The organism is Halomonas shengliensis, from assembly GCF_900104135.1.
GTDB classification, from domain to species: domain Bacteria; phylum Pseudomonadota; class Gammaproteobacteria; order Pseudomonadales; family Halomonadaceae; genus Halomonas; species Halomonas shengliensis.
On record NZ_FNIV01000006.1, the window covers coordinates 166,675 to 214,571 of the forward strand.

The following is a 47,897-nucleotide window of genomic DNA, read 5'->3' on the forward strand; positions in this document are numbered from 1 at the left end:
GAGAGTAGCGCCATGCCCATTTCACGCGCCGAACTTCCCGCCGACGATGCGGCGGCCCTGATCGACCAGCTGTGCCAGCGCTGGTCCGGTGCCAAGGAGCTGGATCGCGCCGGCGACCCGGTGCGCGTCGAGTTCGACAACGGCACCTGCTACCTCCAGGCCAAGCCGGACAAGCTGATGGTGGTGGTCGAGGCGCTGGACGACGAGAGCCATGATGCCCTCGAGCGCGACGTGGACCACGCCCTGGATGCGCTCAAGGGGGTGGAGCTGGATATCATCTGGGAGGCGTGAGCGGGGCGGTTTCCCCGCGTGGCGCCCACCTCGGCATGCTGCTGTGGGCGGCGCTGGTGGGGCTCTCCTTCCCCGCCGTGGGGCTGATGGGGGAGCTGCCGCCGCTCTCGCTCACCGCCCTGCGCTTCGCCATCGCCTGCGCCGGCCTCTACCTGCTGGCGCGGCGCTCGCCCGCCTTCCTGCCCGCCCCGCGCACCCTGCCGCTCTACGCGCTGATGGGGCTGTGCCTGGCGGGCTTCTTCTCGGCCATGTTCTGGGCGGCGCACCACACCACCGCCCTCTCCATGGCCACCCTGCATGTCACGGTGCCGCTGCTGGCCTTCCTGCTGGGGCGGGGGCTGCGTGTCGAGCGCCCCGGTTGGCGCCTGCCCGCCATCCTCGCCCTGGGGGCCGCCGGTGCGCTCGCCATCGCCGTGGCGGAGGCGTGGCAGCAGGGCGGCCGCCTGGCCTTCGGCAGCGGCGAGGCGGTGTTCTTCGCCGGCTGCATCGCCACTGCGCTCTATCCGGTGCTCAGTCGCTGGGGGCTGGCCCGGGGGGTGCTGCCGGAGTCTGCGGCGGTGCGCACCTTCTGGAGCCTGGGGCTCGGCGGCGTGCTGATCGGCCTGGCGGGGCTTGCCGTGGAGCCGGTGGCGCGGCTGGCGACGATGCGCCCCCTCGACCTGGCGCTGCTGGTCTACCTGGGGCTCTGCTCCAGCGCCCTGACCTTCTGGCTGATGCAGCGCGCCACCGCGGCGCTGACGCCGGGGGTGGTGACCGCCTACGGCTACCTGGTGCCCTTCGTCTCCATGCTGCTGCTCTTCGCGCGCGCCCCGGAGCGGATCGGCTGGGAGTGGCTGCCCGGCAGCCTGGCGGTGCTGGCCGCCATGGCGCTGTTGATGCGCCGCGATGCGGCCACGACGTCGGCCGGCTAGCGCCCGCTCTGGTATACTGCCGCCCATTCTCGAGCCGCTACCCTTCTACAGGAGTCCACATGACGCGTATCGCCATCGTCGGTGTCGCCGGCCGCATGGGCCGCACCCTGGTCAACGCCGTGCAGCAGGATGAGGGCGCCACCCTGGCCGGCGGCGTCGTCGAGCCCGGCAGCTCCCTGGTGGGTGCCGACATCGGCGAGCTGGCGGGCGTCGGCCGGCTGGGGGTGAGTGCGGTGGATGATCTGGCGGCCATCGTCGACGACTTCGATGTGCTGATCGACTTCACCGCGCCGCGGGTGACCCTGGCCAACCTGGCGGTGTGCGCCGCGCACGGCAAGCGCATGGTAATCGGCACCACCGGCCTCTCCGACGAGGAGCTGGCAGAGCTCGACGCCTTCCGTGAGAAGCTGCCCTTCGTCTTCGCGCCCAATATGAGCGTGGGGGTGAACCTGACCCTCAAGCTGCTGGAGACGGCGGCCCGGGCGCTGGGCGACGAGGGCTACGACATCGAGGTGATCGAGTCCCACCACCGCCACAAGGTGGATGCCCCCTCCGGCACCGCGCTGAAGATGGGCGAGGTGGTGGCCGAGAGCCTGGGCCGCACCCTCAAGGAGCATGGCGTCTTCGAGCGGGTGGGGCAGTGCGGGCCGCGCACCGACAAGGAGATCGGCTTCGCCACGGTGCGTGCCGGCGATATCGTCGGCGAGCATACGGTGATGTTCGCCACCGAGGGCGAGCGCATCGAGATCACCCACAAGGCCTCGAGCCGCATGACCTTCGCCAAGGGCGCGGTGCGCGCGGCGCGCTGGGTGGCCGGCCAAGGCAACGGCCGCTATGCCATGCAGGATGTGCTCGGTCTCGACTAAAGGGGTAGTCGAAGGGCGCGGTTTCCTGTAATATCCCCAAAATTTTGGCCGGGCGCACGGGCGAAAGCCCCCTTCAACAGCGCTTGTTGCTTCGGCCCAGGCATTCCGAGCGAATGACAACAAGCGGGATGAAACCGGTCTAGCCATCGGGTTCGTCCCGCTTTTTTGCGGCCCGGCGAACGGCATTGACGAGCTGTCTCTTTACACTTGGGAGGACCTAGCCTTGAACAGACCCGCGATACTGGCCCTGGAAGATGGCAGCGTGTTTCACGGCACGGCCATCGGCGCCGATGGACAGACCAGCGGTGAGGTGGTGTTCAATACGGCCATGACCGGCTACCAGGAAATCCTCACCGACCCCTCCTACACCCGACAGATCGTCACCCTCACCTATCCGCATATCGGCAACACCGGCGTCAACGCCGAGGATGTCGAGTCCGGCGCCATCGCCGCCGCCGGCCTGGTGATCCGCGACCTGCCGCTGCTGGCCAGCAGCTTCCGCTGCGAGCAGACCCTCTCCGACTACCTCAAGGGCCAGAACGTGCTGGGCATCGCCGAGATCGATACCCGCCGGCTGACCCGCATCCTGCGCGACAAGGGCGCCCAGAACGGCGCCATCCTGGCCGGCAGCGAGGCCGAGGGTGAGGATGCCGAGGCCCGCGCCCTGGCCGCCGCCCGCGCCTTCCCGGGCCTCAAGGGCATGGATCTGGCCAAGGTGGTCTCCTGCCAGAGCCCCTACGAGTGGAGCGAGGGCGAGTGGGCCCTGGGCCAGGGCTATGCCGATGCCGCCGCCGGCGAGCGCCCCTTCCACGTGGTCGCCTACGACTTCGGCGTCAAGCGCAACATCCTGCGCATGCTCGCCTCCCGCGGCTGCCGCCTCACCGTGGTGCCGGCCCAGACCCCGGCCGCCGAGGTGCTGGCGATGGCCCCCGACGGCATCTTCCTGGCCAACGGCCCCGGCGACCCCGAGCCCTGCGACTACGCCATCACGGCGATCCAGGAGCTCCTCGAGAGCGGGATCCCGCTGTTCGGCATCTGCCTGGGCCACCAGCTGCTGGCACTGGCCAGCGGGGCGAAGACGGTGAAGATGGGCCACGGCCACCACGGCGCCAACCACCCGGTGCAGGACCTCGACACCGGCCACGTGATGATCACCAGCCAGAACCACGGCTTCGCCGCCGACGAGGCGAGCCTGCCGGCCAACCTGCGCGCCACCCATCGCTCGCTGTTCGACGGCACCCTGCAGGGGATCGAGCGTACCGACTGCCCGGCCTTCAGCTTCCAGGGGCACCCGGAGGCGAGCCCCGGCCCCAAGGACGTCGCGCCGCTGTTCGACCGCTTCGTCGCGATGATGCAGGACCGCCGCGGCTGATCCGCCGCGCGGCCCCGTCTCGAGTCACGTCGCCCCTCGTCACCCTTTTTCAGCGGGAAGCACCATGCCCAAGCGTACCGACATCCAGAGCATCCTGATCATTGGCGCCGGCCCCATCGTCATCGGCCAGGCGTGCGAATTCGACTACTCCGGCGCCCAGGCCTGCAAGGCGCTGCGCGAGGAGGGCTACCGGGTCATCCTGGTCAACTCCAACCCGGCCACCATCATGACCGACCCGGCCATGGCCGATGCCACCTACATCGAGCCGATCACCTGGCAGGCGGTGGAGAAGATCATCGAGGCCGAGAAGCCCGACGCCATCCTGCCCACCATGGGCGGCCAGACCGCGCTCAACTGCGCCCTGGACCTGGACAAGCACGGCGTGCTCGAGAGGCACGGCGTGGAGATGATCGGTGCCAACGCCGACGCCATCAACAAGGCCGAGGACCGTGACCTCTTCGACCAGGCCATGAAGCGCATCGGCCTGGAGTGCCCCAAGGCCAAGGTGGCCCACACCATGGACGAGGCCTGGGAGATCCAGGGCGAGCTCGGCTTCCCGGTGATCATCCGTCCCTCCTACACCATGGGCGGCTCCGGCGGCGGCGTGGCCTACAACAAGGAGGAGTTCGAGGAGATCTGCCAGCGCGGCTTCGAGCTCTCCAACAATCACGAGCTGCTGATCGACGAGTCGCTGCTGGGGTGGAAGGAGTACGAGATGGAGGTCGTCCGTGACCGGAACGACAACTGCATCATCGTCTGCGCCATCGAGAACTTCGACCCCATGGGCGTGCACACCGGCGACTCCATCACCGTGGCCCCGGCCCAGACGCTGACCGACAAGGAGTACCAGATCATGCGCGACGCCTCGCTGGCGGTGCTGCGCGAGATCGGCGTCGAGACCGGCGGCTCCAACGTCCAGTTCGGCGTGGACCCCAAGACCGGGCGCATGGTGGTGATCGAGATGAACCCGCGGGTGTCGCGCTCCTCGGCGCTGGCCTCCAAGGCGACCGGCTTCCCCATCGCCAAGATCGCCGCCAAGCTGGCGGTCGGCTACACCCTGGACGAGCTCTCGAACGACATCACCGGCGGGCGCACCCCGGCCTCCTTCGAGCCGGCCATCGACTACGTGGTCACCAAGATCCCGCGCTTCACCTTCGAGAAGTTCCCGGCGGCCAACGACCGCCTCACCACCCAGATGAAGTCGGTGGGTGAGGTGATGGCCATCGGGCGCACCTTCCAGGAGTCGCTGCAGAAGGCGCTGCGCGGCCTGGAGACCGGCAACGACGGCCTCGACCCCAAGTTTCCCGATTTCAAGCCCGGCGAGTTCACCGACGAGGCCATGGCGCACATCAAGGGCGAGCTGCAGGCCGCCGGCGCCGAGCGCATCTTCTACGTGGCCGATGCCATCCGCGCCGGGATGAGCCGCGACGAGCTCTTCGCGCTGACCAACATCGACCCCTGGTTCCTGATCCAGCTGGAGGACCTGGTGGCCACCGAGGCCGAGGTGGCCCGCCGCTCGCTCTCCGAGCTCGACGCCCGCGAGCTGTTCCGCCTCAAGCGCAAGGGCTTCAGCGACGCCCGCCTGGCCCGCCTGCTGGGGGTTGCCGAGAAGGAGTTCCGCAAGACCCGCCAGAAGGCCGGCATCCGCCCGGTCTACAAGCGGGTCGACACCTGCGCGGCCGAGTTCGCCTCGGACACCGCCTACATGTACTCCACCTACGAGGAGGAGTGCGAGGCGGAGGTCTCCGACCGCCAGAAGATCATGGTGCTGGGCGGCGGGCCCAACCGTATCGGCCAGGGTATCGAGTTCGACTACTGCTGCGTCCATGCCGCCTTCGCCATGCGCGACGACGGTTACGAGACCATCATGGTCAACTGCAACCCGGAGACCGTCTCCACCGACTACGACACCAGCGACCGCCTCTACTTCGAGCCGGTGACCCTGGAGGACGTGCTGGAGATCGCCGACAAGGAGCAGCCGGTCGGCGTGATCGTGCAATTCGGCGGCCAGACCCCGCTGAAGCTGGCCCGCGAGCTGGAGGCCGCTGGCGTGCCGATCATCGGCACCACCCCGGACGCCATCGACCGCGCCGAGGACCGCGAGCGTTTCCAGCAGATGATCGACAAGCTGGGCCTCAAGCAGCCGCCCAACGCCACCGCGCGCAGCTTCGAGGAGGCCTTCGCCAAGGCCGAGGCGATCGGCTACCCGCTGGTGGTGCGCCCCAGCTACGTGCTGGGCGGTCGTGCCATGGAGATCGTCTACGACGCCTCGGAGCTGGAGAACTACATGACCCACGCGGTCAAGGTCTCCAACGACTCCCCGGTGCTGCTCGACCACTTCCTGAATGCCGCCATCGAGATCGACATCGATGCCGTCTCCGACGGCGAGCAGGTGGTGATCGGCGGCATCATGCAGCACATCGAACAGGCCGGGGTGCACTCCGGCGACTCCGCCTGCTCGCTGCCGCCCTACTCGCTGCCCGCCGAGGTGCAGGACGAGATGCGCGAGCAGGTGCGCAAGATGGCGGTGGAGCTCGGCGTCAAGGGGCTGATGAACGTGCAGCTCGCCTGGCAGGACGGCGAGATCTACGTCATCGAGGTCAACCCGCGCGCCTCGCGCACCGTGCCCTTCGTCTCCAAGTGCATCGGCACCTCCCTGGCCCAGGTCGCCGCGCGTTGCATGGCCGGCACCTCCCTGGCCGACCAGGGCTTCACCCGCGAGATCGTGCCGCCCTTCTTCAGCGTCAAGGAGGCGGTCTTCCCGTTCAACAAGTTCCCGGGCGTCGACCCGATCCTGTCGCCGGAGATGAAGTCCACCGGTGAGGTGATGGGCTCAGGCGACACCTTCGCCGAGGCCTTCTACAAGGCGCAGCTGGGCGCCGGCGAGGCGATCCCCGCGCTGTCGGGGGACCGCAAGGCGTTCCTCTCGGTGCGCGAGCCGGACAAGGCGGGTGTTATCGAGGTGGCGCGTTCTCTGGTAACATTGGGCTTCACGCTGTGCGCGACCCGCGGTACCGCCGCCGCCCTCGAGGCCGCCGGTATCGCTGTCGAGGTCGTGAACAAGGTCTACGAAGGCCGCCCGCATATCGTCGATCTGCTCAAGAACGACGAGATCGCCTACATCGTCAATACCACCGAGGGTCGCCAGGCGATCAATGACTCCTCGGTGATCCGTCGCACCGCGCTGGCCCGCAAGGTTCCCTACGCCACCACGCTGGCGGGGGCGAATGCCGTTTGTCTGGCGCTCGAGTACGGCAACGCGATCACGGTGCGGCGGCTTCAGGAACTGCATGCAGGAGCTGCATAATATGAACAAGGTCCCGATGACCGTCGCCGGAGAGGCGCGCCTGCGCGAGGAGCTCGACCACCTCAAGAGCGAGGCGCGTCCCAAGGTGATCGCCGCCATCGCCGAGGCCCGCGAGCACGGCGATCTCAAGGAGAACGCCGAGTACCATGCCGCCCGTGAGCAGCAGGGCTTCATCGAGGGGCGCATCCAGGAGATCGAGGGCAAGCTTTCCAGCGCCCAGGTGATCGACGTCACCAAGCTGCCCAAGACCGGCAAGGTGATCTTCGGGGTCACCGTCGAGCTCCTTAACCTCGACACCGACGAAGAGGTCACCTACCGCATCGTCGGCGAGGACGAGGCCGACATCAAGCAGCGGCTGATCTCGGTCACCTCGCCCATCGCCCGTGCCCTGATCGGCAAGGAGGAGGGCGACGTGGTGGTGGTCAAGACCCCCGGCGGCGATGTCGAGTACGAGATCTCGAGCGTCGAGCACCTGTAGCCCTTCGGGCAGCGACAAGCTGCAAGGATCACGCTACAAGAAAGCCCCGCAGGCGAATGCCTGCGGGGCTTCTTCATCTCTGCGAGTCGGCAAGCTGTCCCTGCTCCTCGCGCGAAGCGCGGTCAGTGCCGCCCGTGATGCCCCTCGAAGCGCTGCACGTTGGAGAGCTTCGGGTTGGCCCGGGGGTTGTGGCGGTAGAGCAGCGCCATCTTGCCGATCTTCTGGACCAGCTCGGCGCCGCTGGCGGTGACCAGCTCGTCGAGCATGGCGCCGCGGTCGTCGCGCTCCGGCAGGGCGAGCTTCACCTTGATCAGCTCGTGGTCGGCCAGGGCCCGCTCGAGCTCGGCGAGCACGCCCTCGGAGATGCCGTTCTCGGAGACCGTGACCACCGGGTTGAGGTGGTGGCCGATGCTGCGGAATGCTTTCTTTTGTGCCTGTGACAAGCTCATGGTATCTTGCGTCTTCCCGGTTGCGCGCAGCCGCCCATGGTACGCGGAAAACGTCGCGTCGGAAATGCCATCGGCGCGACATCTGCGCAGGCCGCCTCGGCCGAGGCGCGCCGTCCGGCACCCCGCTTCCGCCCCGTCCGTTCCCGTTCCACCCCAGGTGATGCCGTGGCTCGTTCCCGCACCCCGTCTCCCGATGTCGCCAGGCGCTCCGCCGGCAAGTCCAGCCCCACCAGCAAGACCAGCAAGGGTTGGCTGAAGGAGCACTTCGACGACCAGTACGTGCAGCGCTCCTGGCAGGAGGGCTACCGCTCCCGGGCCAGCTACAAGCTGCTCGAGCTCGACGACAAGGACCGGCTCCTCACCCCCGGCATGACGGTGATCGACCTGGGGGCGGCGCCCGGGGGCTGGAGCCAGGTGGCGGCCGAGAAGGTGGGCAGCGAGGGCGTGGTGATCGCCTCCGACATCCTCGAGATGGATGCCCTGGCCGGGGTCGACTTCATCCAGGGCGACTTCACCGAGGAGAGCGTGCTGGAGGAGATCCTTTCGACCCTGGGCGAGCGACCGGTGGACCTGGTGATGTCCGACATGGCCCCCAACATGAGCGGCATGGCCGCCATCGACCAGCCCCAGGCGATGTACCTGGTGGAGCTGGCGCTGGACCTGGCCGGCCAGACCCTGCGCCCCGGCGGCACCTTCCTGGCCAAGGTGTTCCAGGGCGAGGGCTTCGACGACTATCTCAAGGCGCTGCGCGGTGCCTTCACGCGGGTGGTGACCCGTAAGCCCAGCGCGTCGCGGGCGCGCTCCCGCGAGGTCTACCTGCTGGCGCAGGGCTTTCGCGGCTGAGCCGAGGGCGCGGAGCGGCCGCGATAGCCCCGGCCTACCGGGCCGATGGGCGGACAGCGCCGAACGCGGTGTGTCACAGTGTCTGCTGCGGTGGTCCGCCCGGCGGGCAGTGGCCGAACGCGGCCGGCTCCTGTAGTGTCCAAGGTGCCAGGCCCAGGCGGCCGACAGATTTCAGATATTGAGGGTAGTCCCTTGAACGACATGGCGAAGAACCTGATCCTGTGGTTGGTCATCGCGGCGGTGCTGCTGACGGTGTTCAACAACTTCAGCGTCGACAGCTCACCCCAGGCGATGAACTACTCCCAGTTCGTCCAGCAGGTGCAGAACCAGCAGGTACGCAGCGTCACCATCGATGGCTACACCATCAGCGGTGAGCGCACGGATGGCTCCCAGTTCCAGACCATCCGCCCCGCGGCGGAGGATCCCAAGCTGATGGACGACCTGCTCTCCAACAACGTCACCGTGGTGGGCAAGGAGCCCGAGCAGCAAAGCCTGTGGATGCGGCTGCTGATCGCCAGCTTCCCGATCCTGCTGATCCTGGCCATCTTCATGTTCTTCATGCGCCAGATGCAGGGCGGCGGCGCCGGCAAGGGCGGGCCCATGAGCTTCGGCAAGTCCAAGGCCAAGCTGCTCTCCCAAGACCAGATCAAGACCACCTTCGCCGACGTCGCCGGCTGCGACGAGGCCAAGGAGGAGGTCGAGGAGCTGGTCGACTTCCTGCGCGACCCCACCAAGTTCCAGCGCCTTGGCGGCACCATCCCGCGCGGCGTGCTGATGGTGGGCCCGCCGGGTACCGGCAAGACGCTGCTCGCCAAGTCCATCGCCGGCGAGGCCAAGGTGCCGTTCTTCTCGATCTCCGGCTCCGACTTCGTCGAGATGTTCGTCGGCGTGGGTGCCTCCCGCGTGCGTGACATGTTCGAGCAGGCCAAGAAGCAGGCGCCCTGCATCATCTTCATCGACGAGATCGATGCCGTGGGCCGTTCCCGCGGGGTCGGCATGGGCGGTGGCAACGACGAGCGCGAGCAGACCCTCAACCAGCTGCTGGTGGAGATGGATGGCTTCGAGGCCAACGAGGGCATCATCGTCATCGCCGCCACCAACCGCCCCGACGTCCTCGACCCGGCGCTGCTGCGCCCGGGCCGCTTCGACCGCCAGGTGGTGGTGCCGCTGCCCGACATCCGCGGTCGCGAGCATATCCTCAACGTGCACCTGCGCAAGGTGCCGCTGGCCGACGACGTCAAGCCGTCGCTGATCGCCCGCGGCACCCCGGGCTTCTCCGGCGCCGACCTGGCCAACCTGGTCAACGAGGCGGCGCTGTTCGCCGCGCGGCGCAACAAGCGCCTGGTGGGCATGGAGGAGCTGGAGCTGGCCAAGGACAAGATCATGATGGGCGCCGAGCGCCGCTCCATGGTCATGACCGAGAAGGAGAAGCTCAACACCGCCTACCACGAGTCGGGCCACGCCATCATCGGCCTGGTGATGCCGGAGCACGACCCGGTCTACAAGGTCACCATCATCCCGCGTGGCCGCGCCCTGGGCGTGACCATGTTCCTGCCCGAGCAGGACCGCTACAGCCTGTCGCGCCAGCAGATCATCAGCCAGATCTGCTCGCTGTTCGGCGGCCGCATCGCCGAGGAGATGACTCTGGGGCCGAATGGCGTGACCACGGGGGCGTCCAACGACATCAAGCGCGCCACCGAGTTGGCCCACAACATGGTCGCCAAGTGGGGCCTCTCCGAGGAGATGGGCCCGATCATGTACGACGAGGACGAGTCCCACCAGTTCCTCGGCGCCCCGGGCCAGGGCGGCGGCAAGCTCAAGTCCGGCGAGACCATCTCGCGGCTCGACAAGGAGGTGCGCAAGGTCATCGACGGCTGCTATGCCCAGGCCAAGCAGATCCTCGAGGAGAACCGCGACAAGCTCGACGCCATGGCCGATGCGCTGATGAAGTACGAGACCATCGACTCCACCCAGCTCAAGGACATCATGGAAGGGCGCGAGCCGCGCCCGCCCGAGGGCTGGGATGACCCCAGCGGCGGTGCGCCCACCGGCGGCAGCGAGCCTGAGCCGGTAAGCGACGCCGACACCTCGGAGCCGGTCGACGGCGACCAGGACGACGACGAGGAGCCGCGTCGCCGCCCCTCCGACCCGCTGGGCGGCCCCGCCGGCTCCTGAGCCCGCCGTATCACCCGACGCCAGGCGCCCCCGCGGGGGCGCCTTCGCCATTGTGGCCCCTTATTCCTGTCAACCACACGAGCGACGATGACTTCCCATCCCTCTACCCTGATGTGCGGCCGACACCGGCTCGACCTCTCCTTCCCCCGCGTCATGGGGATCCTCAACGTCACCCCCGACTCCTTCTCCGACGGCGGCCGCCATGCGGCGCTTGACGACGCCCTGCGCCATGCCGAGCGCATGCTGGCCGAGGGCGCGGCGATCATCGACGTCGGCGGCGAGTCGACCCGCCCCGGCGCCGACCCGGTCTCCGCGGACGAGGAGCTCGAGCGGGTCGCGCCGGTGGTGGAGGCGCTGGTGCGCGAGTTCGATGCCCTGGTCTCGGTGGATACCAGCTGCCCCGAGGTGATGCGCGAGTCGGCCGCCCTGGGGGCGGGGATGCTCAACGACGTGCGCTCCCTGGAGCGCGACGGCGCCCTGGACGCGGCGATCGGCAGCGGGCTTCCCGTGTGCCTGATGCATCGCCAGGGGGAGCCTCGCGACATGCAGCACGCGCCCCGCTATGATGAGCCCATCGAGGAGGCGGTGGCCGGCTACCTCGCCGCCCGGGTCGCCGAGTGCGAGGCCGCCGGCCTGCGTCGCGAGCGTCTGCTGCTCGACCCGGGCTTCGGCTTCGGCAAGACCGTGGAGCACAACCTGCGCCTGCTCCATCGCATGGAGCGCCTCACCGAGCTCGAGCTGCCGCTGCTGGTGGGCATGTCGCGCAAGAGCATGATCGGCAAGGTGCTGGAGCGCCCGGTGGAGGAGCGCCTGCCCGGCGGCCTGGCGTTGTCGACCCTGGCCGTGGAGCGCGGCGCCCGCATCCTGCGCGTCCATGACGTGGCTCCCACCGTGGATGCGGTGAACATGACCTGGGCCGTACTCAAGGAAGGTTGCTGATGACACGACGCTATTTCGGAACCGATGGGATCCGCGGCACCGTGGGCGAGCCGCCCATCACCGCCGACTTCATGCTCAAGTTGGGCTGGGCCACCGGCCGCGTGCTGGCGGCGCGTAACCCGAAGCGCCGCCACCGGGTGCTGATCGGCAAGGACACCCGCATCTCCGGCTACATGTTCGAGTCGGCCCTGGAGGCGGGGCTCTCCGCGGCCGGCGTCGACGTGGCCCTGCTCGGCCCCATGCCGACCCCGGGCATCGCCTACCTGACGCGCACCTTCCGCGCCGACGCCGGCATCGTCATCTCCGCCTCGCACAACCCCTTCGCCGACAACGGCATCAAGTTCTTCTCCAGCGCCGGCGCCAAGCTCGGCGATGACGTGGAGGCCGAGATCGAGGCGATGCTGGACGAGCCGCTGGCCACCGTGGCCCCCGACCGTTTGGGCAAGGCGGCACGCATCGACGACGCCCCCGGCCGCTACATCGAGTTCTGCAAGTCCACCATCCCCGACCGGGTCAGCCTCGGCGGCCTCAAGGTGGTGCTCGACTGCGCCCATGGCGCCACCTACCACATCGCCCCCAGCGTGTTCCGCGAGCTGGGCGCCGAGGTCAGCCTGATCGGGGCCAGCCCCGACGGCCTCAACATCAACCACGAGGTGGGCTCGACCCATCCGGCGGCGCTGCGTGCCGCGGTGATCCAGCAGGGCGCCGACCTCGGCGTGGCCTTCGACGGCGACGGCGACCGGGTGCTGCTGGTGGACAGCGATGGCCGCGAGATCGACGGCGACGACATCCTCTACCTGATCGCCCGGGACCGCCAGGTCCGCGGCGAGCTGGGTGGCGGCGTGGTGGGCACCCTGATGTCCAACTTCGGCCTCGCCGCGGCACTCGAGGCGATGGACGTGCCCTTCGAGCGCGCCAGGGTGGGCGACCGCTACGTGATGGAGCGCCTGGCCGCCAACGGCTGGCAGCTGGGTGGCGAGTCCTCCGGCCATATCGTCTGCGGCCATGTCCAGACCACCGGCGACGGCATCGTCTCGGCGCTGCAGGTGCTGGCGATCATGGTACGCGAGGAAAAGCCGCTGAGCCGCCTGCTGGCGGGGCTGGAGAAGGCGCCCCAGGCGCTGGTCAACGTGCGCCTCACCCCGGGCAGCGACGCCCGGGCGGTGATGGCGATGCCGGCGCTCCAGGAGACGGTGAGCGAGGTCGAGGCCGAGCTCGGCGAGGAGGGGCGGGTGCTGCTGCGTCCCTCCGGAACCGAGCCGCTGATCCGGGTGATGGTGGAAGGACGCCCGCACCTCGACGTGGACGGCCTGGCGCGGCGCCTTGCCGAGCGCGTCGAGGCGCTGCTCGAGGGGTGAGGTCGCGAGTCGCCCGGTTGTCTTGACAGGGCCTCTCCTATACCATTTCGCTCCACCTTGAAAGAGGACTCCCCATGCGTACCCCGCTGATCGCCGGCAACTGGAAGATGAACGGTTCTGCCGAGCTGGTGGCGTCCTTCGGCCGTGCCTTCGCCGAGGCCGAGCTGCCCGGTGACCTCGAGGTGGCGATCTTCCCGCCCTTCCCTTACCTGGAGGCGGCGCGGCGCGAGTTCGCCGAGACCCGGATCCGCCTGGGGGCCCAGACCCTCAATCCGCTCCACTCGGGGGCCCATACCGGCGAGGTCAGCGGGGGGATGCTGCGCGAGTTCGGCGTCCAGTATGCGCTGGTGGGCCACTCGGAGCGGCGCCAGCTCTATCGCGAGAGTGACGAGCAGGTCTATGATCGCCTGCTCGCGGCGCTGAGCGTCGACATGACGCCGGTGCTCTGCGTGGGCGAGACCCTCGAGGAGCGCGACGCCGGCCACACCCGCGAGGTGGTGCTGCGTCAGGTGGGGCATGTCATGGCTCGCCTCGAGCCGGCCCAGCGCGCCCGGGTCATCATCGCCTACGAGCCGGTGTGGGCCATCGGCACCGGGCGCACCGCCACGCCGGAGCAGGCCCAGGAGGTGATGGCCGCCATCCGCGCGTACCAGGGCGGTTTCGACCGCGACCTGGCGGCAGGCCTGAGGCTGCTCTACGGCGGCAGCATGAACGCGGGCAATGCGGCGGAGCTGCTTGCCCAACCCGATATCGACGGCGGCCTGGTGGGCGGTGCCTCGCTCAAGGTCGACGATTTCCTAGCCATCTGTCAGTCAGCAGGTTGATTCCATGCAAGTTGCCATTCTCATGATCCACGTGGCGATCGCCATCGCCCTGGTCGTCCTGATCCTGCTGCAGCAGGGCAAGGGCGCCGAGGCCGGCGCCGCCTTCGGCGGCGGTGCCTCCCAGACCGTGTTCGGTTCCCGCGGCAGCGGCGGCTTCCTCTCCAAGGCCACCGGCCTGCTGGCGGCTGCCTTCTTCGCCACCTCCCTGGCCCTGGCCTGGTTCGCCAGCCAGGCCGGCGAGGCGCCCGAGGCGGGCATTCCCGACGCGCGCCTGATCGAACAGCAGAATAACGTGCCGACCCTTGACGACGAGGGCTCGAGCATGGATAATGCTGCGCCAGTGCTGGAGGGCAGCGACGAGCAGTAAGCGTCGTTGCGCAGCGTCCAGCCTCCCCTGATGCCGAAGTGGTGGAATTGGTAGACACGCTATCTTGAGGGGGTAGTGGCCTTACGGCCGTGCGGGTTCAAGTCCCGCCTTCGGCACCATCTGATTCTTCGCGGCGCCCGGGACCATCGGCCGTCGACGATCCTTCAGAAGCAGGATTGGCAACGCGGTGGTTGCCGCTTGACGACAGCGTCGAGTGCGCATAGAATCACCGACCTAGATTGATGCGGGGTGGAGCAGTCTGGTAGCTCGTCGGGCTCATAACCCGAAGGTCGTCGGTTCGAATCCGGCCCCCGCTACCATCTTCCGGCAGGTGCCTTTCGATTCCGGTTAACGAGCCGGCATCGAAGAACGAAGGGGCAGCCAGTTCGGCCGGAGTGGTCTACAGGTTTCATGTGAAAGCCCCTTCCTGTGAAGGGGCTTTTTGTTAGCAGCTTGCCCAGGGCGCCAGGCGCCGGGGCACTGTTCCGGGCAATGCCAATCAGCCACCTGACTTCCCTGTTCACTCCCGGCCAGGTGCCTGATGCAACGGCTGTAGGAGTCTATTCCGTGGCGACCAAGGATGCTGCACTACATGCTCTTGTCGAACCCGTGGTGACCGCCATGGGCTTCGAGCTGTGGGGCATCGACCATCTCTCCCAGGGCAAGCACTCGCGTCTGGTGATCTATATCGACCACCCCGATGGCGTCAATGTCGACGACTGCGCGGACATCAGCCGCCAGGTGAGCGCCCTGCTCGACGTGGAGGACCCGATCCATGGCGAGTATCGCCTGGAGGTCTCCTCGCCGGGGATGGATCGTCCGCTCTACACCCTCAATCACTTCTCCCGCTACCGTGGCCACGAGGTGGCGCTGAAGCTGCGCGTGCCCTTCGAGGGGCGGCGCAAGTTCCAGGGCCTGCTGGCCGGCGTGGAGGGCGACGAGGTGCTGCTGCAGCTCGACGGCGAGGAGTACTGCTTCCCCGTCGACAGCATCGATCAGGCCCGGGTGGTACCGCATTTCGAGGATTAGCACCGCGGCTCAGGGAGCGAGCCCCGCTGGGGTAGCGTTTCGAGCATCGGCACGAGGACAGGTTTTCTGGCGAGGCAAAGGCATGAGTAAAGAGATTCTGGCGGTCGTCGACGCGATCTCCAACGAGAAGGGGGTTCCCCGCGAGGTGATCTTCGAGGCCGTCGAAGCGGCCCTGGCCAGCGCGTCACGCAAGCGCTTCGAGGACGAGGAAGCCAGCGTGCGGGTGCGCATCGATCGCAGCACCGGGGATTACGAGACCTTCCGCCGCTGGGAGGTGGTCGAGGACGACGACTTCGACGGCCCCGACCACCAGATCAAGCTCAGCTTCGCCGAGCGTCGCGACCCGCCCCTGGAGCTGGGCGACGTGGTCGAGGAGCGCATCGAGAACGCCGACTTCGGCCGCATCGCCGCCCAGACCGCCAAGCAGGTGATCGTGCAGAAGGTGCGCGAGGCGGAGCGTGCCGAGGTGGTGCGCCTCTATGCCGACCGCGAGGGCGAGCTGGTCGCCGGCATCGTCAAGAAGACCACCCGTGACGGCCTGATCATCGACCTGGGCGACAACGCGGAGGCCTTCCTGCCGCGCAGCGAGATGATCCCCGGCGAGCGCTACCGCATGAACGAGCGGGTGCGCGCCCTGCTGATCAAGGTCGACCCGGAGGCCCGCGGCGCCCAGCTTATCCTCTCGCGCACCTGCCCGGAGCTGATCATCGAGCTGTTCAGCATCGAGGTGCCGGAGATCGCCGAGCAGCTCATCGAGATCAAGGGGGCCGCCCGCGATCCAGGCTCGCGCGCCAAGATCGCGGTCAAGACCAACGACCGCCGCATCGACCCGGTGGGCGCCTGCGTGGGGATGCGCGGCTCGCGGGTCCAGGCGGTCTCCTCGGAGCTCCAGAACGAGCGCGTCGACATCGTGCTGTGGGACGACAACCCCGCCCAGCTGGTGATCAACGCCATGGCGCCGGCGGATGTCGCCTCCATCCTGGTCGACGAGGATGCCCACGCCATGGACGTGGCCGTCGCCGAGGACAACCTGGCCCAGGCCATCGGCCGCAGTGGCCAGAACGTGCGCCTGGCCTCCGAGCTCACCGGCTGGCGCATCAACGTGATGACCGAGGCCGAGGCCGAGGCCAAGCGCGACCAGGAGATCGACAGCCTGGTGGAGCACTTCGTGCAGCACCTGGACGTCGACGACGATGTCGCCCGGCTGCTGGTGGAGGAGGGCTTCACCACCCTGGAGGAGATCGCCTACGTCCCGGTCGAGGAGATGCTCGAGATCGAGGAGTTCGACGAGGAGACCATCGAGGAGCTGCGCGCCCGCGCTAAGGACGAGCTGCTCAACCTCGCCATCGCCTCCGAGGAGGAGCTGGACGGCGCCCAGCCGGCCGACGACCTGCTGGAGATGGAGGGCATGGAGCGCCACCTGGCCTTCATCCTGGCCAGCCGCGGGATCGTCACCATGGAGGACCTGGCCGAACAGTCCGTCGATGACCTGCTGGACATCGAGGGCATGGACGAGGAGCGCGCCGCGGCACTGATCATGACTGCTCGTGCGCCCTGGTTCGAAGACGACGAATAGCTCGAAGGCGACATGCGCCAGGCGCATCGCGCACAGACAGGGGTCCGATGCCAGGCGTTCGGACCGGCAGTATTCGAAGCGAACAGAATTGGGGTCACGGGCTCAGGAGGGTCTACATGTCAGACATGACCGTTAAGGATTTTGCAGCGAAGGTGGGCCGCGACGTGCCCCGCCTGCTGGAACAGATGAAGGAAGCCGGGCTCGGGCACAAGTCCGAGGGCGACGCGGTGTCCGAGGAGGACAAGCGCCAGCTGCTCGACTACCTGACCAAGAGCCATGGCGGCAGCGCCGAGAAGGCCGCGCCGAAGAATCGCATCACCCTGACGCGCAAGACGCGCAGCCGCATCAAGACCGGCGAGCGCGGCAAGACCATCGAGGTGCAGGTGCGCAAGAAGCGCACCTACGTCAAGCGTGAGGAGGAGAAGCCCGCCGAGGAGCCGCAGGCCCAGGACCAGGGGCCTCGCCAGCTGGTGGGCGACATGGCCGAGGCGGAGGCCAAGCGCGAGGCGCGCCAGGCCGAGGAAGCCAAGGCGCGCGCCGCCGAGGAGGCCGCCCAGGAGGCCGCCGCCAAGCTCGAGGCGGCCAAGGCCGCCGAGGTGCCGGACATCCCGGTGCCGGAGCTCGAGGAGTCGGCCCCGTCCGACCAGCCGCCGGCGCCGCCCAAGGAGGGTCGCACCGATCGCCGCACCGCGCCGCCCAAGAAGTCCTCGGCCAAGAAGGGGCGTCACGAGCGTGATGACGACGATCGCGGCGATCGCGAGGAGCGTCGTCGCGGCGGCAAGAAGGTCAAGCGCGCCGAACGTCGTGGCGGTCGCCGCGGTGGCGGCAGCCAGGGCGGCGGCAAGCACGGCTTCCAGAAGCCGACCCAGCCGATCGTCCGCGAGGTCTCGATCCCGGAATCGATCAGCGTCGCCGACCTGGCCGACAAGATGTCGATCAAGGCCAACGAGGTCATCAAGACCATGTTCACCATGGGCGCGGCGGTGACCATCAACCAGACCATCGACCAGGACACCGCGGCCATCGTGGTCGAGGAGATGGGCCACAAGCCCAAGCTGGTCAAGGACGATGCGCTGGAGGAGGAAGTCCTCGAGAGCATCTCCTACGAGGGCGAGGAGCTCATGCGTGACCCGGTGGTCACCGTGATGGGCCACGTCGACCACGGCAAGACCTCGCTGCTCGACTACATCCGCCAGGCCAAGGTGGCCACCGGCGAGGCCGGCGGCATCACCCAGCACATCGGTGCCTACCACGTCGCCGCCGACAAGGTGAACGGCGACCACGGTGTCACCTTCCTGGATACCCCCGGTCACGCGGCCTTCACCGCCATGCGTGCCCGCGGTGCCAAGGCCACCGACGTGGTCATCCTGGTGGTGGCCGCCGACGACGGCGTGATGCCCCAGACCATCGAGGCCGTGGAGCACTCCAAGGCCGCCGGCGTGCCGATGGTGGTGGCGGTCAACAAGATCGACAAGCCGTCGGCGGATCCCGACCGGGTCAAGAACGAGCTCTCCCAGCACGGCGTCATCTCCGAGGAGTGGGGCGGCGACACCCAGTTCGTCCACGTCTCCGCCAAGACCGGCGAGGGCATCGACGCGTTGCTCGAGGCGGTGCTGCTGGTCTCCGAGGTGCTCGAGCTCAAGGCCGTCCCCGAGGCGCCCGGCAAGGGCGTGGTGGTCGAGTCACGCCTGGACAAGGGCCGCGGCCCGGTGGCCACCGTGCTGGTCCAGAACGGCACCCTGAAGAAGGGCGACATCGTGCTGGCCGGCCTGCACTACGGCCGCGTGCGCGCGTTGACCAACGAGCTCGGCAAGCAGGTCGACGAGGCCGGCCCGGCGATGCCGGTGGAGATCCAGGGCCTCGACGGCACCCCCGAGGCGGGTGACGACTTCATGGTGGTGGCCGACGAGAAGAAGGCCCGCGAGGTCGCCAACTTCCGTCAGGGCAAGTACCGCGAGGTGCGCCTTGCCCGCCAGCAGAAGGCCAAGCTGGAGAACATGTTCAGCCAGATGGGCCAAGAGGAGGCCGCCAAGCTCAACATCGTGCTCAAGGCCGACGTCCAGGGCTCCCTGGAGGCGATCAAGGGCGCGCTGGAGGAGCTCTCCACCGACGAGGTGCAGGTCTCCGTGGTCTCCTCGGGCGTGGGCGGCATCACCGGCACCGACGCCAACCTGGCGCTGGCCTCCGAGGCCATCGTCATCGGCTTCAACGTGCGTGCCGACGCCGCCGCCCGCGAGATCATCGAGCGCGAAGGCCTCGACCTGCGCTACTACAGCGTCATCTACCAGCTGATCGACGAGATCAAGCAGGCGATGAGCGGCATGCTGGCGCCGGAGTGGAAGGAGGAGATCGTCGGCGTGGCCGAGGTCCGCGACGTCTTCCGCGCGCCCAAGATCGGCGCCGTGGCCGGCTGCATGGTGGTCGAGGGCACCGTCTTCCGCAACAAGAAGATCCGCGTGCTGCGCGACAACGTGGTCATCTACGAGGGCGAGCTCGAGTCGCTGCGCCGCTTCAAGGACGACGTCCAGGAAGTGCGCAACGGCATGGAGTGCGGCATCGGCGTGAAGAACTACAACGACGTCCAGGTCGGCGACAAGATCGAGGTCTTCGACCAGGTCAAGGTCGAGCGGACGCTCTGAGCGCCAGGAGCCTAGCATGCGCGAGTTCAAGCGGACCGACCGGGTAGCCGACCAGCTCCAGAAGGAGCTGGCGGTGCTCATCCAGCGCGAGGTCAAGGACCCGCGCCTGGGCATGGTCACGGTGAGCGGCGTCGAGGTTAGCCGTGACCTCGGCTACGCCGATGTCCATGTGACCCTGCTCGGCGAGGACAGCCCCGAGCGTATCCGGGAGAACCTCAAGGTTCTCAAGCAGGCGGCGGGCTTCCTGCGCGGGCAGATCGCCCGGCGCATCAAGCTGCGCCACGTGCCGGAGCTGCGCTTCCACTACGACGAGAGCGTGGTGCGCGGCCAGCGCCTCTCCTCGCTGATCGACGAGGCGGTGCAGAGCGATCGCGCCCGCCACGCCGACGATGCGGGGAGCGACGACGAGGGCGAGCGAGACTGATGGCGCGTCGGCGTCGCGGCCTGCCGGTCGACGGGGTGCTGCTGCTGGACAAGCCCCAGGGCCTCTCCAGCAACCACGCCCTGCAGCGCGCCCGGCGCCTGTTCCAGGCGCAGAAGGCGGGCCACACCGGGACCCTGGACCCCATGGCCACCGGGCTCTTGCCGGTGTGCTTCGGCGAGGCCACCAAGTTCTCGGCCCACCTGCTGGCCTCGGACAAGACCTACCGCACCCGGGTCGAGCTGGGGGCGGTGACCGACACCGGCGATGCCGAGGGCGAGGTGGTCGAGCGCCTCCCGGTGCCGGCGCTGACCGAGGCCGACGTCGAGGGCGTGCTCGAGCGCTTTCGCGGCGAGATCGACCAGGTGCCGCCGATGTACTCGGCGCTCAAGCACCAGGGCCGCAAGCTCTACGAGCTGGCCCGGGAGGGCCGCTCGATCGAGCGTGCAGCCCGGCGCGTGACGGTGTATGATGCCCGGCTTCTCGCCTTCGCGGGCGACGCCTTCGAGCTCGAGGTGACGGTCAGCAAGGGCACCTATGTGCGCACCCTGGCCGAGGACATCGCAAGGGCGCTGGGCAGCGGCGGGCATATCAGCATGCTGCGCCGCCTGGCCACCGGCCCCTTCACCGCCGAGGGCATGCTGACCCTCGCGGCGCTGGAGGCCCTGCCCGACCAGGCCGCCCGGGAGGCCGTGCTGCTGCCGGTGGACGTGCTGGTGGCGCACCTGCCGCGCCTCGAGGTCGACGGCGCGGCGGCAGAGCGGCTGACCCACGGCCAGCGGGCCGGCGTCGACACCGCCGACCTGGCGCTGGGCGAGACGCCAAGACTCTACCGCGACGGGGCCTTCCTGGGCCTCGGCGTGGTGACGGCGCCACAGGAGGTGGCGCCGAAACGGCTGCTGAGCACCGCGGCCGACTAGGGAGCAACGCCGAGACTGCAAATATGCGTGGTCTCACCCATTCATCATTCAGGCATATTGCTTACTGGAGAGACAGATGGCACTGACAGCCGAACAGAAGGCCGCAATCGTCAGCGAATTCGGCCGTGGCGACAACGACACCGGTTCCCCCGAGGTTCAGGTGGCCCTGCTGAGCGCCAACATCGATGGCCTGCAGGATCACTTCAAGACCAACAAGCAGGATCACCACTCCCGTCGTGGCCTGATCCGTATGGTCAACCAGCGCCGCAAGCTGCTGGACTACCTGAAGCGCAAGGACTTCGAGCGCTATCAGGCTCTTATCCAGCGCCTGGGCCTGCGTCGCTAAGAAAAGGGCATTTCGCTACTGCGCTCGGTGTTTTGGTAAAGGGCTGGCCGCCGGCGGTGCCGGTGCGCCGGCCCGGTCGTATCCTCAATGTAGCGAGCTACACTCCGGCTCCTGCGCGCCGACGGCGACCAGCCTCTCAGCGCTCGTAACGCGAAATCCTCCTTTTCTTCAGCTTTTTCGAAACGGGTAGCTCCCTCAGGGGGCTGCCCGTTTTGCGTCTGGTGGGCGGAAATGTCGCCATCCGGTGGCCGCGGGGCGCGTCAACCCCTAAAATGGTCGCCGAGTCGAAACGACCCAAACACAGAAAAGTAGATATCGAAGGAAGTCGCCGTGAATCCGGTCAAGAAGACATTTCAGTACGGTCGCAGCACCGTCACCCTGGAAACCGGGCGCATCGCCCGCCAGGCCACCGGGGCCGTGATGGTCACCATGGACGACACCGTGGTGCTGTGCACCGTGGTGGCGAGGAAAGAGGCCAACCCCAACCAGCCGTTCTTCCCGCTCTCCGTCCACTACCAGGAGAAGACCTACGCGGTCGGCAAGATTCCCGGCGGCTTCTTCAAGCGCGAGGGGCGCCCCACCGAGAAGGAGACCCTCACCTCGCGGCTGATCGATCGCCCGATCCGCCCGCTGTTCCCCAAGGGGTTCATGAACGAGGTCCAGGTCATCTGCTCGGTGCTCTCCACCGATCGCAACCATGATCCGGACATCGCCGCCATGCTCGGCACCTCCGCCGCCCTGGCGATCTCCGGCGTGCCCTTCAACGGCCCCATCGGTGCCGCCCGCGTCGGCTTCGACGAGGAGAAGGGCTACTTCCTCAACCCCACCGTGGAGGAGCTGGTCGGCTCCGAGCTCAACATGGTGGTGGCCGGCACCGAGAAGGCGGTGCTGATGGTGGAGTCCGAGGCCAAGGAGCTGCTCGAGGACGAGATGCTCGGCGCCGTGCTCTACGGCCACCAGGAGATGCAGGTGGCGATCCAGGCCATCAACGAGCTGGCCGCCGAGGCGGGCAAGCCGAGGTGGGACTGGCAGCCCGCTGCCGAGAACGTCGCCCTCAAGGCCGCCATGGCCGAGGGCTTCGAGGCGAAGGTCGGCGAGGCCTACCGCATCACCGACAAGATGGCCCGCCAGGATGCCCTCTCCGCCCTCAAGGACCAGGCGGTCGAGCAGCTTGCCGGTGAGGAAGAGGGCAAGTTCGACGCCGACGAGGTCAAGGGCGCCTTCGCCGGCCTCGAGAAGCGCGTGGTGCGCTCCCGGGTGGTCAAGGGCGAGCCGCGCATCGACGGCCGCGACCACAAGACCGTGCGTCCGCTCTCCATCGAGGTGGGTACCCTGCCCAAGACCCACGGCTCGGCGATCTTCACCCGCGGCGAGACCCAGGCCATCGTGGTGGCGACCCTGGGCACCCTGCGTGACTCCCAGCTGATCGAATCGCTGGAGGGGGAGCGCAAGGACCGCTTCCTGCTGCACTACAACTTCCCCCCCTACAGCGTGGGCGAGGCCGGCTTCATGGGCGGCCCCAAGCGTCGCGAGATCGGCCATGGCCGCCTGGCGCGCCGCGGCGTGCAGGCGATGCTGCCGGACGAGGCGGAGTTCCCCTATACCATCCGTGTGGTCTCCGAGATCACCGAGTCCAACGGCTCCAGCTCCATGGCCTCGGTGTGCGGCTCGTCACTGGCGCTGATGGACGCCGGCGTGCCGATGAAGGCCCCGGTGGCGGGCATCGCCATGGGCCTGGTCAAGGATGATGACGGCTTCGCCGTGCTCACCGACATCCTCGGCGACGAGGACCACCTCGGCGACATGGACTTCAAGGTGGCCGGCAGTGCCGAGGGCGTCACCGCCCTGCAGATGGACATCAAGATCGAGGGCATCAACGAGGAGATCATGGAGCAGGCGCTGCAGCAGGCCCTCGAGGCGCGCCTGAACATCCTCGAGCAGATGAATGCGGTGATCGCCCAGAGCCGCGCCGAGGTCTCCGAGAACGCGCCCTCCATGGCCACCATCAAGATCGACCCGGACAAGATCCGCGACGTCATCGGCAAGGGCGGCGCCACCATCCGCAAGATCTGCGAGGACACCGGCGCCTCCATCGACCTGGATGACGACGGCACCGTGCGCATCTACGCCGAGGACAAGAAGGCGGCCAAGGCGGCCATCGACACCGTGCTGGCGATCACCGCCGAGCCCGAGATCGGCAAGCTCTACCGCGGCAAGGTGGTACGCATCGCCGACTTCGGCGCCTTCGTCAACATCATGCCCGGCACCGACGGCCTGGTGCACATCTCCCAGATCGTCCCGGAGCGGGTCAACGACGTGCGCGACTTCCTCAACGAGGGCGACGAGCCCATCGTCAAGGTGCTCGACATCGACAACCGCAACCGGGTGAAGCTCACCATCAAGGAGATCACCCCGGAAGAGAAGGCGGCATTCGAGGCCGAGGAGGCCGCCGAGCCGGAGCTGTAACCGACCGCCTTCGGCGAGCCGCAAGCGCCAAGGCGCAAGGAAAACCGCCCCCGCAGCCTGGCTGCGGGGGCGGTTCTTTATTTCTGGCTTAGAGGAGGCGCTGATTCATGTCGCGAGCGATGAGAGGCTGATCGTCGCCGGAGCGCAGGAACCGGAGTGTAGCTCGCTACATGAGGATTCCGAGCACCGCCGGCGGTCAGGATATCGAGCGCAGCAATGAATCAGTGTTTCCTCAGCGCTCGATGGCGAGCGCTACCCCCTGCCCACCGCCGATACACAGCGTGGCCAGGCCCTTCTTGGCATCGCGGGCGATCATCTCATGCACCAGGGTCACTAGGATGCGGCAGCCGGAGGCGCCGATTGGGTGGCCGATGGCGATGGCGCCGCCGTTGACGTTGACCTTGCTGACATCCCAGCCGAGCTCCTTGTTGACGGAGAGCGCCTGGGCGGCGAAGGCCTCGTTGGCCTCGATCAGGTCGAGGTCGTCCAGGCTCCAGCCGGCCTTCTCCAGGCAGCGGCGGGTGGCCGGGGCGGGGCCGATGCCCATGATGCTCGGGTCGACGCCGGCATTGGAGTAGGCGGCGATGCGCGCCAGCGGCTCCAGGCCCAGGGCCTTGGCCTTCTCGGCGGTGCACAGCATCACCACGGCGGCACCGTCGTTGATGGAGGAGGCGTTGCCGGCGGTGACGCTGCCGTCCTTCTTGAAGGCCGGGCGCATGCCGGAGAGCTTCTCGGCGGTCACCTCGCGGGGGTTCTCGTCGGTGTCGAACACCACCGGGTCGCCCTTGCGCTGGGGGATCTCCACCGGGACGATCTGGCCCTTGAACCTGCCTTCCTTGATGGCGGCGGCGGCCTTCTGCTGGGAACCGGCGGCGAACTCGTCCATCGCCTCGCGGGTGATGCCGTACTTCTCCGCCAGGTTCTCGGCGGTGATACCCATGTGGTAGTTGTTGAAGGCGTCCCACAGGCCGTCGTGCACCATGGAGTCCACCGCCTTCCAGTCGCCCATGCGCTGGCCGTTGCGTGAGTTGGGCAGCACGTGGGGCGAGGCGGACATGTTCTCCTGGCCGCCGGCGATGATCAGCTCGGCGTCGCCGCAGCGGATCGCCTGGGTGGCCAGGTGCAGCGCCTTGAGGCCTGAGCCGCACACCTTGTTGATGGTCATGGCCGGCACGGCGTCGGGCAGGCCGGCCTTGATGGCCGCCTGGCGAGCCGGGTTCTGGCCGACCCCGGCGGTGAGCACCTGGCCGAGCAGCACCTCGTCCACCTGGTCGCCGGCGACGCCAGTGGAGGCCAGGATATCCTTGATCACCAGGGCGCCCAGGTCGCTGGCAGGGATGCCGGCCAGGGAGCCGCCGAAGGCGCCGACGGCGGTGCGGCGGGCGGCAACGATTACCACTTCTTGCATGGGAGCACTCTCCTCGCTGGAAAGACGGGCTTGCGGCCTTGTCGCGACTGCCGGACACGACCGGGGTCTCTCAGCATAGGGGACTCTTGTGCGCCGCGGCAATGCCTGGGTGACGGCCATTGGTGGTACGGGCCGAGAGGGCGGCGGACCGAGGACCGCCGCGCCGGGGCTCAAGCCATCTGGACGGGGATGGCGTGGCTGGTATGGCTGACCACGTTACCTTCCTGGAGGTAGACCAGCGCCGGCTGGTGGCTGTCGAGCTCGGCGTCGCTGTAGTGGGCGTAGCTGCAGATGATCACCCGCTGGCCTTCGCTTGCCAGGTGGGCGGCGGCGCCGTTCACCGAGATCACCTTCGAGCCCTCCTCGGCGCGGATGGCATAGGTGGTGAAGCGCTGGCCGTTCTCGACGTTGTAGATCTGGATCTGCTCGTTCTCGCGGATGCCGGCCATGTCGAGCAGCTCGCCGTCGATGGCACAGGAGCCCTCGTAGTTGAGCACGGCATGGGTGACGCGGGCCATGTGCAGCTTGGCCTTGAGCATGATGGTGTACATCGGGGCAGGGTCCTCCGGGTGGGCCGCGTCAGCGCGGCAGGGTCAGCGTGAGGTTGTCGATCAGTCGGGTGGGGCCGAGGCGCGCGGCGGCCAGCAGCACCGCCTCGCGGGTGGTGGCGGTGACCGGCCCCAGGTCGGCGGCGCGCAGCTCCAGGTAGTCCGGCGTGAAACCGGCCTGGTGCAGGCGCCCGAGGCCCTCCTCGAGGCTCGGGGCGATCTCGGCGCCGCCTTCCAGGGCGTCGCGCAGCGCGCACAGTGTGCGATGGAGCTCGGGCGCGGTGGCGCGCTGGGCGCCATCCAGGTAGCCGTTGCGCGAGGAGAGTGCCAGGCCATCCTCGGCGCGCACGATAGGCACGCCGACGATCTCGATGGGGAAGTGCAGGTCGGCCACCATGCGGCGGATCACCGCCAGCTGCTGGTAGTCCTTCTCACCGAAGCAGGCGAGGTCGGGCTGCACCAGGTTGAAGAGCATGCCCACCACCGTGGAGACGCCGTCGAAGTGGCCCGGTCGCGAGGCGCCGCACAGGCCCTCGGTGACCTCGGGGACCACGATGCGGGTCTGGGCCTCGAGGCCGCGGGGGTAGACGGTGGCGGTATCGGGGGCGAACAGCAGGTCGCAGCCGGCCGCCTCGAGCCGCGCCTGGTCATCCTCCAGGGTGCGCGGGTAGGCGTCGAGATCCTCCCCCGCACCGAACTGCAGCGGGTTGACGAAGATGGTGGCGATCACCACCTCCGCCCGCTCGCGGGCGGCGGCGACCAGCGCCAGGTGGCCGTCGTGCAGGTTGCCCATGGTGGGCACCAGGGCGATGCGATCGCCGCGCCGACGGGCGTCGCCCAGCGCCTCGCGCAGGGCGGGAATCTCTCTCAGGGTACGCATGGCGAAGTTCCGGCTGGAAGCGGTCGTCAGACCGCGGTCAGAAACAGTGCTCCTCGGCGGGGAAGCGCCGCGCCTTGACGTCCTCGTGGTAGCGACGGAAGGCGCCGTGGATGTCCTCGGCCTCGGCCATGAAGTTCTTCACGAAGCGCGGCTTGCGCCCGGGGGTGACGTCGAGCACGTCGTGCATGACCAGTATCTGGCCGTCGGTGTCGGGCCCGGCGCCGATGCCGATCACCGGCACCTCCAGGGCCTCGCTGATGGCGCGGCCCAGGCTTGCCGGCACGCACTCCAGCAGGATCACCGAGGCGCCGGCCTCGATCAGGGTGCGGGCGTCCTCGAGGATCTGGCCGGCGCGCTCGGCCTCGCGGCCCTGCACCTTGTAGCCCCCCAGCTGGTAGACGGTCTGCGGGGTCAGGCCGAGGTGGGCGCATACCGGCACCCCGCGGCGGGTCAGCTCACGGATGCCGTCGGCCATCCACGCCTCGCCCTCCACCTTGACCAGCTCGGCGCCGGCGCGCATCAGCTCGCCGGCGTTCTCCAGCAGCCGCTCGGTGCTGGCGTTGCCCATGAAGGGCAGGTCGACCATCAGCAGGCTCGCCCCCTTGCCGCGGGCGACACAGCGGGTGTGGTAGCAGATCTCCTCGAGGGTGACCGGCAGGGTGCTGGCGTGGCCCTGGAGGACCATGCCCAGGGAGTCGCCCACCAGCAGCACCTCGATGCCGGCCTCGCTGGCGGCCCGGGCGAAGGAGGCATCGTAGGCGGTCAGGCAGCTGAAGGTCTCACCGGCGCGCTTGAAGGCCTGCAGCGTGCTCAGGGTGACGGGTTTCATGGCGTGCTCTCTCGGTTGTGGCGTCGGGACCCGGGCTGGACCGGCCCGTCTGACCCGCGATTGTTACCCGATTCGCCTTGCTGTGTCGATGGGTAACACTTTATCGGACCTGGCGCTCGTTCGGTAACACTCGCAGCGTCCCCGGGGCGGGGCGTGCGGCCTCCAGGTCGGCCAGGCGCCGGCCGTCCGGGAGGCTGAGCCCGGGCGCCACCGCCAGCAGTGGCACCACCACGAAGGCGCGGCGGGTCATCTCCGGGTGCGGCAGGGTCAGGCGCGGCAGCGCGAGACGGCTGTCATCGAACAGTAGCAGATCCAGGTCGAGGGTGCGGGGGCCCCAGCGCCGGCCGCGGACCCGGCGATGGCGCTGCTCCAGGGCCTGCAGCTGGTCGAGCAGTGCCAGCGGCGAGAGTCGGGTCTCCAGGCAGGCCACGGCGTTGATGAAGTCGGGCTGGTCCTGGGGGCCGACGGGACGGCTGGCGTAGAGCCCTGAGGCTGCCCGGCGGCGGGTCAGCGGTAGGCGGTCGAGGGCGTCGAGGGCCCGGGCGACCTGCGCATCGGGCTCCTCGAGGTTGCTGCCCAGGCCGACCCAGGCGCGGTGCAGGCTCATGCGTCGGGGCTGCCGCCACCGTTGTCGCGGCGGGGCTTGCGGCGCCGCCGGCGCTTCTTGCGTCCGGGCTTGCCGCTGCCGGCGGGATGGGCGCCGACCTTGTCCAGCAGCCGGGCCTGCTCGTGTTCGTCGGCGTCCTGGAAGGCGGTCCACCAGTCGCCGAGGCCTGGGGCGATCTCGCCGGCGGCCTCGCGCAGCAGCAGCATGTCGTAGGCGGCGCGGAAGCGCGGGTGCTCGCGGGTCTGGAAGACGCGGCGGCCGCGGCGCAGCGGCAGGCGCTGCTGGAGGTCCCAGATGTCGCGCATGGGCAGGCTGAAGCGCTTGGGGATGGCGACATGCTGGAGCTGGCGCGAGACCACCTGCTGGGACGCCGCCTGCAGCGCAGGGATCGGCGGCAGGCCCCTGGCCTCCTGCTCGGCCTGGCGCTGCACCACCGGGGCCCAGAGCAGGGCGGCGAACAGGAAGGCCGGGGTGACCGGGCGCTCCTCGTGGATGCGCCGGTCGGTGCTGGCCAGCGCCTCCTCCACCAGGCGCTCGGCCCAGGGCAGCTCGTCCATCGCCTCGGCGGCCTCGGGGAAGAGCATCGCGAACAGGCCGTAGTGGCGCAGCAGGCGGAAGGTCTCGACGCCGTGGCCGCCCATGAACAGCTTGAGCACCTCGTCGAACAGGCGTGCCGGCGGGATCTGCAGCAGCAGCGGGGCAAGCTCGCCGATGGGCGCCTCGGTGTCCGGAGCGAGGTGGAAGTCGAGCTTGGCGGCGAAGCGCACGGCGCGCAGCATGCGTACCGGGTCCTCGCGGTAGCGGGTCGCCGGGTCGCCGATCAGGCGCAGGGTGCGCGCCTCGATGTCACGCACGCCGTCGGCGAAGTCGTGGATCGAGAAGTCGGCGATGCTGTAGTAGAGGGCGTTGATGGTGAAGTCGCGGCGCAGGGCATCTTCCTGGATGTTGCCCCAGACGTTGTCGCGCAGCAGCAGGCCGTCGTCGGACTGTTGGGCGATGTGGTCGGCGTGATCGTCGCTCGGCTTGCCGCGGAAGGTGGTGACCTCGATGACCTCGCGGCCGAAGCGGACGTGGACGATGCGGAAGCGGCGACCGATGATCCGCGAGTTGCGGAACAGGCCCTTGACCTCCTCGGGCGTGGCGTCGGTGGCCACGTCGAAGTCCTTGGGCATGCGCCCCAGCAGGGAGTCGCGGATGCAGCCGCCGACCAGGTAGGCCTCGAAGCCGGCGTTGTGGAGCCGGTAGAGCACCTTGAGGGCGGCGTCGCTGAAGTGCTGGCGGGAGACCGGGTGCTCCTGGCGGGGGATGACGCGCACCTCGGGCAGGCCGGCGGCGGCCTCGGTGCCGAACAGCGACTTCAGGCTCTCGCCGGGACTCTGCAGAAAACGGGTAAATCCTTTGAACATGCGGCGATATCGACTCGCAGGGCGGAAAAAGCTCGTGACAAGCGTAGGGCCGTGAGTGTAGCGGACCCCCGGGGGCTTGCATAGCGGCCGCCTCTTGCCGTCAGGGCTAGCGCAGTGAGTAATGCTGCGCCAGGCTTTCCCGGCGATAGGCCGGCCCTTGCCGTCCGGTCGCCAGACGTAGAAGGGGGAGGCCGGATGGCCTCCCCCTCAAGCAGTGTGGCAGCGTCCGTGCTGCTGGTTCTTCTTCGTGATGGCACATCGCCTTGAATACGCACCACAGTCACCAAGGAGGTCAGGCAAGCAGTGTTGTTATCCTTGTTGGCGCTCCCGGTGGTGACCGCCTCGTATTCAAAACAATAATCCAACCACGACGGCAGTGAGACTGCCTCCCCCCGGCGTGTTGCTGTTGTTTCCGGGGGTGCGCCTGGCTGGGCCCGTTATTGTTGTTCGTGGGCGTGTGGGCCGGCGCGTCGCGTCCTGTGTCTTCCGGTGCCTCGGTCGCTGCGGTTGTTGTTGTTCGGGTCGATCGCGTCGACCAGAGCCGAGGAGCCGGGCACTCGATGCTGTTGTTGTTGTTCGGTCTGGTGCCGTATGGCGTGATCCGCTTGGGTTGTTGTTGTGGCGGCGGATCTGTGTCACCCGGGCTGCGCTGTTGTTGTTGTGGCGGGCAGCGGGCGACGCCGGAACTTGTTTTTCTTGCCCTGTTAGATAGCAGTCGGCGTGCCAGTCCTGTTTTATCCCTTTAATGACAGCACCTTACATGGGTGAGGCGACGGGCGGCGCCGGAGGAGTCCGGCGAGTGTTACCCGAATGGCACTGGGATGGGGCACTGGCTGTGTGGGACGGTAACAAATGGGGCAGGGTGGGCCGGTAACACCGGCCATGGGGCCTCTCCGGAGGTCGGGGCAGGCCTCTAGCACCATGGTCGCATGGACGTGGGGCGGGTCACTCGGCCTTGCGGCGCAGGCTTCTCTTGCGCGGGATGCCGAGGCGCTGACGGCGTTCCCACAGCGACTTGCGGCTGATGCCGAGCTTCTGGGCCAGCTCGGTCTCGCTCATGTGGTCTTGGTGCTCGAGGACGAAGTGCTGGAAGTAGTCCTCCAGCGACAGGTCGTCGTCGGGGGCGGTGGTGGCCTCGCCGGCAGGCGCGGGCTCCTCGTCCGGCGCGGTCGGCCGCCGTGGGGGAAGCGGGGCCTCCGAGAGCCCCAGGTCGTCGGGATGGATCAGGTGCCCCTCGGCGAGGATCACCCCGCGCTCCAGGGCGTTTTCCAGCTCGCGCACGTTGCCGGGCCAGGGGTAGTGGCGGATCTCGTCGCGGGCCGCCCGGGAGAGGCGCAGCCCCTCGCGGTCGTGGCGCCGGCAGGCCTTCTCCAGCAGGGCGTCGGCGATCAGCAGCACGTCCTCGTCGCGCTCGCGCAGCGGCGGCAGGTCGATCTGCATCACGTTGAGGCGGTAGTAGAGGTCGAGGCGGAACTCGCCGGTCTTCGACAGCGCCTGGAGGTCGCGGTGGGTGGCGGCGATCAGGCGCACGTCGACGTGGCGGGTCTCCACCGAGCCGATGCGGCGGATCTCGCCCTCCTGGAGCACGCGCAGCAGGCGCGCCTGGGCGTCCAGCGGCAGCTCGCCGATCTCGTCGAGGAACAGGGTGCCGCCGTCGGCGGCCTCCACCAGGCCGGTGCGCGCCGCGCTGGCGCCGGTGAAGGCGCCCTTCTCGTGGCCGAACAGCTCCGACTCGATCAGGGTCTCGGGGATCGCCGCGCAGTTCACGCAGATCAGCGGCGCCTGGGCGCGCCGGCTCTGCTGGTGGAGGGCGCGCGCCACCAGCTCCTTGCCGGTGCCGGACTCGCCCTGGATCAGCACGGTGACGTCGGCCGGGGCGGTCTTGCGGATCCGCGCGTAGACCCGCTGCATCGCCTCGCAGTGGCCGATCATCGGCCGCGCCTGGCCGTCGGGCTCGGCGACGTCGGGAGGCTCGGCGCGGCGACTGGCCTGCTGGTGCAGCACCCGCGCCACGGTCTCCAGCAGCTCGTCGTGGTCGAAGGGCTTGGCCACGTAGTCCACCGCGCCCTGCTTCAGGGCCTCCACCGCCGAACGCATGCTGGCATAGCTGGTCATGATCAGCACCGGCACCGGGGCGGCGCGCTGGATCAGCGCGGTACCTGGCTCGCCAGGCAGGCGCAGGTCGCTGATCACCAGGTCGAAGCGCTGCGGATCCCGGGCCATGGCCTCGTCCACCGCGCCGGCCTCCTCGACCCGGTAGTCGTGGCGCTCGAGCAGGCGGCGCAGGGCGCTGCGGATGATGGCTTCGTCTTCTACGATCAGGATCCGGCTCATCGGGGTGTCTCACCCTCCTTCTGGTGGCGCGGCAGCCACACCGAGATGCGGGTGCCGTGCGCGTGTCCCGGCGGCGGCGAGGCGACGTCGAGCCGGCCGTGGTGCTCGGCGATGATGGTGTAGACCAGCGGCAGGCCGAGCCCGGTGCCTTCGCCGGGGGGCTTGGTGGTGGTGAAGGGCTCGAACAGGCGGTCGCGCACGCCCTCGTCGATGCCGCTGCCCTGGTCGATGACGTCGAGGCGCACGCCATCGCCCTCCACGCGGGCCTCGATGGTCACGCCGTCGCCGGCACGGCTGGCGTCGCGGGCGTTGCTCAGCAGGTTGACCATCACCTGCAGCAGGCGCTGGGCGTCGCCCTCCACGCCGGCCTCGGCCGGGCAGCGGTTGTCGAAGCGGATATCGTCCCCCGAGCGGGCGAGGTGGATCAAGTGGATCGCCTCGTCCACCACCTCGGCCAGCAGGACCCGGTCCAGCGGGCGGTCGGGCAGGTGGCGACCGCCATGGGCGAAGCCCACCAGCGAGGAGACGATGCGCGAGACGCGGTCGGTGAGCTGCTGGATCTGCTCGGCGGTCTGCAGCACCTCGGGGTCGTCGGTGTCGTAGCGCAGGTTCTGGGCCAGCGAGGAGATGCCGGTGATGGGGTTGCCGATCTCGTGGGCGACCCCGGCGGCCAGCTGGCCGATGGAGGCGAGCCGTGCGGCGTGTACCAGCTCGTCCTCCAGCCACTTCATCTCGCTGTGGTCCTCCACCAGGATCACCCGTCCGCCGGGCTCGTCCTCCTCGCCGGCGAGCTCCGCCTGGTGCAGGCTCAGGTAGCGGGTGGTGCCCGCCAGGGTGACCGGCTGCTTGTAGAGCTGGGGCGCCTCGCTCTCGAGGACGCGTCCCAGCAGCTCGCCCCAGGGAGCGGGCAGGCCGTCGCGTCGCGAGCCGATCACGCTGGCGCCCTCGATGCCCGAGAGCCGGGCCAGGGCGTCGTTCCACATCAACAGCTCGCCATCCTCGCCGAAGGCGCATAGCCCCACCGGCAGCCGGGCCAGGGTGCGGCGGTGGTAACGGCGCAGGCCGTCGAGCTCCCGGGCCAGGCCGGTGAGGCGCGAGCGGTAGGCCTCCAGGCGGCTTTCGACGAAGTGGATGTCCTCGGTGGCGCCCGGCCCGCCCTGGCGATAGGGCAGGTAGCGATCGACGATGTCCTGGGCCACCGAGGGGCCCATCAGCCCGGAGAGGTTGGCCTGAAGGCGGTCACGCAGGCGACGCAGGGCGTAGGGGCGGCCCTCCAGCGGTGAGAGGCCGAGGTCGTCCAGGGCGCGGTCGACCTCGCGGCTGGCCACCGACTCGCCCAGGGCGCGGGCCAGCCGCGCCTTGAACTCCTCGCCGTTGGCCGCCTCCAGGGGCAGGCGCTTGGGGCGGATCACGGCGTCCACCGAGCAGGCCTCGGCGGCGGCGCGCTCGCCCTCGGAGGTGGGGGTGGCCAGCGAGACGACGATGAACACCAGGGCGTTGGTGGCCAGCGAGACCAGGGTGACGACGTACCAGTCGGGTTCGCCGGCCAGCACCTCGAGGCCGGGGGGCAGCAGCACCAGCGCGGGCAGCCCGGTGAGCAGCGGCAGCCACAGCCCGGCCAGCCACACCAGCACCCCGGCTACCAGCCCCGCGACCATCCCCTTGCGGTTGGCCCCCGGCCAGTAGAGCAGGGCCAGCAGGCCGGGCAGGCACTGGGCCATGCCCACGAAGGCGGCCAGCCCCAGGCTCGTCAGGTCGTGGTTGAGGCCCACCACGCGGTAGAACAGCCAGCCGCCCAGCACCACCGCCAGCACCAGGCCGCGGCGCAGCCACTGCAGCCAGCGGTAGAGGTCCTGCTGGGCCTCCGGCGGGTGGGCCACCAGGAAGACGTGGTTGACCAGCATCCGCGACAGCGCCAGGGCGATCAGCAGGGTGGTGGCGCCGGTGGCGGCCAGGCCGGCGAGGAAGGCCAGGGCCTGCAGCGCCAGCGAGTCGGAGAGGCCGAACGCCAGGTAGGCGACACCCAGCGGCGCCTCGGCCTCGAGCGCCTGACCGGCCCACAGGATCAGCGGCACCGGCAGCGCCATCAGCAGCAGGAACAGCGGCAAGGCCCAGCTGGCCTGCAGCAGGGTGTGGCGCGAGCGGGTCTCGGTGAACACCAGGTGGAAGATGTGCGGCATCATCAGGCCGGCGAAGAACAGCAGCAGCAGCGAGCGCCAGTGGGCGGGGTCGGTCTGCACCACGCTCGCCTGGTGCGCCTGGCCGGGCCCCTCGAGCCAGGCCTGGACGCTGGCCGGGCCGTCGAAGACCGCGAACAGGGCGAAGGCCCCGAGGCCCAGCATGGCGGCCAGCTTGATCAGCGAGGAGAGCGCCAGCACCGCCAGCAGGCTGTCGTGGCGGCCGTCGATGCGCCGGCGCCCGACGAACAGCATGTCGAACAGTGCCAGCAGCAGGCAGAAGGCCAGCGCCAGGGAGGCCGGCGAGGCGGCGCCGGTCATCAGGTAGATGGCATTGCCCATGGTCTGCACCTGCAGCGCCAGCAGCGGCAGCACCGCCAGCAGGCTGATCAGGGTGACCAGGCTGCCGACCCAGCGCGAGCGGTAGCGGAAGGCGAAGAGGTCGGCCAGGGAGGCCAGCTGGTGGGTGCGCACCATGCGCTGGATCGGCACCAGCAGCACCGGCGCCAGCAGGAAGGCGCCGGCCACCCCCAGATAGTAGGTGAGATAGCCGTAGCCGGCGGTGGCGGCGAGCTCCAGGCTGCCGTAGATGGCCCAGGCGCTGGCGTAGACCCCCAGCGCCAGGGTGGTGACCAGCGGGTGGCGGGTGACCCGGGTGGGCACCAGCCCGCGCTCCACCGCCAGCGCGCAGAGCAGCAGCAGCAGCAGGAAGCCGGCGCCCACGCCGAGCATGGTCACCAGGCTAGCGCTCATCGAGCTTCCTCTTCTGTTCCAGCCACAGGGTCAGGGCGATCAGCACGCCCCAGATGACGAAGGGTCGGTACCAGGCGACGCCGGGGCTGCCCCAGCCGCTCATCATCAGTGGCGAGAGCAGGTAGCCGCCCAGCACCAGGAACAGCATCAGCCGATAGACGTACATGGCGTCTCCTCAGGTCGGCGCCGCGAGCGGACGCTCGCGGTGCGGCTGGAGGCGCGCCACCGACCAGGCCGCCACGGCCTGGGCGAGCTGCTCGACCACCGGGGCGCTGGCGAGCCCTGCCGGCGGGGCCTGGTCCAGGGCCGTCAGGGCGGCGTGGAGCAGCGGGCGCACCGCCTCGTCGTCGGTGGGCAGCGCCGGCGCCAGGTTCTGCTTGGAGAGCTTCTGGCCGTTCTCGCCGACGATCAGCGGCAGGTGCAGGTAGCGTGGCTCGGGATAGCCCAGGGCGTGCTGCAACTGGCGCTGCCAGGGGGTGTTGTCGAGAAGGTCGAGGCCGCGCACCACGTCGGTGATGCCCTGGTCGGCGTCGTCCACCACCACGGCGAGCTGGTAGGCCCACAGGCCGTCCTTGCGCCGCAGCACCACGTCGCCGAGCGTCGCCGGGTCGAAGCACTGGTGGCCGAACAGGCGATCCTCCCAGGTCACCGGGCGCAGCCCCAGGTCGCTGCGCAGCCGCCAGGCCACGGGCTTGCCGGGCTCGCGCACGCCCTCGCGGCACCAGCCGGGGTAGATGGGGTAGTCGCGCCACTGCTTTCGCGAGCAGCTGCAGGGGTAGGCCAGGCCCTGGTCGATCAGCCGCTCCAGGGCGGCCTGGTAGGCGTCGTCACGGTCGTGCTGCCAGAGCACCGGGCCGTCCCAGTGCAGGCCGAAGGCTTCCAGCTGGCGCTGGATGGCATCGGCGGCGCCGGCCGGGCAGCGCGGCGGGTCGATGTCCTCGATACGCAGCCGCCACTCGCCGCCGGCGTGGCGGGCGTCCAGGAAGCTGGCCAGAGCGGCCACCAGCGAGCCGAAGTGCAGCGGCCCCGAGGGGGTGGGGGCGAAGCGGCCGCGGTAACGGCTCATGGGCGCCTCCCGTCGCGGGCGTCAGACACGCAAACGGGCACCCTGGGGTGCCCGTCGCGGATGGCCGGTGCGTGCATCGGCATGCTCGGCTCAGCCGCCCAGCTGCTTTTCCTTGAGCTCGGCCAGCGTCTTGCAGTCGACGCACAGGGTGGCCGTGGGGCGGGCCTCCAGGCGGCGGATGCCGATCTCGACGCCGCAGGCCTCGCAGAAGCCGTAGTCGTCCTCGTCGATCTTCTCGAGGGTCTCGTTGATCTTCTTGAGCAGCTTGCGCTCGCGGTCACGGGTGCGCAGCTCCAGGCTGAAGCCCTCCTCCTGGGTGGCGCGGTCGGCCGGGTCGGCGTAGTTGTTCGCCTCTTCCTGCAGATGGCGTACGGTGCGGTCCACCTCTTCCATGAGCTCCTGCTTCCAGCCCAGCAGGATCTGACGGAAGTGCTCCAGCTGCTTCTCGTTCATGTACTCTTCACCCGCTGCCGGCTCGTAGGGGGTGAATTTCTTGGGCGCTTCCGTTTTCTTGTCGGCTACTGGCATGGGACTGCCTCGTTACTTGAGTGACTGCTGATCAATACCCGCCGCGATGCAAGGTATCTCACGCCAAAGGGATGCTTGTTTAGCCCAAATATCGGGGCTTTGCAACCTCCTCCTCGCCCCTGGCTGCGCCCCTGCCACCAAAGTCGTTACACTGTGGCCGCATCTGACGCTTTGACCAGGCCGCGGGGGCGAGGCTCCCCGGCGCCCCGTCCCCTTCCACAGGAGTCCCGCCATGGCGTGGAGCCCGCGCATCGATCGCATCGCCCCCTTCCGGGTCATGAGCCTGCTGGAGACCGCCCAGGCCCGGGAGGCCGCCGGCCATGACGTCATCCACCTGGAGGTGGGCGAGCCCGACTTCGCCACCCCCGAGCCGGTGGTGGCCGCGGGGCAGGCGGCGCTGGCCGCGGGGCACACCCGCTACACGCCGGCGGCAGGGCTGCCGGCGCTGCGCGAGGCGATCGCCGGCCACTATGCCGAGCACTTCGGCGCCGAGGTCGACCCGCGCCGCATCCTGGTCACCCCTGGCGCCTCCGGGGCGCTGCTGCTGGCCAGCCAGCTGCTGGCCGGGCCCGGCGACCGCGTGCTGATGGCCGACCCCAACTACCCCTGCAACCGCCACTTCATGGCCCTGGCCGGGGTCGAGGTGGACACGGTGCCGGTGGGGCCGGAAAGCGGCTGGCAGCTGGATGCCGAGCTCGTCGCGGCGCACTGGCGCGACGCCACCCGGCTGGCGATGCTGGCCACCCCCTCCAACCCCACCGGGCATATGCTCGATGCCGGGCGACTCGCGGCGGTGGCCGAGACGGTGGCGGCGAGGGGCGGCGCGCTGCTGGTGGACGAGATCTACCAGGGGCTCTGCTATGACCTCGCGCCGCTCTCGGTGGCGTCGGTCACGCCGGACGCCTTCGTGGTCAACAGCTTCTCCAAGTACTTCGGCATGACCGGCTGGCGGCTGGGCTGGCTGCTGGCGCCGGAGGCGGCGGTGGAGCCGCTCACCCGGCTGGCCCAGAACGTCTTCCTGGCCGCCCCCACGCCGGCCCAGCATGCCGCCCTGGCGGCCTTCACCCCCGAGTGCCGTGAGATCCTCGAGGCGCGGCGTGCCGAGCTCGGCCGGCGCCGTGATGCCCTGCTCGGCGGGCTGGCGCGGCTCGGCCTGGCGCCTTCGCTGCCGCCCCAGGGCGCCTTCTACCTGTGGCTCGACATCTCCCGCTACAGCGACGACAGCCAGGCCTTCTGCCGGCGGCTGCTGGAGGAGGAGAACGTCGCCATCACGCCGGGGATCGACTTCGCGGTGGCGGGCGGCGAGCGCCATGTGCGCATCGCCTTCACCACCGGGATCGCGCGCCTGGAGGAGGCGGTGGCCCGCCTCGAGCGCTTCCTGGCGCGCCAGTAGGCAGCGGCATGGAGTATCCCGAGCTGGTGCCCGGCACCCTGCTGCGGCGCTACCAGCGCTTCCTGGCCGATGTGCGCCTCGATGATGGCCGCGAGGTCACCGCCCACTGCCCCAATACCGGCTCCATGCGGGCGGTCAATGTGCCGGGCTGCCGTGTGTGGCTCTCGCCGAGCGACAACCCGAAGCGCAAGCTGGCCTGGACCTGGGAGCTGATCGAGCTGCCCCAGCCCGACGGCACGCTGGCACTCGCCTCGGTGCAGACCGGCCGCGCCAACCGCATCGTCGAGGAGGCGCTGCGCGCCGGGCGGGTGCCTGGGCTTGCGGGCTATGCCGAGCTGCGCCGCGAGGCGACGGTGGCTGCCGCGGGGGGGCAGGCCGCGCGACTCGACTTCCGCCTCGACGACCCCGAGCGCGGCACGGCCTTCGTGGAGGTCAAGCAGGTCACCCTGAAGGAGCCCGATGGCCACGGCTACTTCCCGGACGCGGTGAGCGCGCGGGGCCGCAAGCACCTGGAAGTGCTGGCGGCACTGGCCCAAGCGGGGCAGCGGGCGGTGCTGCTGTTCTGCGTGGCCCACGAGGGCATCGACGACGTGGCGCCGGCCGAGCACCTCGACCCCGCCTACGCCCAGGCCCTGCGCGACGCCGCCGGGCTCGGGGTGGAGGTGCTGGCGCAGCGCTGCGAGATCCGCCGCGCGGGGGAGCGGCCGGTGGCGATCCGGCTGGGCGAGCCGCTGCCGGTAGCGCTCGAGCGGCGCTTCCGCGAACCAGGTGGGCCGGCCTGATCGCCCCTGCCTGTAAGCCCTATCTGTCGATGTAGAAGCGCTGGATGAAGCTGACGTGCGCCGGCTCGGCGTTGCGGTCGTGGCGCACCTCGAGGTCGAAGCGCATGGGGGCGTCGTCGCGGATGCGGAACACCGCCACCTGGGAGGGGGTGTCGCCGATGCGCAGGGTGCGGAAGCTCAGCGGCTCGCCCTCCTCGTCGCCCACCTCGCCGACGCGCCCGTCGACCGTGGCCGGCACGCTGCGGGTGGTGCCGTCCGCCTGCTCCTCGAGCACGCTGACGTTGAGCAGCGCCAGGGCGGGGTTGCGCTGGATGCGGTGCTCGCGGGCCACCGCCTCGGGCAGGAAGCTGGTGCTCACCGCGCTGTAGTGGATCTGGACGTCATCTACCTGCTCGAACTGCTGGGCGGTGGCGGCAGCGGCCAGCAGGGACAGGGTGCCCGCCGTCAGGGCGGCCAGGATGCCTCGCTTCATCGTCTCCCTCGCATGTGTAGGCCCGTGGGCGCCGGGTCAGCCACGGCTGACCCGGAAGATCGCGATCTCGCCGAACAGGTTGGGCCACAGCCGCGAGGTCCAGTGTCCCTCGTGGTCGCCGATGCCCACCGCCCGGTCGGTGATGATCAGACCCTTGTCGCGACAGAGTTGTTCAAAGTCGTTGAAGGTCGAGAGGTGGATGTTGGGGGTGTCGTACCAGGCGTGGGGCAGCGACTTGGAGACCGGCATGTAGCCGCGGATGCCCAGGTGCACCCGGTGGCGCCAGTAGGCGAAGTTGGGGAAAGTGATGATCGCCTCGCCGGCCACGCGCAGCATCTCGTCCAGAGCACGGTCGGGGCGGCGCAGCGCCTGCAGCGCCTGGGTCATCACCACCAGGTCGCAGGCGTCGTCGTCGAAGTTGGCCAGCCCCTCGTCGAGGTTCTGCTCGATGACATTGACCCCGCGGGCGATGCAGGCGGTGATACCGTCCGGGTCGATCTCCAGGCCGTAGCCGGTGACGTTCTTGTCGCGGGCCAGGGCATCCAGCAGGGTGCCGTCGCCGCAGGCCAGGTCGAGGATATGGGCGCCGGCCGGGACCCAGTCGTGGATCAGCTTGAGGTCGGGGCGGGTCATGGGCGCTCCTCCAGGCCGAGGTCCCGGGCCACGCGTGCCATGAAGGCCGCGAACACCGCCTGGTAGCGGGGTTCGGGCATCAGGAAGGCGTCGTGGCCGTGGGTCGAGTCGATGTTGACGTAGCTGACCGCCTTGCCGGCACGGATCAGGGCGTCCACCAGCTCCCGGGAGCGCGAGGGCGGGAAGCGCCAGTCGGTGGTGAAGCTGGCCACCAGGAAGGGGCACTCGGCCGGGGCCAGGGCACGAGCCAGGTCGCCGCCGTGCACCGCCGCCGGGTCGAAGTAGTCCAGCGCCTTGGTCATCAGCAGGTAGGTGTTGGCGTCGAAGGAGGTGGAGAAGGTGTCGCCCTGGTAGCGCAGGTAGGACTCCACCTGGAACTCCACGTCGAAGCCGAAGTTGAAGTCGTCACTGCGCAGGTCGCGGCCGAACTTGTGGCCCATGGCGTCTTCGGAGAGGTAGGTGATGTGGCCCACCATGCGCGCCAGCTTGAGCCCACGCCGGGGGATGGCGTCGTGTTCGGCGTACCAGCCGTCGTGGAACTCGGAATCGGAGCGGATCGCCTGGCGGGCGACCTCGTTGAAGGCGATGTTCTGCGCCGAGAGCCGCGGCGTGGCGGCGATCACCGCGGCGCTGGCGACCCGCTCCGGGTAGCTCAGGGTCCACTGCAGCGCCTGCATGCCACCCAGGCTGCCACCGATCACCGCGGCGAAGCGCTCGATCCCCAGGCGGTCGGCCAGGCGTGCCTGGCTGTGCACCCAGTCGCCCACCGTCACCACCGGGAACTCCGGCCCCCACAGGCGGCCGGTGGCGGGGTTGACGCTGGCCGGGCCGGTGCTGCCGTGACAGCCACCGAGGTTGTTGAGCGAGACCACGAAGAAGCGGTCGGTGTCGATGGACTTGCCCGGCCCGATATGGGCGTCCCACCAGCCCGGCTTGCGCTCGTCCTCGGCGTGGTAGCCGGCGGCGTGGTGGTGGCCGGAGAGGGCGTGGCAGATCAGCACGGCGTTGGAGCGCTCGGCGTTGAGGGTGCCGTAGGTCTCGTAGACGAGGTCGTAGGCCGGCAGCGTCCTGCCGCAGGCCAGTTCCAGGGGGTCGTCGAAGTGCGCCGTCTGGGGCGTCACCAGGCCGACCGAGTCGCGTGCGATCTCGGGCATCAGTCGTTCCGTGTCCAGTCGTTGCGGGGCGCACCGCCGGTGGCGTCAGAGGCCCACCAGGGCGCCGGCGATCCCGGCGGCGCGGGTCAGCGAGGTCACCACGATACCATCGATCAGGCTGATGGCGATGAACACGAAGATCGGCGACAGGTCGATCATGCCCAGCGGCGGGATCACCTTGCGTACCGGCGCCATGATCGGCTCGACCAGCTGCATCACCAGCAGCGCGCCGGGGTGGCTGGCGCTGGGGGCCACCCAGCTGAGGATGATCATCACGATCAGCGCGAAGAAGTAGATCTTGAGGATGGCATTGGCCAGCGCCGCCAGGGTGCCGATGGCGACCCCGGCCACCGGCGGCATGCCGAAGCCGGCGACCTGCAGGATCACCACGATGCTGATCGCCTTGATCACGAAGCCGGTGGCCAGGGTGGCCAGGTCGAAGCGGCCCATGACCGGGCCGAGGAAGCCCTGGAAGGGGCGCACGGCGGGCTGGGTCACCCTGACCACCGACTGGCTGATGGGGTTGTAGTAGTCGGCCCGCGACGCCTGCAGCAGGAAGCGCAGCATCAGCAGGAAGATGTAGATGTTGACCAGGGTGTTGACCAGCATCAGGCCGGCGTTGCCCAGTTGGCTGCCCATATGGGCCCTCCTCGGGAATGGGGTTCGTGGGGTCGCGGCGGCGTCAGTCGCGGCCGAGCTCGTCGGCCATCTCGCGGGCGCGTGCCGCGCAGGCCTCCATCGCCTCGGCCAGGGCGGTGCGCAGGCCGGCCTGCTCGAGGTGCTCGATGGCGCGCTCGGTGGTGCCGCCGGGCGACATCACGTTGCGCTTGAGCTCGGCCGGCGGCTTGTCGCTGGCCATGGCCATCTTCGCGGCGCCGAAGGCGGTCTGCATCGCCAGGCGGCGGGCGGTGTCGGCGGGCAGGCCCAGCCGCACGCCGGCCTCCTCCATGGCCTCGAACATCAGGAAGAAGTAGGCCGGGGCGCTGCCGGAGACGGCGGTCACGGCCTCCAGCAGGGCCTCGTCGTCGACCCACTCCACCAGGCCGACTGCCTCCATCAGCTCGGTGGCCAGCCGGCGCTGGGCCTCGTCGACCCGGGCGTTGGCGTAGAGGCCGGCGGCGCCGGCGCCCACCAGCGACGGGGTGTTGGGCATGCAGCGCACCACCGGCAGCTCGCCGCCCAGCCAGCGCTCCAGGGTCTCGGCGGGCAGGCCGGCGGCCACCGAGACGATCAGCGGCCGGCGGGCCTGGGCGGCGTCGCGCAGCCCCTCGCACACCTGGCGCATGATCTGCGGCTTGACCGCCAGCACCACCACGTCGGCCTCGGCCACCGCGGCGGCGTTGTCGGTGGCGGTATGGATCCCCAGGCGCTCGCGCAGCGGGGCCAGGACGGCGTCATCGGGGGAGGTGGCGGTGATGGCGTCGGCGGCGAAGCCGCTCTCGATCATTCCGCCGATGATGGCGCCGGCCATGTTGCCGGCGCCGATGAAGGTGACTTGGCTTGCCATGGACTCTGTCCTGTGTCGCTCGACGAAAGGTGGCCGCCGGGGCGGCCACGGTGTGGGGTCAGGGGCGCGGCTCGCGGGCCCCGAAGATGGCGGTGCCCAGTCGCACCAGGGTGGCGCCCTCCAGCACGGCGGCCTCGAGGTCGTCGCTCATCCCCATGGAGAGGGTATCCAGCGGCGCCTCGGGGAAGCGCTCGCGGAGCGCCTCCAGGGCCTGGCGCAGGCGTGCGCAGGGCGCGCGCTGGGCGGCCAGCCCCTCGGCCGGGGCGGGGATCGCCATCAGTCCGCGCAGGCGCAGGCGTGGCAGGGCCAGCACCGCCTCGGCCAGGGCGGGCAGCGCCTCGAGGCTGGCCCCGGACTTGGATGCCTCGCCGCTGATGTTGACCTGCAGGCAGACCTCCAGGGGTGGCAGCGCCTCGGGGCGTTGATCGTTCAGGCGCCGGGCGATCTTCTCGCGGTCTACGCTATGTACCCAGGCGAAGTGCTCGGCCACCTCGCGGGTCTTGTTGGATTGCAGCGGGCCGATGAAATGCCACACGATGTCCTCGAGGTCGGCCAGCACCTGCTGCTTCTCCAGCGCCTCCTGGACGTAGTTCTCGCCGAAGTCGCGCTGGCCCAGGTGCCAGGCCTCGCGGATCATCTCGGCGGGCTTGGTCTTGCTCACCGCCAGCAGGCGAGCGTCGGCCACGGGACGGCTGGCGCGGCTCAGGGCATCGGCCAGGCGCTGGCGGGCGGCGGCGAGGGACTCGGCGAGCACCGGCCCCGTCATGTCTCAAGCTCTGTCATACTGGACCTCACAAGACGCACCACCATCGGGAGCAGGGAAAACGCATGGATATTACCGAACTGCTGGCGTTCTCGGCAAAGCAGAAGGCCTCCGACCTCCACCTCTCGGCGGGCCTGCCGCCGATGATCCGGGTGGATGGCGATATCCGTCGGCTCAACGTGCCGGCCATGGAGGACCGCGAGGTCCGCAAGCTGATCTACGACATCATGGCCGACCGCCAGCGCCGCGACTACGAGGAGTTCTTCGAGACCGACTTCTCCTTCGAGGTGCCGGGCATCTCGCGCTTCCGTGTCAACGTCTTCAACCACGCCCGCGGCGCCGGGGCGGTGTTCCGTACCATCCCCACCGAGGTGCTGACCCTCGAGGACCTGGGGCTGGGGCAGACCTTCCGCCAGCTCTCCATGCTGCCGCGGGGGCTGGTGCTGGTCACCGGCCCCACCGGCTCGGGCAAGAGCACCACCCTGGCGGCGATGATCGACTACATCAACGACAACCGCTACGAGCATATCCTGACCATCGAGGATCCGGTGGAATTCGTGCACCGCAGCAAGCGCTGCCTGATCAACCAGCGTGAGGTGCATCGCGACACCCACGGCTTCGCCCCGGCGCTGCGCAGCGCCCTGCGCGAGGACCCCGACGTGATCCTGGTGGGCGAGATGCGCGACCTCGAGACCATCCGCCTGGCGCTCACCGCGGCGGAGACCGGCCACCTGGTGTTCGGCACCCTGCACACCACCTCGGCGGCCAAGACCATCGACCGGATCATCGACGTCTTCCCCGGCGAGGAGAAGGCGATGGTGCGTTCGATGCTCTCGGAGTCGCTGCAGGCGGTGGTCTCCCAGGCGCTGCTCAAGCGCATGGGCGGCGGGCGTGTGGCGGCCCACGAGATCCTCATCGCCACCGCGGCGGTGCGTAACCTGATCCGCGAGGACAAGGTGGCGCAGATCTACTCCGCCATCCAGACCGGCGGCAATCTGGGCATGCAGACCCTGGATGCCTCGCTGGCCAAGCTGGTGGCGGACAACGTGGTGGCCCGCGACGAGGCCCAGGCCAAGGCCAAGAGCGTGCTGTGACCCGATCCCGGGGCAGCGGCGACACGGCAGACAACGACACGACAATGAAGAGGGAGCAGGGAGATGACGGCTCAAGAGTGGCTCAACCAGCTGCTGGACATCATGGTGCAGAAGGATGCCTCGGATCTGCTGATCTCGGTGGCGGCGCCGCCGACCCTGAAGATGGCCGGCCGGCTGACTCCCATGGGGGAGCAGGGGCTCTCGGTGGCGCAGGTCGACGAGCTGGTGGCGGCCTCGCTCCCCGAGATGCTGCGTGAACGCTTCGCGGTGGAGCACGAGGCCAACTTCGCGCTCAGCCTCAAGGGCAAGGGGCGCTTCCGCGTCAGCGCCTTCCAGCAGCGCAACCAGAAGGCCATGGTCATCCGCCGCATCGGCCTCGAGATCCCGCATCTGGAGGAGCTCTCCCTGCCCGCCACCCTCGGCGAGCTGGCCAACATCAAGCGCGGCCTGGTGTTCGTGGTGGGCGGCACCGGCACCGGCAAGTCGACCACCCTGGCGTCGATGATCCAGCAGCGCAACGAGACCCTGGGTGGCCATATCATCAGCGTCGAGGACCCCATCGAGTACGTCCACCCGCACAAGAAGGCGATCGTCAACCAGCGCGAGGTGGGCATCGACACCGAGTCCTTCGAGGTGGCGCTCAAGAACACCCTGCGCCAGGCGCCGGACGTCATCCTGATCGGCGAGGTGCGCACCCGCGAGACCATGGAGCACGCCCTGACCTTCGCCGAGACCGGTCACCTCTGCCTGGCCACGCTGCACGCCAACAACGCCAACCAGGCGCTGGATCGCATCATCAACTTCTTCCCCATCGAGCGACACTCACAGGTATGGCTCGACCTCTCCCTCAACCTGCGCGCCATCGTCGCCCAGCAGCTGTTGCCCACGCTGGATGGCGGGCGCTGCCCGGCCATCGAGATCATGCTCAAGTCGCCGCTGATCGGTGACCTGGTCCGCAAGGGGGAGGTCAGCGAGATCAAGAACGTCATGTCGCGCTCCCGGGAGCTCGGCATGCAGACCTTCGACCAGGCGCTCTATGACCTCTACCGGGCGGGACGGATCAGCGAGGACGTGGCGCTGGTGCACGCCGACTCCGCCAACGACCTGCGCATGATGATCAAGTTCGGCGGTGGCGAGGGCAGCGAGGGGGTCGGCCAGGCCAAGGAGGCGGCCAGCCAGCTCTCGCTGAAGCGCGACGACGACTTCTGAGGCGCGCGGAGGCATCGCTCAGGGGGCGTAGACGCCCCCCAGCACGCGAGGGCCGGTGGCACCGGTGACGCTTGGCAGGTTGCCCGGCAGGCCGGCCAGGCGGCGGTGGGCCAGCCAGGCGAAGGCCCCGGCCTCCAGCCAGTCGGCGGGCCACCCCCACTCGGCAGCGTCGTCCAGGCGTGCCTCCGGCAGGCGGCAGGCCAGCCGCGCCAGCAGGTCGCGGTTGTGGGCGCCGCCCCCGCAGGGAATCAGGCGCTCGGGGGAGGGCGCCTCGAGCCGCTCCCGTGCCATCTCCACCGCCAGGGCGACGCTGGTCGCCGTCAGCTCGGCCAGGGTCGCCTGCACGTCCTCGGGCCGCTCATCACCGCGCAAGCGACTCATCAGCCAGTCGAGATGGAACAGCTCGCGCCCGGTGCTGCGTGGTGGCGGCCGGTGGAAGAAGGGCTCCTCGAGCAGGCGCGCTAGCAGGGCCTCGTCGACCCGCCCCGAGGCGGCCCAGGTGCCGTCGGCGTCGAAGGCGCCGCCACGGTGGCGCGCATGCCAGGCGTCGAGCAGGGCGTTGGCCGGCCCCGAGTCGAAGCCCAGCGGCGCCCGCGGATCCTCGAGCGGCGGCAGCAGGGTCAGGTTGGCGAAGCCGCCGAGGTTGAGGACCAGCCGCCACTGCTCCGGGGCGCGGAACAGCGCCTGGTGGAAGGCCGGCGCCAGGGGCGCGGCCTGGCCGCCAGCCGCCAGGTCGCGGCGGCGGAAGTCGGCCACCACGGCGATGCCGGTGAGCTCCGCCAGGCGACTGGGGTTGTCGAGCTGCAGGGTGTAGGCGGGCCCGTCGGCATGACTCCCACTCGCATGACCATAGGGGGCGTGCTCGATGGTCTGGCCGTGGCTGCCGATGGCCGCCACCGCCTCCCTGGGGGTGTGGCTCTCGGCCAGCAGGGCATCCACCGCCGCGGCCTGGAGGCCACAGAAGGCCTCCTCGGCGGCGGCCAGGTCGGCGAAGCGGGCGGCGTCGGCATGGCACAGCCCCCACAGCCGCTCGCGCAGCAAGGTGGGCATCGGCTCGGCGTGGTGCGCCAGCAGCCGCGGGGTGGCGGTCTCCCCGGCGATCTCCACCAGGGCGGCGTCGATCCCGTCCAGGCTGGTGCCTGACATTAGGCCGATGAAGAGGGGCATGGCAGTCTCCGGGTCGGTGGGGCGTCAGCGCGCGGCGCCGTCTCATGCTACCATCCCGCCCCATCGCGTGGCCCTCGGGCCGGACAACCTGATACGTGGAGTAGGCGACGATGAGTGACGTGGCGAGCGCACTGGCGCTGCTGAAGCGGGGGACCCAGGAGATCCTGCTGGAGGAGGAGCTGGTCAAGAAGCTGGAGTCCGGGCGCAAGCTGCGCATCAAGGCGGGCTTCGACCCCACGGCCCCGGACCTGCACCTGGGCCACAGCGTGCTGCTGACCAAGATGCGCCAGTTCCAGGACCTGGGCCACGAGGTGGTCTTCCTGATCGGCGACTTCACCGGCCGCATCGGTGACCCCACCGGCAAGAACGTCACCCGCAAGCCGCTCACCGAGGAGGAGGTCAAGGCCAACGCCCAGACCTACAAGGAGCAGGTGTTCAAGATCCTCGACCCCGCGAAGACCGAGGTGCGCTTTAACTCCGAATGGTTCACCGCCATGAGCGCCGCCGACATGATCGAGCTGGCCGGGCAGAGCACGGTGGCGCGCATGCTCGAGCGGGATGACTTCGAGAAGCGCTACCGGGGCGGCCAGTCGATCTCCATCCACGAGTTCCTCTACCCGCTGGTGCAGGGCTACGACTCGGTGGCGCTGGAGGCCGACGTGGAACTCGGCGGTACCGACCAGAAGTTCAACCTGCTGATGGGGCGCGAGATCCAGAAGCACTTCGGTCAGGCCCCCCAGGTGGTGATCACCATGCCGCTGCTGGAGGGGCTAGACGGCGTGCAGAAGATGTCCAAGTCGCTGGGCAACTATGTGGGCGTGGACGAGTCCCCGGGCGCGATGTTCAACAAGCTGGTCTCGATGCCGGACAGCCTGATGTGGCGCTACTTCGAGCTGCTCTCGCTGAAGCCCAACGAGGAGATCGAGGCGCTCAAGCGTGATGTCGAGCAGGGTGCCAACCCGCGGGACATCAAGATGGCGCTGGCCCGCGAGCTGATCGGCCGTTATCACGGCGAGGAGGCGGCGGCCAATGCCCACCGCTCCGCCGGCAACCAGCTAGCCGAGGGCGAGCTGCCCGAGGACCTGCCCGAGGTGGAGGTAGACTTCGAAGGCAGCGACCAGGCGCCCATCGCCGCCGTGCTCAACCGCTCCGGGCTGACCAAGAACAGCGCCCAGGCCAAGGACATGCTGGGCAACGGCCGGGTCAAGGTCGACGGCGAGGTGGTCGAGCGCGACCACATGCTCGAGACCGGCAAGAGCTACGTCATCCAGGCGGGCAAGAAGCGCTATGCCCGCGTGACCCTCGTCTGAGTCGCGTCTCTCTATTGTCTGAGCCCGTCCAGGCTGCTCTGGTCACGACGCCCGCCCTGCGCGGGCGTTCGTGTCTCTAACCGGCGGTAAACCTGTCCACACCCGGGCGGTGCCGCGGGCGCCGAAAGGCGCTGTGGATAAGCTGCCATCGGCCCCCTGGCCATCTCCTGATCATGCTCGCGACACGCCCTCGATATTTTTCTTCACGAAGGCCTTGCACGGTCCCCGGGAAATCCGTAAAGTACGCATCCGCTGCCGGCGACGGGCCAACGTTGCTAGCGGTGGAAGTGGCAGAAGTGA

43 protein-coding genes and 2 tRNA genes are annotated in these 47,897 nt (G+C 69.4%); 26 read left to right on the forward strand and 19 right to left on the reverse strand.

Features of this window, described 5'->3' with window-relative positions:
• Positions 1–12 precede the first annotated feature (12 nt).
• The 6 genes from BLP95_RS10905 (at position 13) to greA (ending at position 7,225) form a co-directional block, all read left to right on the forward strand.
• Positions 13–291, forward strand: a complete 279-nt coding sequence (locus BLP95_RS10905) for a DUF2218 domain-containing protein (protein ID WP_089679214.1) — start codon at positions 13–15, stop codon at positions 289–291.
• The gene (locus BLP95_RS10910; RefSeq protein WP_245678739.1) at positions 288–1,202 is read left to right on the forward strand and encodes a DMT family transporter; all 915 of its coding nucleotides are present in this window, start codon (positions 288–290) and stop codon (positions 1,200–1,202) included. The genes BLP95_RS10905 and BLP95_RS10910 overlap by 4 nt, the downstream gene beginning before the upstream one ends.
• A 59-nt stretch (positions 1,203–1,261) precedes the next feature.
• The gene (gene dapB, locus BLP95_RS10915) at positions 1,262–2,068 is read left to right on the forward strand and encodes a 4-hydroxy-tetrahydrodipicolinate reductase (protein ID WP_089679220.1); all 807 of its coding nucleotides are present in this window, start codon (positions 1,262–1,264) and stop codon (positions 2,066–2,068) included.
• 223 nt (positions 2,069–2,291) lie between these two features.
• Positions 2,292–3,440, forward strand: a complete 1,149-nt coding sequence (gene carA / locus BLP95_RS10920) for a glutamine-hydrolyzing carbamoyl-phosphate synthase small subunit (protein WP_089679221.1) — start codon at positions 2,292–2,294, stop codon at positions 3,438–3,440.
• Between the two features lie 64 nt (positions 3,441–3,504).
• A complete protein-coding gene (carB, locus tag BLP95_RS10925; protein WP_089679224.1) occupies positions 3,505–6,747 on the forward strand; it encodes a carbamoyl-phosphate synthase large subunit in 3,243 nt (1,080 codons plus the stop codon).
• Position 6,748: 1 nt separating this feature from the next.
• Positions 6,749–7,225, forward strand: a complete 477-nt coding sequence (gene greA, locus BLP95_RS10930; RefSeq protein ID WP_023005311.1) for a transcription elongation factor GreA — start codon at positions 6,749–6,751, stop codon at positions 7,223–7,225.
• Between the two features lie 122 nt (positions 7,226–7,347).
• On the opposite strand, the gene yhbY is transcribed toward greA, so the two are convergent.
• Positions 7,348–7,674 carry a ribosome assembly RNA-binding protein YhbY gene (yhbY, locus tag BLP95_RS10935; RefSeq protein WP_089679227.1) on the reverse strand — a complete coding sequence of 109 codons (327 nt, stop codon included), beginning with the start codon at positions 7,672–7,674 and terminating at the stop codon, positions 7,348–7,350.
• Positions 7,675–7,839: 165 nt separating this feature from the next.
• Here yhbY and rlmE point away from each other — a divergent pair, with 165 nt between their 5' ends.
• From rlmE to pnp, 15 genes are all read left to right on the forward strand, one after another.
• Complete coding sequence (gene rlmE / locus BLP95_RS10940) at positions 7,840–8,517, forward strand: 23S rRNA (uridine(2552)-2'-O)-methyltransferase RlmE (RefSeq protein ID WP_089679230.1); 678 nt, start codon at positions 7,840–7,842, stop codon at positions 8,515–8,517.
• A 192-nt stretch (positions 8,518–8,709) separates the two neighbouring features.
• Positions 8,710–10,692 (forward strand): ATP-dependent zinc metalloprotease FtsH, encoded by a 1,983-nt coding sequence (gene ftsH / locus BLP95_RS10945; protein WP_089679233.1) that lies wholly within the window; start codon positions 8,710–8,712, stop codon positions 10,690–10,692.
• Positions 10,693–10,779: 87 nt separating this feature from the next.
• Positions 10,780–11,631 (forward strand): dihydropteroate synthase, encoded by an 852-nt coding sequence (folP, locus tag BLP95_RS10950; protein WP_245678740.1) that lies wholly within the window; start codon positions 10,780–10,782, stop codon positions 11,629–11,631.
• A complete protein-coding gene (gene glmM / locus BLP95_RS10955; RefSeq protein ID WP_089679236.1) occupies positions 11,631–12,989 on the forward strand; it encodes a phosphoglucosamine mutase in 1,359 nt (452 codons plus the stop codon). The genes folP and glmM overlap by 1 nt, the downstream gene beginning before the upstream one ends.
• 74 nt (positions 12,990–13,063) lie before the next feature.
• The gene (gene tpiA / locus BLP95_RS10960) at positions 13,064–13,813 is read left to right on the forward strand and encodes a triose-phosphate isomerase (protein WP_089679239.1); all 750 of its coding nucleotides are present in this window, start codon (positions 13,064–13,066) and stop codon (positions 13,811–13,813) included.
• Between the two features lie 4 nt (positions 13,814–13,817).
• Positions 13,818–14,180, forward strand: a complete 363-nt coding sequence (gene secG, locus BLP95_RS10965) for a preprotein translocase subunit SecG (protein ID WP_023005018.1) — start codon at positions 13,818–13,820, stop codon at positions 14,178–14,180.
• Between the two features lie 32 nt (positions 14,181–14,212).
• Positions 14,213–14,299, forward strand: a tRNA-Leu gene (locus tag BLP95_RS10970).
• Between the two features lie 124 nt (positions 14,300–14,423).
• Positions 14,424–14,500, forward strand: a tRNA-Met gene (locus tag BLP95_RS10975).
• Positions 14,501–14,747: 247 nt separating this feature from the next.
• Complete coding sequence (rimP, locus tag BLP95_RS10980) at positions 14,748–15,209, forward strand: ribosome maturation factor RimP (RefSeq protein WP_089679242.1); 462 nt, start codon at positions 14,748–14,750, stop codon at positions 15,207–15,209.
• Between the two features lie 82 nt (positions 15,210–15,291).
• Positions 15,292–16,785 carry a transcription termination factor NusA gene (gene nusA / locus BLP95_RS10985; RefSeq protein WP_089679247.1) on the forward strand — a complete coding sequence of 498 codons (1,494 nt, stop codon included), beginning with the start codon at positions 15,292–15,294 and terminating at the stop codon, positions 16,783–16,785.
• A 116-nt stretch (positions 16,786–16,901) separates the two neighbouring features.
• Positions 16,902–19,424 (forward strand): translation initiation factor IF-2, encoded by a 2,523-nt coding sequence (gene infB / locus BLP95_RS10990; protein ID WP_089679250.1) that lies wholly within the window; start codon positions 16,902–16,904, stop codon positions 19,422–19,424.
• Between the two features lie 16 nt (positions 19,425–19,440).
• Positions 19,441–19,848 carry a 30S ribosome-binding factor RbfA gene (gene rbfA, locus BLP95_RS10995; RefSeq protein ID WP_089679253.1) on the forward strand — a complete coding sequence of 136 codons (408 nt, stop codon included), beginning with the start codon at positions 19,441–19,443 and terminating at the stop codon, positions 19,846–19,848.
• Positions 19,848–20,765 (forward strand): tRNA pseudouridine(55) synthase TruB, encoded by a 918-nt coding sequence (truB, locus tag BLP95_RS11000; RefSeq protein WP_089679256.1) that lies wholly within the window; start codon positions 19,848–19,850, stop codon positions 20,763–20,765. Before rbfA ends, truB begins: the two co-directional genes overlap by 1 nt.
• Positions 20,766–20,841: 76 nt before the next feature.
• Entirely contained in the window at positions 20,842–21,111 is a 270-nt protein-coding gene (gene rpsO, locus BLP95_RS11005) for a 30S ribosomal protein S15 (protein ID WP_023005012.1), read from the forward strand.
• Between the two features lie 330 nt (positions 21,112–21,441).
• The gene (gene pnp, locus BLP95_RS11010) at positions 21,442–23,577 is read left to right on the forward strand and encodes a polyribonucleotide nucleotidyltransferase (protein WP_176760274.1); all 2,136 of its coding nucleotides are present in this window, start codon (positions 21,442–21,444) and stop codon (positions 23,575–23,577) included.
• Positions 23,578–23,809: 232 nt separating this feature from the next.
• Here pnp and BLP95_RS11015 read toward each other — a convergent pair whose 3' ends face one another.
• The 11 genes from BLP95_RS11015 to dksA form a co-directional block, all read right to left on the reverse strand.
• On the reverse strand, positions 23,810–24,985 hold the full coding sequence (locus BLP95_RS11015; RefSeq protein WP_089679262.1) for an acetyl-CoA C-acetyltransferase: 1,176 nt from the start codon (positions 24,983–24,985) through the stop codon (positions 23,810–23,812).
• Between the two features lie 170 nt (positions 24,986–25,155).
• Positions 25,156–25,536: an aspartate 1-decarboxylase gene (gene panD, locus BLP95_RS11020; RefSeq protein ID WP_023005009.1), complete on the reverse strand. Its 381-nt coding sequence runs from the start codon at positions 25,534–25,536 to the stop codon at positions 25,156–25,158.
• 28 nt (positions 25,537–25,564) lie between these two features.
• On the reverse strand, positions 25,565–26,413 hold the full coding sequence (gene panC, locus BLP95_RS11025; RefSeq protein WP_089679265.1) for a pantoate--beta-alanine ligase: 849 nt from the start codon (positions 26,411–26,413) through the stop codon (positions 25,565–25,567).
• Positions 26,414–26,450: 37 nt separating this feature from the next.
• Complete coding sequence (panB, locus tag BLP95_RS11030; RefSeq protein WP_089679268.1) at positions 26,451–27,242, reverse strand: 3-methyl-2-oxobutanoate hydroxymethyltransferase; 792 nt, start codon at positions 27,240–27,242, stop codon at positions 26,451–26,453.
• A 100-nt stretch (positions 27,243–27,342) separates the two neighbouring features.
• Positions 27,343–27,849 (reverse strand): 2-amino-4-hydroxy-6-hydroxymethyldihydropteridine diphosphokinase, encoded by a 507-nt coding sequence (folK, locus tag BLP95_RS11035; RefSeq protein ID WP_089679271.1) that lies wholly within the window; start codon positions 27,847–27,849, stop codon positions 27,343–27,345.
• A complete protein-coding gene (pcnB, locus tag BLP95_RS11040) occupies positions 27,846–29,255 on the reverse strand; it encodes a polynucleotide adenylyltransferase PcnB (protein WP_089679274.1) in 1,410 nt (469 codons plus the stop codon). Before pcnB ends, folK begins: the two co-directional genes overlap by 4 nt.
• A 945-nt stretch (positions 29,256–30,200) precedes the next feature.
• On the reverse strand, positions 30,201–31,589 hold the full coding sequence (locus tag BLP95_RS11045) for a sigma-54-dependent transcriptional regulator (RefSeq protein WP_089679279.1): 1,389 nt from the start codon (positions 31,587–31,589) through the stop codon (positions 30,201–30,203).
• On the reverse strand, positions 31,586–34,519 hold the full coding sequence (locus tag BLP95_RS11050) for an ATP-binding protein (protein ID WP_089679282.1): 2,934 nt from the start codon (positions 34,517–34,519) through the stop codon (positions 31,586–31,588). Before BLP95_RS11050 ends, BLP95_RS11045 begins: the two co-directional genes overlap by 4 nt.
• Positions 34,509–34,685 carry a hypothetical protein gene (locus BLP95_RS16890; protein ID WP_176760275.1) on the reverse strand — a complete coding sequence of 59 codons (177 nt, stop codon included), beginning with the start codon at positions 34,683–34,685 and terminating at the stop codon, positions 34,509–34,511. The genes BLP95_RS11050 and BLP95_RS16890 overlap by 11 nt, the downstream gene beginning before the upstream one ends.
• 9 nt (positions 34,686–34,694) lie before the next feature.
• A complete protein-coding gene (gene gluQRS, locus BLP95_RS11055) occupies positions 34,695–35,585 on the reverse strand; it encodes a tRNA glutamyl-Q(34) synthetase GluQRS (protein ID WP_089679284.1) in 891 nt (296 codons plus the stop codon).
• Between the two features lie 90 nt (positions 35,586–35,675).
• Complete coding sequence (dksA, locus tag BLP95_RS11060) at positions 35,676–36,113, reverse strand: RNA polymerase-binding protein DksA (RefSeq protein ID WP_089679288.1); 438 nt, start codon at positions 36,111–36,113, stop codon at positions 35,676–35,678.
• A 232-nt stretch (positions 36,114–36,345) separates the two neighbouring features.
• Between dksA and BLP95_RS11065 the strand changes: the two genes are divergently transcribed.
• Positions 36,346–37,506 (forward strand): pyridoxal phosphate-dependent aminotransferase, encoded by a 1,161-nt coding sequence (locus BLP95_RS11065; protein WP_089679290.1) that lies wholly within the window; start codon positions 36,346–36,348, stop codon positions 37,504–37,506.
• Between the two features lie 8 nt (positions 37,507–37,514).
• Positions 37,515–38,288, forward strand: a complete 774-nt coding sequence (sfsA, locus tag BLP95_RS11070; RefSeq protein ID WP_089679293.1) for a DNA/RNA nuclease SfsA — start codon at positions 37,515–37,517, stop codon at positions 38,286–38,288.
• Positions 38,289–38,307: 19 nt separating this feature from the next.
• Here the strand turns inward: sfsA and BLP95_RS11075 are convergent, their stop codons facing one another.
• The 6 genes from BLP95_RS11075 to BLP95_RS11100 are packed head-to-tail and all read right to left on the reverse strand — an operon-like array spanning position 38,308 to position 42,820.
• Entirely contained in the window at positions 38,308–38,760 is a 453-nt protein-coding gene (locus BLP95_RS11075) for a DUF4426 domain-containing protein (RefSeq protein WP_089679296.1), read from the reverse strand.
• Positions 38,761–38,796: 36 nt separating this feature from the next.
• Positions 38,797–39,393, reverse strand: a complete 597-nt coding sequence (gene metW / locus BLP95_RS11080) for a methionine biosynthesis protein MetW (protein WP_089679299.1) — start codon at positions 39,391–39,393, stop codon at positions 38,797–38,799.
• Entirely contained in the window at positions 39,390–40,547 is a 1,158-nt protein-coding gene (metX, locus tag BLP95_RS11085) for a homoserine O-succinyltransferase MetX (RefSeq protein ID WP_089679302.1), read from the reverse strand. Before metX ends, metW begins: the two co-directional genes overlap by 4 nt.
• Before the next feature lie 45 nt (positions 40,548–40,592).
• Complete coding sequence (locus tag BLP95_RS11090) at positions 40,593–41,186, reverse strand: YggT family protein (RefSeq protein WP_089679305.1); 594 nt, start codon at positions 41,184–41,186, stop codon at positions 40,593–40,595.
• Between the two features lie 43 nt (positions 41,187–41,229).
• Positions 41,230–42,054 carry a pyrroline-5-carboxylate reductase gene (proC, locus tag BLP95_RS11095; protein WP_089679308.1) on the reverse strand — a complete coding sequence of 275 codons (825 nt, stop codon included), beginning with the start codon at positions 42,052–42,054 and terminating at the stop codon, positions 41,230–41,232.
• Between the two features lie 58 nt (positions 42,055–42,112).
• On the reverse strand, positions 42,113–42,820 hold the full coding sequence (locus BLP95_RS11100) for a YggS family pyridoxal phosphate-dependent enzyme (protein ID WP_089679311.1): 708 nt from the start codon (positions 42,818–42,820) through the stop codon (positions 42,113–42,115).
• Between the two features lie 62 nt (positions 42,821–42,882).
• Here BLP95_RS11100 and BLP95_RS11105 point away from each other — a divergent pair, with 62 nt between their 5' ends.
• Positions 42,883–43,911 (forward strand): type IV pilus twitching motility protein PilT, encoded by a 1,029-nt coding sequence (locus BLP95_RS11105; RefSeq protein ID WP_089679312.1) that lies wholly within the window; start codon positions 42,883–42,885, stop codon positions 43,909–43,911.
• A 63-nt stretch (positions 43,912–43,974) separates the two neighbouring features.
• Positions 43,975–45,120 carry a PilT/PilU family type 4a pilus ATPase gene (locus BLP95_RS11110; RefSeq protein ID WP_089679315.1) on the forward strand — a complete coding sequence of 382 codons (1,146 nt, stop codon included), beginning with the start codon at positions 43,975–43,977 and terminating at the stop codon, positions 45,118–45,120.
• Positions 45,121–45,138: 18 nt separating this feature from the next.
• Here the strand turns inward: BLP95_RS11110 and BLP95_RS11115 are convergent, their stop codons facing one another.
• Positions 45,139–46,287: an anhydro-N-acetylmuramic acid kinase gene (locus BLP95_RS11115; protein WP_089679318.1), complete on the reverse strand. Its 1,149-nt coding sequence runs from the start codon at positions 46,285–46,287 to the stop codon at positions 45,139–45,141.
• Between the two features lie 110 nt (positions 46,288–46,397).
• On the opposite strand from BLP95_RS11115, the gene tyrS reads away from it, so the two are divergent.
• The gene (tyrS, locus tag BLP95_RS11120; RefSeq protein ID WP_089679321.1) at positions 46,398–47,597 is read left to right on the forward strand and encodes a tyrosine--tRNA ligase; all 1,200 of its coding nucleotides are present in this window, start codon (positions 46,398–46,400) and stop codon (positions 47,595–47,597) included.
• Positions 47,598–47,897 lie beyond the last annotated feature (300 nt).

What these genes read in the sequence shown, in the direction of transcription:
- BLP95_RS11100 (WP_089679311.1), bottom strand. Translation starts at nt 42,820, where the DNA reads ATGACGGGGCCGGTGCTCGCCGAGTCCCTCGCCGCCGCCCGCCAGCGC.
- panC (WP_089679265.1), bottom strand. Translation starts at nt 26,413, where the DNA reads ATGCGTACCCTGAGAGAGATTCCCGCCCTGCGCGAGGCGCTGGGCGAC.
- BLP95_RS11065 (WP_089679290.1), top strand. Translation starts at nt 36,346, where the DNA reads ATGGCGTGGAGCCCGCGCATCGATCGCATCGCCCCCTTCCGGGTCATG.
- BLP95_RS11110 (WP_089679315.1), top strand. Translation starts at nt 43,975, where the DNA reads ATGACGGCTCAAGAGTGGCTCAACCAGCTGCTGGACATCATGGTGCAG.
- glmM (WP_089679236.1), top strand. Translation starts at nt 11,631, where the DNA reads ATGACACGACGCTATTTCGGAACCGATGGGATCCGCGGCACCGTGGGC.
- nusA (WP_089679247.1), top strand. Translation starts at nt 15,292, where the DNA reads ATGAGTAAAGAGATTCTGGCGGTCGTCGACGCGATCTCCAACGAGAAG.
- panB (WP_089679268.1), bottom strand. Translation starts at nt 27,242, where the DNA reads ATGAAACCCGTCACCCTGAGCACGCTGCAGGCCTTCAAGCGCGCCGGT.
- BLP95_RS11105 (WP_089679312.1), top strand. Translation starts at nt 42,883, where the DNA reads ATGGATATTACCGAACTGCTGGCGTTCTCGGCAAAGCAGAAGGCCTCC.
- carB (WP_089679224.1), top strand. Translation starts at nt 3,505, where the DNA reads ATGCCCAAGCGTACCGACATCCAGAGCATCCTGATCATTGGCGCCGGC.
- rpsO (WP_023005012.1), top strand. Translation starts at nt 20,842, where the DNA reads ATGGCACTGACAGCCGAACAGAAGGCCGCAATCGTCAGCGAATTCGGC.
- proC (WP_089679308.1), bottom strand. Translation starts at nt 42,054, where the DNA reads ATGGCAAGCCAAGTCACCTTCATCGGCGCCGGCAACATGGCCGGCGCC.
- BLP95_RS16890 (WP_176760275.1), bottom strand. Translation starts at nt 34,685, where the DNA reads ATGTACGTCTATCGGCTGATGCTGTTCCTGGTGCTGGGCGGCTACCTG.
- BLP95_RS11075 (WP_089679296.1), bottom strand. Translation starts at nt 38,760, where the DNA reads ATGAAGCGAGGCATCCTGGCCGCCCTGACGGCGGGCACCCTGTCCCTG.
- tyrS (WP_089679321.1), top strand. Translation starts at nt 46,398, where the DNA reads ATGAGTGACGTGGCGAGCGCACTGGCGCTGCTGAAGCGGGGGACCCAG.
- metX (WP_089679302.1), bottom strand. Translation starts at nt 40,547, where the DNA reads ATGCCCGAGATCGCACGCGACTCGGTCGGCCTGGTGACGCCCCAGACG.
- tpiA (WP_089679239.1), top strand. Translation starts at nt 13,064, where the DNA reads ATGCGTACCCCGCTGATCGCCGGCAACTGGAAGATGAACGGTTCTGCC.
- pcnB (WP_089679274.1), bottom strand. Translation starts at nt 29,255, where the DNA reads ATGTTCAAAGGATTTACCCGTTTTCTGCAGAGTCCCGGCGAGAGCCTG.
- folP (WP_245678740.1), top strand. Translation starts at nt 10,780, where the DNA reads ATGACTTCCCATCCCTCTACCCTGATGTGCGGCCGACACCGGCTCGAC.
- greA (WP_023005311.1), top strand. Translation starts at nt 6,749, where the DNA reads ATGAACAAGGTCCCGATGACCGTCGCCGGAGAGGCGCGCCTGCGCGAG.
- sfsA (WP_089679293.1), top strand. Translation starts at nt 37,515, where the DNA reads ATGGAGTATCCCGAGCTGGTGCCCGGCACCCTGCTGCGGCGCTACCAG.
- BLP95_RS11050 (WP_089679282.1), bottom strand. Translation starts at nt 34,519, where the DNA reads ATGAGCGCTAGCCTGGTGACCATGCTCGGCGTGGGCGCCGGCTTCCTG.
- rbfA (WP_089679253.1), top strand. Translation starts at nt 19,441, where the DNA reads ATGCGCGAGTTCAAGCGGACCGACCGGGTAGCCGACCAGCTCCAGAAG.
- yhbY (WP_089679227.1), bottom strand. Translation starts at nt 7,674, where the DNA reads ATGAGCTTGTCACAGGCACAAAAGAAAGCATTCCGCAGCATCGGCCAC.
- BLP95_RS11015 (WP_089679262.1), bottom strand. Translation starts at nt 24,985, where the DNA reads ATGCAAGAAGTGGTAATCGTTGCCGCCCGCCGCACCGCCGTCGGCGCC.
- gluQRS (WP_089679284.1), bottom strand. Translation starts at nt 35,585, where the DNA reads ATGAGCCGTTACCGCGGCCGCTTCGCCCCCACCCCCTCGGGGCCGCTG.
- BLP95_RS11045 (WP_089679279.1), bottom strand. Translation starts at nt 31,589, where the DNA reads ATGAGCCGGATCCTGATCGTAGAAGACGAAGCCATCATCCGCAGCGCC.
- secG (WP_023005018.1), top strand. Translation starts at nt 13,818, where the DNA reads ATGCAAGTTGCCATTCTCATGATCCACGTGGCGATCGCCATCGCCCTG.
- dksA (WP_089679288.1), bottom strand. Translation starts at nt 36,113, where the DNA reads ATGCCAGTAGCCGACAAGAAAACGGAAGCGCCCAAGAAATTCACCCCC.
- folK (WP_089679271.1), bottom strand. Translation starts at nt 27,849, where the DNA reads ATGAGCCTGCACCGCGCCTGGGTCGGCCTGGGCAGCAACCTCGAGGAG.
- BLP95_RS11090 (WP_089679305.1), bottom strand. Translation starts at nt 41,186, where the DNA reads ATGGGCAGCCAACTGGGCAACGCCGGCCTGATGCTGGTCAACACCCTG.
- truB (WP_089679256.1), top strand. Translation starts at nt 19,848, where the DNA reads ATGGCGCGTCGGCGTCGCGGCCTGCCGGTCGACGGGGTGCTGCTGCTG.
- infB (WP_089679250.1), top strand. Translation starts at nt 16,902, where the DNA reads ATGTCAGACATGACCGTTAAGGATTTTGCAGCGAAGGTGGGCCGCGAC.
- panD (WP_023005009.1), bottom strand. Translation starts at nt 25,536, where the DNA reads ATGTACACCATCATGCTCAAGGCCAAGCTGCACATGGCCCGCGTCACC.
- metW (WP_089679299.1), bottom strand. Translation starts at nt 39,393, where the DNA reads ATGACCCGCCCCGACCTCAAGCTGATCCACGACTGGGTCCCGGCCGGC.
- BLP95_RS10905 (WP_089679214.1), top strand. Translation starts at nt 13, where the DNA reads ATGCCCATTTCACGCGCCGAACTTCCCGCCGACGATGCGGCGGCCCTG.
- dapB (WP_089679220.1), top strand. Translation starts at nt 1,262, where the DNA reads ATGACGCGTATCGCCATCGTCGGTGTCGCCGGCCGCATGGGCCGCACC.
- BLP95_RS11115 (WP_089679318.1), bottom strand. Translation starts at nt 46,287, where the DNA reads ATGCCCCTCTTCATCGGCCTAATGTCAGGCACCAGCCTGGACGGGATC.